This window comes from Wolbachia endosymbiont of Onchocerca gibsoni, from assembly GCF_029169405.1.
In the GTDB taxonomy this organism is placed as follows: domain Bacteria; phylum Pseudomonadota; class Alphaproteobacteria; order Rickettsiales; family Anaplasmataceae; genus Wolbachia.
On sequence record NZ_JABUMP010000001.1, the window covers coordinates 787,205 to 844,875 of the forward strand.

Below are 57,671 nucleotides of genomic sequence, written 5' to 3' on the forward strand. Positions count from 1 at the left end.
ACTTACAAGATCTTAAAAAAGCGTAACCTCAAAAGTCTAAGAATAAAAAGTCAAATAATATAACGTCTGATTGTGCTACTGTCTTTTATGTAAAGTATATATTCTACATACCTCAATAAGCTAAGGAGCTTACATTAGAGGAATTGAGTATAGAACTTGGAATGCTCTTGGAAAGAATACGTAAAGTTATGAAAATAGCAAGAGATCCGGTAAGTCTTGAGGCTCCAACAGGAAAGGATGACAGTAGCACGGTGATTGTATAGAAGATAAGCGAGTTTCAAAACCAGAAGATGCTGCAATACTTGCTGATTTACGAGGCATTACAACTAATGTCCTTGCAACTTTAACGCCAAAAGAAGAGAGAATTCTAAGAATGCGTTTTGGCCTTGGTAAAGATGGAAAGGAACACACCTTAGAGGAAGTAGGAAGAATCTTCAACGTAACACGTGAGAGAATTAGGCAAATAGAAGCAAAAGCTCTGCGCAAATTAAAACATCCAAGTCGCGCTAGAAAACTTAGAGGATTCTTTTAAAGGAATATTTAACTACTATAATTACAATTAAATGTAGGATATGCTGCTTCCTTATCAAGCAATAGCAATACTTGATAAATTTAATACTATAAGTACATGTAAGAACTAGTCAATACAAAGAAAGCAAAAACAAGGTTAGTATTGCTGTCACTTGAAAAAAAAGAAGGTATAATACCGTATATTGGACGCTAAGCTTTCTGTAGGTGTATACTATTTAATTCTTTAATAAGATTATTTATATCATCTACTAATTACTAGAACTTGGTAATAATGCTTATGCTTATTTAAGATGATACGAAGGAAACAAAATTGAAAACCAAATTTTCCACGTAAAAAAGAATGCTATCCGTTACCTGTAAGTATGAGCTTGATAAAAGTTAAAAAGTAAACATTTGCCAGATGCTTACAAAATGTCACTAAGGTACAATAAAAAGAAAAGAAAGGAAAAGAAACTTCCAAATAAAAAATAGCAAGATAAAGGATTTTTCTAATTCACTAGAGTTTTTTAGGTAACCTTTTATATCTGACTAGAGAAAACATACAAGCATTAACCGATAATATATACAATTTCACTGCAGTAATATTAACTATGGATTAGCTTTTAAATAAGCTATTGAAAATCTTAACTTTCTTGATTAAATCTGATCAAATTTAAAAACAGTAGTTTATTAAATGTTTCATACTACTAAGCTAGTAATACTCTTAAATTTTACTGAATTAACAAATATAGCTTTAAAACACCTACTGCTCAAGTAGGCAGTATACTTTTTTAACTTAAGCTTACTGCTTTACTGCTAAAATAGCTTATAAAAAACTTCTTAGTTTACTAGATAAACTCTCTATAAATAAATCGGTTTAGCACAAATCTACTCCACCCTTTCTTGAAAGATAAAGAGAAATCCACCCAATCTTTATTATATAAGACTGTTTATACAGACTTCTTTGGCAGCATACAGTATAAGCATTATTATATATAAAATAGTGTATAATAAGATACTTAATATAAGACTAAGCAAAATGCTGAGAGGTGACAATCATCTTGTATCTTACTGCATTTTTATCTCTCCCTCCAGTAATTTCCCCAATTACTTTTAATTGTGCTATTGGGAATATAATGCACTCCAGTTTATACATATAGATACAATCTAAGGTAATTACTGTTGTATTCAGTATTTTATACCATATTCTACAATATAAAAACAACAACTTAAAAAGTATAAGAAATAGTTCTATTTTATAATAGAAAACCAAAAGATAAACTTAATGCTTCTAATTTCTCTTGTGTCTCTTTACATTGAAAAAATTCTCCTCCTGTTTCCTTAATATCAATTCTCACATACTAATTCAATAGTAACTGAATATCAAGGATATTTAATTTTAATAGGTAGTTAAGTCAACTACCTCCTTCACCAATTACAGTATTAAATATTAGATCTTCATCGAAACTCATTTTAGGACGCCAAATAGGACCATCCAAATGCACATCAATATAAATTGGACTACTACGACCTGGTAATATGAAGAAGAACCTCGATAAAGAAACTAAAGCAAAGTTAGGTAAGGTTAAGTTAGAAGAGACAGATCCTGATGCTTGATCAATTTCAAATTGTAGACTAGTTGAACATATACCATTTTTAATGCTTACTTTCCCGCTAACATTTTTAAAAACCGTACTACCATTATATATACCAACATGAGTAAGTGTGGAAATCACAGATTTATTTTTACTGCTAAATAAATCAGTGATGAAAGAATTAAAGTCCACATTAGCAAATTCTATTTCCTGTGCTTGCAAATTAACCTCTCCTGACAAAGTATTAGCCCAATTGTAAAAGCTTTCTCCTTGAGCTTTAATTTCACCATCTAAGTTTAGTTTACCACTTAAATTATCAATTCCAATAACCTGAGCAACCCTTTTAATATCTAAACCTACAACAAAAAATTTTATATACATTAAGTTTAATCTTAAATAACCCTGAAAAGACACTTGTCCATGTTTCAATGCATAACTTACTTTTTTAATAGTTATAGTATTATTTATCACTACCGCATCCAAATTAAAGTCCTTCAAAACATCCTGTCCAGCATTAAGCTTTGTAACACTAATCTGCACATTTGCATCAAAATCTTCTTTGCCATTTAAGAAATTAAACTGTTTCCTTGACCATTGAACCTGATCTATCTTATTTCTCGAATCTTTTCTCACTTCTATTAAATTCGGCAATTTTAAAATACCAGCATTAAATTTATCACCAGTTATGCTTACATCTAACAAAGGTTTAATATATTTTTGATCCGCTAATATTTTTATATTACCAGTAACATTGAAATCTTCTCCAGATAACTTTATTTTACCTGTAACAAGCCTGCCCTTTTCTATCTTCAGTAAGAAACCTAAACCTTCAACTTTTGTACCGTTCAACGTAAAACCATTAACATTGGTTTTTATATTTACATCATACTTCAGATTTTTTAACCATTGCACTTTCGATAAACCATCCAGCAATGAATAATTATATTTATCTAAGTTGAGATCGTGTACAGTAAATCTACCACTAATTGCATTATGCTTTTTTGTGTAGTTTACCTTAACTGACCCTCGCCAAAATTCTTTATCATTCAGCAACTTAATATCTGAAATAGACAATATCCTGGGCGCAAAGTGTAACCTTGAACTCATTGTAAATTGATTTCTCTTGTTTTCTCTAATCTTTATAGAAGGAAAAAAACATGAAATGAACGACTCAAAATCATCTCCTTTTAGCAATAAATCACCATCAAACTCAGACAAGATAAGATTGTTTGAAACTTTCCCTGATAAACGAGCTACATTATTAGCTCCAGGAAGCCGAAGAAGCGTATCAACTTTTATTTTGCCATCAGTAAATTTTAGCATAGTATGAAATTTATCCAATATTCTGTTTTGGTATTGAATACTTGAAGCTTCTACATTGAAATCTAAATTCAAGTTCTTTGGTACAACCTCTCTTAAACATTCTAGAAGACCCTTCATACCTATTATTTTTCGTGAGCTGTTTTGTATAGAGTCTAAATCAACTTTACTAAAAGTAATATCAACATTAGTATAATTATTTTTTTTATCGTTTCGTACTGTACCACTAGCCTGTATGTTTTTAGAATTAATTTTTAAATCATTTACCGTGAACTCACTTTCATTAAGGCTAATATTAGATGACATCTCAACATTCTCACTAGGAACAACATAAGCAAGAAAGCTAAGACCGATAACTTTTGCTAAATCACTCATAAAATTAGAACCATTATCAATTGACAGCATCAATTTGCCTTGAAGGCCTTCTCGGTTTTTATCACCTGCAAACAGCAAATTTATAAAACTTGATTTGATATTAATGTGTACACTCTTTTTTGTAATATCAGCCTTCCCCGAAAAATCATAATTATTATCATCTACCTTTGCTTTACCATAGAAATGTCCGTTCTTTTTAATAGCAATCTCTTTTATATTAACAATACTTCTATAATCAGCAAAGTCATTGTTTAAATCTATTTGGCTATCTTTCATTATTACATCAACCTTACCAGGTCTTTTATTTACGATACTAATAAAATCTTCTTTACTACCTTTTACACCAAACAATATGACCAACTTTGGTTGTAACGAAAATAAAAATAACGATAGAAAAGATGGCCTTATTTCAATCCTATTTATGCTAACCGAATTTGACAATTTTTGTTTTTCATCGTCGTTATACTGCACATACACGTTATAAATAGTGAGCTTCGGAGTAATTAGTGAAACTTCAATTTTTCCTCTAATGTGGATTCTAGCATTAAATGTGTCTTCTAATTTTTGTACAATAAGTTCTTCATAGCTATTCCAAGCTTTAAAAGTTGTAGCAACCTTCAGAAGGATTAATATTAAAGAAATTGATAATATTATGTATATAAGAAGTCTTCTCATAATTTCATATGCTTATATATTACCCATAAACATTAGAGTACCAAAATAAATAACAACATCTAAAGGTACTAAAACTGTCAAATGAATAATACAAGCAAATACTCTATCAAAAGAGATAATCCTGCCAATAAGAAGCTAAGAATGTAAAGAGCTATCAACATGACTAAAGTTGCAACAATAACTCTTACAACATTTAATAATAGTACCTGGTTAATCTTATACATTTTACTTATCATTAAATAATGAGAATTAATAAAATAGAATTTACCCAAGTCAAAATAAAAGTAACAATAGCAATCCCTGTATTATAGGACATTGCATTTAGTATAAGACTTACAATAATTGTATCAACCCATAGACTTATCTAAATTACACAGTTGTTGATAGTTGCTGGTATTACATGCTTGAAAAACTACTTTACTGCATTACTCAACTTTACACTAAAAAAAGGTAGCCTTTAACTTATATGCGCCAACACGATTAACAATAGTCACAGAATTCCTCTAATTAAAACAAAACTGCTATAGAAAGATTGTGAACCAATGTTTTTACGTAAGGCACAAATAAACTGATAATTAGGCAGTGATTTAAAATCACAGATGCAATAGCTATCGAAGCAAAATATTGTTTTAATTACAACATTCTCCCAATAAATAACGCAACTAAAATGAAAATTGTTAAAAAATAATAATTCTTGACAGAGTCACAGTAAAGGTAAGCTTACTTTAATTAAATTCAGAAAGTAAATATTTGAACCATATAAAAAAGTTCGCATGGTAAGGCAAAAAATTACCAAAATAATAAACGTAAGAGGTATTATACTACTTACAAAAGTAAATGCCTTTTTATTATCACATGATTCTGTTGAATATAATGTGGTACAAAAAAGGTAGCAAACGCTCCTTCTGCAAAAAATGCTCGAAATAGATTAATAAAATGAAACGAAGAAAAAATATATCTGTAAAAGAAGTTGTACTAACAATTTAAGCAACCGATACATTCCTTACTAAAGGACTCTTGAAATAGCCGTAAAAAAGCTAAATGTGAGAACATTATAATCGACTGTAATGTCTATCTTAGTAAGACAAGCGATAATGAATTAAATGAAAGAATAGTGCAAAAACAATAGCTATGATAAGCATATTTTATACTATCATTAAAATCTATATCTATTATTAAATGTAAACTTTAAAAGTTCAGTTAACACAGACCTGATTCTGACTTTTTGATTAGCCTTTAAAACAATCAAACAATGGATAAAGACACAGAGAAGCATAAGAAATCCTTCAATGCTGCCGTCTATCTAACCAGGCTTTAGTAAAAAGCCAAGTATGTTAAAAATAAATGATATAATTAAACATGAAAGCGAAATATCAAAACCGAGAAATAAAAATACCAATAAAAATAAGCATTGGTAACTGAGTAAGAGCAAAACCTATAATAAGTACCACAAAAGGTGTAACACAGAGAGCTACATAACCAGTATTAGAAGTATTTCACTAAAAAAAATACCCCCTTGACTTTATGTGAGCAAGAAAACGTGAGAAAATTGCCATACAAGCCACAAAAAACACAAGCCTATACACTACATAATAACATTAATACAAAAAACAGAAGATTATATACAAAACGCTAATTTAGCTTATATTAAGGTAATGTTAACAGCATTAACAACCATTAAGGACACCAAAAGTGTAAGCTATACCATTCGATTTCAGCTTAAATGAGCTACTGGCCCATTAATTATTGGTATTGTCCTTAAAAAAACAAGAAAAATACAAAGCATAAAGTTAAGTACCACATTCATCAATAAACATAAACGCTGAATTTATTAGAAGCTCTAGAATTTTATATAATGAAACTACAATACAGCTCAAAATAAAAGAGTCTACTTAAATAGTTAATTGACTTTTTTTTGCTAATATGCTAAAAGTTTTACAATTTTTGCACTTATGTGCTAAAAATTTGGCGGGCGTAGCTCAGTTGGTAGAGTGTCAGTTTGTGGTACTGAATGTCGCCAGTTCGATCCTGGTCGCTCGCCCAGTTAAATTTTTTACTTTATAAAAATAAAAGCATTCGATGTACTTTTATGCATCTTTAAAGACCATTTGAAAACTTGATCTAATTTACTAGTTAATTTTTAAAGCACGTAAAACAACTTTGTAATGCTATTAATTAATTGATCTAATGAAAGCCATGTTATTCCCTCGCAGTACTAAGTGTATGTTTTTCGCTATCTTCTCTACTAAAAAGGTAATTTTATTAAAATTTAGAAATTTAGACAATACATAATCTGTTAGACTCCTTTGGTCATCCGGTCTACCTATCCCAAACCTTAGGCGCCAATAATCATTACTAATAAGAGTATCTATAGATTTAAGACCATTATGTCCAGAAGAACTACCACCTTTCTTTATTTTTATTCTTCCAAGTTCTAAGTCAGCATCATCATGTATAACAATGATATTATCTGATGAAAATTTATAAAAATCCTGTACTCTTGCAACAGGAATACCTGAGTTATTCATAAATGAGTAGGGCTTTAGCAACATAACTTTGTTTCCATTAATTATACCAGAGGTTATTAAATAATCATTTTTTTCAGAAAATGGCTGAAGCCTCCAACACTTACAAACTGCATCAACAATAAGAAAACCAACATTGTGATAAGTCAGCTTGTATTGACTACCTGGATTACCGAGCCCAACTATTAAATACACTATTCTCCTGTTTCTGTTTTAGATTCCTCAACATCACTATCAACAGTAGAAATTGCAACAACGGTAAAGTTTTCTTCCTCATGTGCTGCAAGCTTAACACCTTCTGGCAATTTTACATCACTTATATGTATAGATTGACCAATCATTTTATCAGATAAATCAACTTCTATAGCTTGAGGTATTCTATCTAGAGAACTTTTAACAGTAATAGAACGACATAAAATATTAAGTACCCCACCTAACTTGATTCCTGGAGATTTACTTTCATTCACAAACAATAAAGGTATATCTATTTTAACTTCGCCATCTTTATCAACAAATTGAAAATCAACATGCTGTATAGTATCCTTCACCATATGCCATTGAATACTACGAACAAGAGCATATTCTTTTTTACCTGAAATATTTAATTCTATCACGTGTGCAGAAAGAGACCCCAATTTGTATTTCTTCGTGAATTCCTTTGTAGACAATGTCAAATTTACATTATCATGCCCTTTACCATATATAACTGCAGGTATATACCCTTTCTCTCTCAGAGAATGCATTGCCTTTGTTTTTGTTACATCACGTAATTCTGCATTAATTGTTACTATTTCCTGTTGCGCCATCAGTTACTCCTACTTAGCCAGTAGTCCTTCTAGAATAATTTAATAGTAGTATAACATAAAAATATTTATTTTTAACTCTATTCTCACCTTTACCCACTGAATGTCTAAAATTATTAGAAGATTTATAAATATGGGCAAAAAAGCAAAAATCTACCAAGAGCAGTGCTAATTATTGTAATATATTTCTCAAAAAACACTCAGAAAACGCTGTTCAATAGTAAAACTTAACCATATATAAATGCATCAATCAACCATAAACTAGCAATTAACAAAAAAAGAGGTATCTTTTTGATCATAACTGGACCTTAATTTAAAATTAGGTCAAACAAAGTAATTTAAGAATAAACTTAAAGGAATAGATGAAATACATGTTATAGACTTAATGTCCTAAATACGATCCTTCTTAAAAAGAAACTGATTAATAATAAGAAAGACAAATAAAAAAGACATAAAATTCAAGATTATTTTCACGACACATACAGTAAAGAATTTAAGGAAAGAACATTCTTCAATCGAGAGGTTGATACCTTTCAGTACCATTGAAGCTTATCGCACACCATGTGAGCAAAAGGAACCTTAAATAGAAGAAATAATTTACACATAGATTTTAATTCTCTTAAGAAGATCAGTAACAATAAGTATCAAAGAGAGTAGAGGAAAAAACTTTATGCAAGGAATGACGAGCAGAAAGCATAGAAAGAAGCGGTATAAAACTTACATGATAGAATTTTTTGGAAAATAAAAATAGGCAAGACATAATTGTCGTTATAGATTCACTTTATTGAAAAAATTTGTGATGAGCATAAATAGAGTATATCTTACCTAACCAAGATAAAATAAAAGCAAGATTTGAAGAAAAGCTAGGCAAAGAGAAAATTAAAGCACTAGTTCAAGTTAGATTCAATAGAGAAAGCACAATATTATATAGTATTCATACTCTATTATAAGCCTGACAAACCATATCTTTCTGAACAAAATACACTACCTATTTTACCTTTAATTGTAAATTAAGAGATATGTTTAAATTACATTATATTAACTTTATTAAAAATTAAGATGAAGTACTTCTTGGACCAAAAATAAATANTRATCGAAGAGTTAGCCATAATGATGTTTTTAGTGTAAAAATATTTATATTTCATAGACAGCCAGTTTAATAATAATTAAACCATTGAGAATGTAAAATTCTAATATATTAATATAGCTAAGGGGGGTTAAAAATGTCAACAAATTGGCTTCATAATTTGTTATTCGGTTCTAATGAATTGAAAATAGAAGCACTAAAAAAGGCTCAAAAAATTGATGCTAAGCAGTTTGAAGAGATATTCATTACATTAAAAGAAAAGATCGGCACTGAACAGTTTCAACTTATGCAAAATCACTTAAATAGACTACAAGAAAAAGTAGAAACTCTCACAGAAACAGTAGTAAACCAAGAAAAAATAATGCTAACCTGTTGCATCGTAGCCAGCATTATTGCTTTAGTAGCAATTAGCTTTATCGGCTTCTGTATCTATCAAGGAATAAAGAATGAAAAGGGAAAACAAAGAAGCTTATCTCAGAATGCGCCAACCGAGAAACTGATTAACTTACGTAAACCAAACCCAAACATGGAACTCAATGTAGATATTAGTAGCACTAAAAAACTACTGAAAGGTCGATAATTAATGGCAATGTACAAATAACACTTTTTCCTAAGAAGGTGTTACATACCCTGTAACACCTCGTACTTTAATAGAAAAGTACCCAATAAACTATTTTATTTTTTAATCATTTGTTCTCTTCTTTATTATTACAAGTCTTTTCTTCAGCACATTTTCAACTACAATACTAACTACCGTAATTATAGACTCATCATGAACACTAAGCGACGTAATTAATGAACCATCCGCGCTAACAAAATAATTACTTAATATTTGTTTTATGTTTCTTCCTCCCATCACAGTTGCAAAAACATTACAGCACCTATATCACTTGCTTTTACTTTATGAAATTCCCCACGATTACATTATCACCAATAATTGTACATTCATACTTAGTAAATGAGCCAATTCTAATACCGGACCCTATTTTTACTCAAGAATCAAAAAAACGTATAGATAAATAATCAAATTTATACTAATTTAAGTCTTAAAAAAGAAAAAACAGTCTCTGGAACAACAAGCATTACTCCTGAACCAATAAAGAATTCTCTTTAACTTTCTCAAAAGTAAAACTCACCTTTTACAAGGCCACTTCTATCACTTATACTAATTGCTTCTTCCTCATCAAGAGGAACGAACCGATATTAAAACTACTCTTTATTGTAATGAAAATTGTATCAGTTAAATAATACTCATGAGTTAATTTATTACACTCTATTTTCCATCAAGTTAAGTAAATCTTTCATATGTGCAACCATCACTCCAGCACTCACAAAAAATTCCCTCACTACTATTTTCGCCATTTTATGCTTCTACGATTTCTCTCAAGAAATCATTCTCAACAACTAATCTACCATACCTCTTACCGCTAGTTTTAAAACCAAGATAAACCAGAACCTTACCTTCTCTAAGCAACTAACCATTTCAGTTATCGTGCTGCTTTTTATGAACGGAGTACCTCTATACTATACAATATATACTTGAACTTGTAACTCTCTCAGGCCTCTTACCACAGCTCTAACTGCATCCCCTGTACCAACAAAAACATTAGTTCTTGTACAATAACTGTACATCCTTAAAATACCACAACCTTTTAATTAAAGATAAATCACCTATAATAGGTATATTTCCAAGATTTAACCGTTTCGCATTATAAGTAATATATTTGGCATGGGAAATTACCTATCTTATGTAGGATTTTAGATAAGTTTAAATTCATACACTTGTTCATGCCCCGTGAGTATAACAAATGCATAAGTTTTGTTCTTCACTTATCTTAAAGATGAAAAATGAAAACCATAGTGGTCAAGCCAACTAATTCTATTACTATAAAAGCTTCTTAGGTCACCAATTTGATATTTTAGCATTGCAAGCCTTTCTATACCCATGCCAAACGCAAAACCATTATATCTACTATAGTCTATTCCAACATTTCGAAAGACGTTTGGATGTACCATACCACATCCAAGTACCTCGATCCATTTACTATCCCTATAACTTATATCCACCTCTGCAGAAGGCTCAGTAAAAGGGAAAAAACTACTACGAAAACGTATCTTTAACCCTGTATCTCCAAAGAACCTATTAAAGAAGTAGTGAATAGTAAATTTTAGCTGGCCCATATTAACATTTTCATTTACATATAGCCCCTCTATCTGATGAAACATGGGAGTATGAGTTGCATCAAAATCATTTCTGTATACCCTACCTGCAGCTACTACTTTGATTGGAAAAGTTTTCGCCTTTTGCATAGTTCTAATCTGCACAGATGAGGTATGAGTACGCAGCAACACTCTTCTGTTATCTACTTTGTTCTTTAAGTAGAAAGTATCTTGCTCTTCACGTGCAGGATGATAACTTGGAGTATTCAGCGCATCAAATACATAAAACTCATCCTCAATTTCAGGACCATCTACTGCTCTAAAGCCCATATGTGCAAAAATGAGCTTTACTTCGTTTATAACCTTACTGAGTGGATTAACTTTACCAATTTTCTCTGGCCTAACTGGTAATGTGATATCAACTGCTTCACTTTGCAGTTTTAAATTAATTCCCTCGGCCTTTAATATATTTCCCTTACCTATTATAAGCTGATCTAACTTATTACGTAAGGAATTGACGGTCCTACCTAAATTACGCTTCTTTCCTGTGTTTCCTATCTTCTTTAAATTACTAAAATACGCTTTAATTATACCCTTTTTCCCTAAATATAATAGCCTAACTTTTTCTAAATCTTGCAAAGAAGAAGCACTTTCAATTTCGGACACAGCCTTATCTTCAAGTAAATGTACTTCATTCAATAACTCTTTATTCATTCCGAAAACGCTAGCTTAAACCTTCATTATAGCAAACTTACATAACACCAACAACTCAAAAAATTATCCTCATTTCGACTATTAATCTGCTGATTAATTATACTTTTTTATCTAATTTTACATTGAAAAATATACCGTATTACTATATTTAACAATAATACTAAAACTAACGAAGAATACAAAGCAGATGATGATCTAAATTGTTTAAGGAGAAATACATAAAGACATAAGTAAAGCATTCCATGATGAAGTAATAGAAACTAGTACTACTTATTCAAGAAGCCTTATAAGCAACACACAAAAATTTTCCATTTAAACCAATAATATCGATGACAGCAGATCAAGGCATCCACGATACAATACTATTCAAATAAAACATTTAATCGACTTCTTTAAAATCTGCTTTTTCAAGGAAAAACCTTCATAACTAACACAAAAGTACCAAAAGAAAGTAGTGAATTATATAACGACCATTATAAAACCGTGTAAGAATTCATTAGTAACGATCTACTCAAAATCCTTCTACGGAAATACTAATTATACTATAAGTAAACACTAAAGACACTAACTTAGTAAGTTGCACCAAATTTAGCTATTCTCAAATTAAGAGCCAGAACATGTAGAAAAAACTGAAAGCAAATGGCAAAGTTAAGTTATAGTACAAGCAGAAAAAACTAAAAACAAAGAAAAATAGGATATAGTTCAAAAGGAAACCACATGAGATAAATAAATTGCATCAATTAAAAATTCTTTTAGCTATAATAAAGCACAAGTTACATACCACTCAGTAATTGTTGTAGCAATGAATAAAAATGCTTTTTGGATTAGTTTTTTCTTACTCACCAGACTTTCTTAATAAAACGTAGTCCTTCTTTCAACAACTACCAGAATTTTCTACATAAAAAAGGCTTCGACTCGTTATTTAATATCTCAAAACCGAAAACGTGCAAAGAATAATCAAGTAACCAGATCACACATAGAATATATTAAGACCAACAGAAAAAAATCAAGAAAGTAGACAGAAAAAGAAAGATAATCTACCAAGATAAGCTCAAATTAATATTAGGTCAGCTACCGTAAATAATCTAACTGAGCACAAGAAAAAATTTTAATGAAACATTTACCAAAGTAGTCAGCAAATACCTGAAGACCAAGAAACATTTTGCAATACTATCAACTAAGAGTTTAACATTGTTTATTTTCAAAATAAACAATCACATAAAATATTAGAAATAATACAACCAATTGGTAAATCTTCTACTCCAAAAGAATATTTTATAAAAGCAATTACATAGAAAAAAAGAGCGATTGCTCAAATTAATCTCAGACATTTATACACAACAATCTCTTCCACACCTAAAAACATTTTTCATAAAAATGGGAACTATGTACCAAACAAGCTGCAGATCCCTAAGCTGAACAAAAGCTCTAGCAGCTAATACTACTTTCAAATCACTGTTTAAAACAGTATTTTTCCTCAAAAAAAACACTTCGTCTATTCTTGATAGCATCCTTTATATCAATACTCTGCCTATAGGCATTTGCTGCTTGGAAAAGCATCAATCTTTAAAGGATCAATGCCATCAGAAAAAAGAGAAAGATTAGGTTAGCACATTGAACATAAAGTTACTAATAACAATCATACTATGTATTTTGATTCGGTTTATTTTATATATTCTAAATATTTGGTAAAATCTACCGAACAAATAAGTTAAAACAAGTTTACTTCATCCACTTAGAAAAATAGAAACAAGTTATTTTAAAAGACTTCGTGTGATAAAATAATTTCGTTTTTGCTATATGTTTAAAGGAATCATTGCAGGTATTGGAGCTATAATTAATATTACCGTCTACTCCAATTCTGATCAAGTTTTCTACATTAAGGCACAAAACTTACCTTCTATATATAAAGGAGATCCAATATCCTGTTCCGATGTATGTTTAACTAATGTTGACAATCAATAATATATTCACAGCTCAAGCATCTCAAGAAACTATGAAAGTTTTTAATCTCAACACGTGAAAAGTAAGAGAAAATAAAACTAAAGCAAGCAACAATAAAATTAAGTGATAGGAGATTGATGGCCACTTAGTTCAAGGTTATCTAGATAATAATAGTATAAATTTAAACAATTAGTAAAAATTTAGGTTCGCATGAAATCAAGTTATCATGCCCAGAAGAATTATTAAATTCGTTGCAAAAAAGAAATCTGTGACGCTCTAAATATAGTTTCCCTTACAGTAAACTCAATTATTACCAAGGAATTTACAGTAAACACTATTCTCTATAAATGGGAAAATATCACTTTCCAGTATAATAAAGTAAATAATAGCTTAAACTTAGAAGTTAACATGATTGCTCAACATTTATATCAGCCGGCTCAGTATAAATACAATTAATTTTACAACCTTATTATTTACAACTATTATACTTGTGAAGCACAAATATATAGTATGCTTTTTGATTACTTAATTATCTTCATAATTATTTTATGTATAACAATCTCAATAACTAGGGGCTTTATAAAAGAGTTATGTGCGTTAATATTTTTATCCTCATCGATCTTTTTAACAATTAATCATTATGACTTCTTCACTATAAATTACGGTAAATATTTTGATTCTAAAGCTATACANAATATACTCTCCATAGTTTCTGTATTTATTATACTTAACTTCATATTTATGGTAATAAACAACTGGCTGATGTACATATTATCACCTATAAGGTTAGGGTTAATCGACAGAGTTACTGGGATCTGTATTGGAACACTTAGAGGGATACTGCTTTCCCACATATTATTCTCCGTTGTATACTTATATTGCTATATAGCATATGACAAAAAAGAGGAAAAATCGAAAATAGAAACAGAAGAAATATTACCCAATTGGATAATAAGATCGCACTCTTATCAAGCTCTATTTGCAACAATAGAAAACATAGTTGATATGTATATACCAGAGTCATTGATATTAAAAATCAAAGAAATTGGAGAAGAAATGACTGATCAAGAAAAATCTAAAAGTAATAAGAAAGAAAAGTAATAATCATGTCTATGAAGCAATAATCGATACTATTTATTTAGCAGCAATTTTTTCTGATCAACATAATTAGCCTCCAGCTCACTAGCAGTCTTTCCCTATTATGAGTTAAACTAAAAATCTCGTAATATATTAAAGCTCAAAGAAATATCTTTTAATATGGAAGTTATTACAGAAAATAGAAAAGCAAAGTTTGAATATTTTATATTAGAAGAATTTGAAGCAGGCATGGTTTTGTTAAGTAGTGAAGTTAAATCGCTAAGGGAAAGAAAAGTAAACATTTCTGACGCTTACGTCATTGAAAAAAATGGTGAAATATGGCTACACAACATGCATATTGCAGAATATAAAGACGCAAACCGAAAAAATCATAAGACAAAAAGAGAACGTAAACTGCTTCTGCACAAAAAAGAGATAAATAAATTAATTAGCCAGATCAAGACTGCTGGAATAACTGTTATACCAATTTCAATTTATTTTAATTGTAAAGGATTAGCAAAAACTAAAATTGCTATCGTGAAAGGAAAAAAACTTTACGACAAGAGAGTAACCATAAAACAAAGAGAATGGAATCGTGAAAAAAGCAGATTGTTTAAAAATAACTTGTAGCAAAATATGTCTTTAAACCCAGTAATTTTCAGAATTGGTTCTGTCTCTATATATTGGTATTCTCTAGCATATGTTCTTGGTATAGTATTTGCACACTGGTATTTATATAAGCTAGATAACCAAAAGATATTTACCAAAAACTTTCACAACTCGTTATTAACAGCAACTATCATAGGCGTTATCCTTGGAGGAAGGCTTGGTTACATATTGATATATGATTTAAGTTATCACGTAAGCAATCCTATTGAGATATTAAAAACCTGGAAAGGAGGTATGTCGTTTCACGGTGGTGCCATAGGAGTTTTTCTTGCGGTAATAATTTTGTGTAAAAGATATAACATTCCCATATTTTATACATTGGATCTAATTTCCTGCGGAGTCCCTGTAGGTTTATTTTTAGGTCGTATAGGCAATTTTATAAATGGAGAGCTATTTGGCAGAACTACAACTATACCATGGGGTATAATATTTCCAAAAAGCGATAATTTACCGCGTCATCCGAGCCAACTTTATGAAGCATTTTTTGAAGGATTACTGCTTTTCACAGTTATGAATCTACTGTTTTTCTTGACTAGAATAAGACTATATTGTGGTGTGTTAACTAGCATCGCAGCTATGTGGTACGGAATAGCACGTTTTATGGTTGAGTTTTTCCGTGAGCCAGATTATCAAGTTGGCTACTTATGGCTTGGTTTAACCATGGGACAGTTACTTTCAGTACCTATGATTTTGCTAGGAACAATCTTACTTTTGAGTGCGCTAAATTTGAAATTTACAAGCATAGAAAAAAGGTAAACTTGACTAGAAAACATTTTGCCTACGTAAGTTAAAGATTATAGCCTTACCATTTTAAAAATCTTATAACATAATAATCTCTAATATATTATCTAGATGGATAAACATGTTTAAAAGTCTTGTTCAGAACATTATGTAGAAAGAAACAAAGAAACAATTCTAATAAAAAAGCTAAACTTCAAGGTTTGATCAGTTAATATTACAACTATATTTACGAAAATAAACTGATTTGTTTTTTATACACATAATTCAGTAAATAACAAATAGGAAAGCTATCTATTTTAAAAATTATCAATATTAATTCCCTAGAAGCCTGAAAACAGGCTTAAAGAATAATCCACAAATATCTCCTTCAAAGAAGTTATTACGATTTTATGAAAAAGATAATTACATGATTATTACATCGTGCTATCAACTCTATGGAAGAGATAATTAACATTGATATATTCATAATATTGTTCGATTTAACATTAAGAATAATTAATAAAGCATACAGATCAAACAGAAAAGATAACTATGAGTCTGACAATTATCATTATTATTTTGATAATGGCAACTCGGACTGTGAAATAAATAATATCATTAAGATAATAGCTTAAAATACTTTAGAAATATTAGATAAAGGACACATGAAATTAGTGCATTCAATTCAAGTAAAATTATTCAGTACAGCTAACCCAGTAAAGATTTCTACAAAGTGATGTGGAAGTGTAATCATATCTACTAAGTAATAAAAGTTGACTCTGTTTTCAGAGTCTAGGAAAATCCTACTTATGTTAGTTATAGGGAACAGAATTACTGTTTATACACCAGTTACAAAACGTAGACGAGGATATTCCAGTAACTTCAGACATTAATATTAAAGAGCATTTATCATATAGTTCTTCTCGAAGATGGCTGATTTTATTGCATAAGAAAAGTATTAATAGAGTAAAAAATAACTAAAAAAGCGTGAACATACGCTGTAAAATGAATCCTTCAAGAGAGATTATGTTATAAAGATGGTAGCAAGTAATAGCAACAAATTTCATTTCTAGAAATATAAAGGTGGACCATTTTTATCAACAAAGCCATAGAAAATTGGCATAGCAGTATTCTATCTATTTTAGTTTAAGAAAAAAACAAGTAGGAAATTGTGGAAAGGTCTTTTATATAAAATATAAGTTTTTGTGACAAACAACAAGATCACTTCTATAATCCAAACACCTTATTAAGGGGATATAAAAAAGCTTCTATCGGTGCAAAATAAAAATCTTTATAGTTCAAAAATTGTGCGGTGATAGTGAGCTTTTATAAAAGGTATAATCATAAGTAACATTAAATAATTTTCTAATCAAATTTACCAGAAGTAGCAACATAAAAGCTGTAAAATTAACTTTGAATATCAATAAAATAATAAATATTTTAAAAAAAACTCTCCTAAAAATTAATCCTCTTAGAAACATAGAATTACCTAACATAAACAATAACCAAATTTTAAAACTTACTTTAGGACACCCAGTAAACAAATCTTGATTGGTGACGTAAAATAGTATTACTCATTAATACTGACGCAAACGCTAATGCGATAGACAGAACAATGCTACAATAATAAGCACAATTTATAAACATAAAAGAACATTTGCTTACAAGTAAAGAGTACCGGTGCAAGCTATAAAGTTTTTCATAGAATATAGAAAAAATACTACTAGTGCTTAGCGAATTAATAATACGTAGTGTAATATCTAAAAATAACAAAAAAAGAAGAATACATTAAAGATTTACAAAAAAAGAATGGCTTTGATAAACTTAAAGAAGTAGTAAAATTAAAACTTAAAGTTATTTAGTTAAGTAGCTGTAAGATAGTATCTAAAAAATCTCCTAGAACTTTCGAGTATGAGGAAAGAGAACTAGCTATAATGCTTTGTTTTCGAAAAATTCCATTTACACTAAGATGTACAAATCTAATGGAAAGTAACTCATTAAAAGAAAACAGTCATTTAAACATATCAAAAAAATTTATTCACGTTGAAGTATATGACTTGCATAAAAAACTTATCAAAAATTTGCCTGGAAGACAGTAATTATTTTAATGTACCAAAAAGACATTTAGTATACCCGTAGATGCTCTTCAGAACAAAAAAAGTAAATGAAACTAAATGAACAAAACTCTAATAGCCAATAAATTAGCAATAGATTAGTAATCAAAAAGTTGATACCGAAGTTGATCTCGATATAAAAGAAATAAAACAAAAACATGGAAGCAAGAATTCGGTTACGGTTCTTGTTATGAGTTTAGTAAAAAGTTAAACTATTAAGAATAGAACCTAAAACCTCTAAACTCTAAGATAAATTCTGCTAATACTGAGTATGCAATAGAAAAAGGTGTTTGTGTCATAAAAACAATTAAAGCCTCCGCTTGGCGGTTTAGCAGAAAAATTTTCAAAATAAGTATAATCGTTAAAATAAAAGACGTAGAAATGTGGTCCTTTTAAAGGTAAAAAATGATTATTAAAATCCATACAACGCTTTTTTTAACTATACCATTAAAGATACCTATAAGAAATCTACTAGACGAAGAAAAAAAAGACTAAAGAAACCTCAGAGCTAAACCTATTAAAAAATNGATACCACTGTTTTAAATGCTTTATAAGCATAATTTCATGCTTATATGAATAAAAATCTAGAAATCTAAATAAAGCTTATAAAGATATAAAGTAAGCTAATGTAAAAAATTAAATATTAAGAGACTAGCTACACAATAGCTTCAGCTTTATGGTAAAGAGAACTAGCAAAATTTATCAAGTTATTTTCTCCATTTTTACATGTCTAACGCACTTCTAAAGTGTTATGCAAGATGTCTATTGACTTTCAACACACTTTTATCTATATTATTTTAATATCCTAAACTAAACTACCTCACATGCCAGATTTAAAGACAATGATGCTAAATTTTGGACCTCAACACCCAGCTGCACATGGGGTATTACGCCTTGTTTTGGAGATGGATGGCGAAGTGATTGAAAGAGCCGATCCTCATATCGGTCTTCTACATCGCGGTACTGAAAAATTAATAGAACACAAAACGTATCTTCAAGCTTTGCCTTATTTTGATCGCCTTGATTATGTATCACCAATGTCACAAGAGCATGCATATTCATTATGTGTAGAAAAATTACTGCAATGTGAAGTTCCAATTAGGGCAAAATATTTGCGTGTTCTGTTTTGTGAATTAACAAGAATACTCAACCACTTACTTAATATTTCCTCACAAGCACTTGACGTTGGAGCAATGACTCCTCTTTTGTGGCTCTTTGAAGAAAGGGANAAAATACTGGAGTTTTACGAGAGAGCTTCAGGAGCAAGGTTTCACGCAGCTTATATCAGACCAGGTGGAATTGCAGCAGATGTTCCAGAAGGTTTAATTGAGGATATTGCAAAGTTTATAGAGCAGTTTCCAAAGTATATAGATGATGTTGATGATCTCTTAACAGAAAATAGAATATGGAAGCAACGCACTGTAGGAATCAGTAAAATGTCAATTAAACAGGTTCTTGACTGGGGCTTCAGCGGCCCAATGTTGCGTGCCGCTGGACTTGCTTGGGATTTACGAAAAAGTCAGCCATATGAAGTATATGACCAACTAGATTTTGATATACCAATCGGTCGAAACGGTGACTGTTATGACCGTTATTTAGTGAGGATGGAAGAAATTAGACAGTCTACTAGCTTAGTAAAACAGTGCATAGAGAAAATGCCTAGAGGGCCAGTAAAAACTGAAGATAGAAAAATCTCTCCACCACCAAGAGCAGAAATGAAAAAATCTATGGAAGCTCTAATTCACCATTTTAAGCTTTATTCAGAAGGATACCATGTACCAGAAGGTGAAACTTACGCAGCTGTTGAGGCACCAAAAGGCGAGTTCGGAGTGTATATAGTTTCGGATGGAACTAATCAACCATATAGATGTCGAATAAGAGCACCTGGCTTTGCACATCTACAAGCCTTAGATTTCATGGCAAAAGGACACATGCTTTCTGATATTGCAGCAATCATTGGTTCACTTGATATAGTCTTTGGTGAGATTGACAGGTAGGTTTTTAGCTATACTTAGCTATAAGTAAGGTTAATTTTTTTATCGTTTATACAGCTTAGGTTATCTTTTACTACTTTGCTGAACAAACAAAAAATTTGTGCCCATTATTTATAGACACTATATTTATACTAACCACTTATCTCCTTATTAAGGACATATCTTCATTAAATAAGCAAACTGTACTTGACCCCTTTCTTAAGGTAAATACAGAGCCTACTTTCTCAAGTATAAGATAATCATCAACTGCACGAAAATTTATTAGAGATTCATACCCTTCAGAATTAACCATAAAGATTGCTGGAAAGTCAGAATTTATCTTATTAAACTGCAGATACGTGAATTTCCCGTCATCAAAGACTTTAGTTGGTACTATCGACTCACTACCCTTAATATGTGAGATAGAATAATTAAAGTTTAAGCCTTTTTTTGCAACTTCAACATCATTCATATCAGGAACAGTGGTAGGATTAGCTTGTTCAAGAATATCACCATTATCGGTTGTGTAGATTTCTTCACTATTAAATAGTGGGTAAAGAAACCTCACTTCATATGCTAACCTCGGATCATCTAATCCAGTTGCTTCCTCAGCATGAAATTCAAAGTAATAAACTCTTTTATTAGTAATAATAGTTGCATTAGTATCAGCAATATCATCTATAGGTTTGATAAATAACCTATTACCATGAGAAACAAGCTGCCAACCAGTCGAATCGCCCATTGAAAGATTCTGTATCACTTCACCTGGTTCAAACAGTATACTCGACTGATAACCGTAAAAACCTGTGTATTTATGTATAGCCTGTGGATTATAATTTATTACCTTTATATGACTGTCTGCAGCTATTGAACGTGGTTCCTGTTTCGCAAATGTATCACCACTACAAAAAAACACCAACACTATAAACAATAAACTAATCATAATATTTAAATTGTATACCAATCATTATTTTATCATTGAAAAGTATTTACTTCAACTATCAAGGCATTATCTTATACAACACTTGTATAATATCTGAAGCAATTGTACAATTTATTGTTTCTTTAAACTCATCAATCAGAGTTTCTATACTTTTCAATAAATCAGATTTAAATTCTATACACTCTTTACCTTTTAAATGGTATATAATCTTTAAGTTTATATATATGTAGTGCTTGTCTATTAAAGGTACGAATAAAAAATCAGAATCTCTTTTAGCACATTTTGTATACTCTTGCTACTATTTTCCCTATAAATTTTGATCACTAAACAATGGAATGTCTTACCTGATTTACATATACTCAAATTTGGTATGTTCTACCTGTTTTCAAAACATATTTTACTAACCCTGCTTATTCTATAGTTTTCTACACTGAACAACGGACAATTGCCAATCCCCACTCCCGTCCACTACTGCTACACACATACCATTTCTTTACTGTCACGTTCGGAGTGATATCAGTTTTTATGGTTCCTTAGTTAGATGATATTCCAAAACACCGTTAAATATTCCCTCTTTAACTTAATAATTCGGACAAAAAGCTATAAACTTAGTCATCTTTTATAAATTACCATCAGCTCACTAGTATCTTTATCAAGCCTATAAACAATTCCTAATCTTCTATTTCTTACTTATCAATATACTTTATAGTAAAAGAAGTTAATTAAATTACTCAAAGAACAACATAAACAAAAACATAAACTAGCATTAATCATAAACTAAAAATATCTGTAATTCAACTAAAACTGCTATGGTTTAGCATTACTGTGATAACATAATAAGCTAAAAAAATTGAAGCCAAGCACTCATAGCTATGTGAGCAGAGTGTTATTTACTTATAGACTACTTCTTTGTTGCACATTCTCTCTTAAGAAAATAACCAATAATATTATCTAATTTTTAATTAGAACCTACCTTCAATTTGAAAAGGTATTTTAAAGTACTTAAGCCCATAAATTCCCCGTATCTTCACTACCAATTATACATTAATAATAGCGTTAAACTAATCTCTTTTACTTATGCTAAAACCTACTCGAGAACATTTTATTAATTTCTACACCATAATTTACTAACCAAATTGAATGTGTGCTATGTTTTTAGGTTAACATATTTAACAATTTTAGTACCATAAACTAGATAACTAAACTTACTTAACTAAATTATTAAGTCAATTCTATCACAATTTTCTATAATATCTTTTTTCCATGAACTAGGAGCATTAACTTATCATTCCCTTTTGTTATATACACAGCAGTGATCACTACAATTGAGCCCTTTGTTTGAGTTATTATATTTAGCACGATTAAAAATTTAACTCTACCAATTTACTTTACCAATGTTTTGATAGCAAAGCTCCTGCTTTTCCCAGCAAGAGATATTAAATTATCACTCTTTTTAACAGCAATATTCCCAGCAATGACTAAGATATCAGGAGNCCCCTATTATATATAGGACCAGAGAAAATACCAAGCACAATAAAAAAAATTCCAGAAACTCCAATTTCTTTTCCACAAATATAACTACAATAACCTAAATACTTATGATAATAAGTGATAACACAAGAAAAACGCGAATAGAAACAGAACTAAATATTGAAAACTAGCAATTGTATCTATCCTATATATTGAATACTATCAATTAAGCACTCTACAAGCGGTGCCATAATCTACTTAATACATCTAAAGGAATCAACAAATATAAATTACTTAGCTTAAAATAATAAGCAACGTAACTATATTAGTACAGCAGCTAAATTTGTGATAATAATATTCGTTGAGAAATAGTTAAAATTATCCATTGTATATACAACAGTCGCTAAGCTTGTTATTGCTGAACTAGTGAGATATTTTATATTACTTTCATCCTAAATAACCTATTGACATTGATTAAATAATTAATAAATAGCATCAATACAGTGAAAATGATACCTGAAAGTCAGGTTTAAAATTGCTTTTGGTTCTCTATTAAGAATCACCGAAGCAGCAAACATAATTACTATTAATCTTTGATATTTCTCTCTTTATTATTGCAACGAGTACCGAAACGACCACAGTTTCTCAATCTATTTTTGTCTTCCTCACCAATCAGTAATGTGGAAATCACGTCCGTATGTGTTTTTTAACATTGTCCTACAGGCTTTCATAAATGAATTGAAGAAAAAGATTCTATGCTCTAGCTTTTTTGTACAGAACTATTTTACTTGTTGCAAAATCTATAGCACTTATTTTCTGAGAACAAGTCATTCTTGCAAAAAAATATGTACATCCCAAAAGGCATAAAACCTTCAAATAGAAAAGTCTCATTGATAATTTTACTTGATTGTCTATTTTGATACCTTATTCTACCTCTTAGCTCTAATTGATATTTCTTACGTTGTTTAAAGCAACTTGCAGTCTTATATTCTAGCACATAACACTAGAATCCACAAGTTTTTCTCTAAATCTTAGTACCTATACACTGGAACAACAGAAGAAAGTTTTTTAATAAAGAGCAGAAATTATCTATGTGAAACCTCATTATTAATATCCTATAGCAACGACACCTTTCATACAACTTTTCTTACCAAGAATTTAAATATCAACTAAAGCTGTTTTTTTTAGTTTATCCAGCCGTAAACTCTATGAACATAATGCCAATCAAAGAGACACACAATACCGTGTACTCTTACAAAAGAGTACAACCAAGATCAACACAAATAAAATAAAAGTAGAAGAAAAACAGATACAGTAAAAACATAGCTATGTTTAGAATTCAAAGAGAAATAAACTAAGATCTATACACACTGGCATATATAAGAAAACCTTAGCATCAAATTATGTTCCTCATTATAGATTATAGATTGTTGGATATATAACTAATAATTGTATTAAGAAAAGTTAATAAATATATAAAACATATATTATGAAGTAATTTTATTCTTTTATTTTCTATTATTTATATATATAATATCTAAATAGACAACGACGCGGGGTGGAGCAGTTTGGTAGCTCGTCAGGCTCATAACCTGAAGGTCGTAGGTTCAAATCCTACCTCCGCAACTTTATATCTATACCTAAAAAGGTATTCTTTCTTGCTTAATCAAACTAACCTTAATGATAATAAGGAATTAAAGCTCTGCGGAAAATTATATAAAAGAAACTAAAAGATTTTTAATCTTCTTGCTACATTATCAGTAGTTGCAATAGAGGCTTGCAAGTTTTGAATTAAGTTTTACAGCTCTATCATCTTTGATCATAAGTGAGTTATTACACCATTTACAATATTATTGTATACATATTGTGTATATAACAGTATCCAAAAAAGGAACATTCTTCACAAAAGTTTTNTATATATACTTGGTTTATACACTGCAGGACTGCAATTTGAGTTAGTCTCTTGCCGCACCTACAGCTGCTTATTTCCTATAGCATAATGCTTAAAATGTCCCATTAGCTTTATAAAACAGGTATGGTGATAGGAGCTTCACAGTACTAATCGTAGGTTTTGTAACAAAACACATCATTGAACCAGTAGCTGAAAAAGTGAACAAGTACATTATATATTACCTACAATTGAACATTTTTCTTTAAAAGAAAAAGGATATAAGATAGTTTAAGCTAAGGTGTTTTATATTATTCCAGTGTACTATAGCAGCACAGCATAGCTGACCACAGATACTTGCTTCAAAGACAGTATATTATAGCTGTCTTTATCTTGTTTCCTAGTGGAAATCATTATTAAATCATAGTGTTCATACAGTTGTGTTGCATGGTCAAGGGTATAGCTGTTCTATTTTCCAATCGTTTCTCGCAACAAGAGTATATCTAAATCTAATATGCCTCCTGTACTCACCCTCTTGCCAGAATTCAATTACTTTCGGAATTACGTAAAATCCTACCCAAAAACCAGGGCAGGGAACTTGTGCATTATCAAATTCCTTCTCCTTGAGTTCGATAGCTCGCTTGAAACTTTGCCAATTTTCCAGAACGCTCGATTGTTTCGAGCACCATGAACTAATTTGACTATTGCGTGCTCGAGAAGAAAAGTATTTACCAGCTTGCTCGCCATCTAAAAGCTTAACATCTCCTTCGATTCGAACTTGTCTAGAAAACTCTATCCAGTGAAATACTAATGCAGCTTTGGGGTTTTCAGTCAATTCTCTTCCTTTTCTACTATTCACGTTAGTGAAGAACGTAAAGCCTTTTTCACCGTATTCCTTGAGTAATACCACTCTTGCAGATGGAATACAGTCTTTGCTGCAAGTCGCCAACGTCATTGCAGTTGGCTCTTTACATAAAGAATCAAGTACTGCTTTATACCACCTTGAAAATAAACTAAGCGGATCTTTTTCAGGTGAGAATGTCATATCTAGAAATAAAACTTAGTTCTGGCATGCATTGCAAAAATAAGTGCTACGGCCATTTTGACGTATAAGTGTTATAATGTTATTACAAACTTTGCAAGGCTTTTGAACTCTACCATATACATAAAAACCATTTTGGAAGCATCCGACAGATCCAGATGGCTGTGCATAATTTCTCAACGTTGAACCGCCTGCAGTAATTGCATCATTTAGAATATTTTTTATTTCAGTAGCAAGTCTTTTGCACTCTTTGTACTTCAAATCCTGTGCCGGCCTGAATGGTGATATGCGGGCTCTAAATAAGCTCTCAGAAGCATATATGTTACCCACACCAACTATCAGTCTATTATTCATTAATACTGATTTAACATTTGCTTTTCTGTTTTTCAGCAATTTCTGTAAATAGCCTCCATTAAATTCATCTGTGAGAGGCTCTATTCCAAAATCATTGAAAAAGCTTACTTTTTCCTCTTCGTTCAAAATAATAACTAATCCAAATCTTCTTGGATCATGAAAGATTATTGAAGTATTGTCGGAAAATAAAAATATCACATGATCATGTTTATTCCGTGCTCGATCATCTTCAGCATATATAAGCTTCCCACTCATACCAAGATGCATAACTACAGCTGTATCATTGTCCATATACCAGATTATATACTTACCCCTACGTTCAATATTGCTTATGCATCTGTTCTTTAGTACATCATCAATATTTTTTATTACTGGCACACGCATCCTCCAATTATTGACTGTTACATTGCTTATTTGCTTGCTTTTTATCTTATCAAGCAAAAAATTAGAGATCACTTCTACTTCAGGCAGCTCTGGCATAATATCTTCTCAAAACTTAAGCTTTTGGTGGTAATTTTACTGTTAAAGTTTCCTCAAATACGCTTAGGTATTCCACAGAGCTTTTTTCCAAAAACTCCTCATCATAAACAAATTTTGAAAGTAATCTGTTTTGTCTAATTTGCTGCTGTTTTTTTCTTTTTAGAATATTTTGCTTTAAAGCTTTCGCTAATCTTTTTCTCTCTTCTTCTTTCTTCTTATTCTTTTTTATGTTATTCATATACATAAACCCTGCCGTTATAGCTTAGATGGTAGAGCATGTCATTGGTAATGACAAGGTCCCAAGTTCAAGTCTTGGTAACGGCACACTGACTAATCCAAAATAAAAACTTAGAAGAAAATTACAGAGGTAGGTTATCATGCTTTTTCCATATCCCTTCTACTTTTTTGTTTTTGAGTAGCTCTAATGCTTTATGAAGGTGGTACCGTGTTTTACTTGGCACTATTATACTGTCAACGTAACCATACAATGCAGCAAAAAACGGACTAGCAAACTTTTCTCTGTATTCCTTAATTAAAGCTTGCTGATCCTTTTCATGTCGAAATATAATTTCAACTGCACTTTCAGGACCCATCACGGCTATTTCAGCAGTCGGCCAAGCGTAATTTATATCACCTCTCAGATGTTTAGAATTCATAACAATGTATGCGCCACCATACGCTTTTCTAGTAATTACGCTAATTTTCGGCACAGTTGCCTCGGCATAAGCGTAAAGTAGTTTTGCCCCGTGTTGTATTATATTATTATATTCCTGATTTGTACCTGGCAAAAACCCTGGAACATCAATGAGTGTGATAATAGGAATATTAAATGCGTCACAGAATCTTATAAACCTTGCAGCTTTTCTTGAAGAATCAATATCTAAGCACCCTGCAAGATACATAGGCTGATTTGCAACAATACCAACAGTATTCCCTTTAATCCTACCAAAACCAATTAGAACATTACGAGCAAAATCAGGCTTCAGTTCAAAAAATTTTCTTTCATCACATACTTTCTCAACAAGTTCATACATATCATAAGGAGTATTAGAATTATAAGGAATTAGAGTATTTAAAGACTCATCGATATCATCAACATCATTGCAGGTAGGTATAGGTACAGATTTTAGAAGCTCTTGATTATTTGCTGGTAAAAAGGTAAAAAACTCACGCACCTTCAGTAACATTTCAACATCATTATTGAACGCAGAATCTGCTACTCCTGTTTTACTTGTATGGATTTTCGCCCCACCAAGATCTTCATGACTTACATCTTCGTACGTGACTTTTTTTACCACATCTGGTCCAGTTATAAACATATATGAGCTATTTTTCACCATAAAAGTAAAATCAGTTAATGCTGGAGAATAAACTGCACCACCAGCACACGGCCCCATGATTAGAGAAATTTGTGGTATAACTCCTGATGCATCAACATTTCTTTGAAAAATTTCTCCATAACCAGCAAGGGAATTTACTCCCTCTTGAATCCTAGCTCCCCCGGAGTCATTTAACCCAATAACAGGAACTCTAGCATTAATTGCCATATCCATAATTTTGCATATTTTTTTTGCGTGAGATGCACCAAGCGATCCACCAAAAACAGTGAAGTCCTGGGAGTAAACAAAAGCTTTTCTGCCATAAATAGTACCATGACCAATTATAACACCATCACCTAAAAAATTAGCATTCTGCATGCCAAAATCAGTTGCATGATGTTTGACGAATTTATCATATTCTTCAAACGAATTTTCATCGAGTAGTATACTCAATCTTTCTCTAGCAGTTAATTTTCCTTTTGCATGTTGCTTATCAACTCTATCAGAACCTCCTCCTCTTTCAGCTTCTAGTGTTCTCGCTTCTAGATTTTTTAACATCTCAAAATTTTGCATATCAAAAAAAGTGAATTTCCATTTAATAAAGTATACATTACTTTTTTGAAGTGTAAAAAATTCTGTCCCTGATATAAATAAGCTTCTTAAGTAAGAAATATAAATGAAGCTATAAATAACAAGTAAAAAGTTCAGGGCAACATTTGTATTGTCTTGTTTGCTTTTTCGGTTAAGTGCTTATCTAACAGCATTCAAATGAATAACTCAGAAAATTTCTATTTTAGAGCTAACACCTCAAAATATTACCTAATAACATAGAAAGTCTAAGAGGGAAAATGCAGACAATATACAACACAAAAGGAGTTTTTAGCTTCAATAGCGAAGAGAAAATTGAAGTTAGCTATAAAATCCTAAGTATATGATTCCAGGATTTTTGCTATAGTGATAAAAACAGAGCATTTATTGAGCATATAAGAGTTGAATTTGAAAGCTTATATTCTTCAAACTAAATTATCCGATGGAAACTATGAGAATAAAAGTAACTTAAAGTACATAAACCTAGCTACGACCAAAAGTACCCTGCTAGAGGAAAATGTGATCTACGCTAGAAGAGTATTACATTTCTCGAGAAGCAGAAAAATAATGTTAAGATAGATATTAAAAAGTGTGATAACGCTAATGCAGACTAAACATTAGAGTAGATTTTTAGAGTCACATTTAAAATGAAAAATGAAGGCTTAAATAATTTAGCTGGATGACCAATATATATTACAACTTTAATAGAGAAAGAATGTAATTCGCTCTGTACGTTGGTGGAGGATTAACTAAGGTCAAGTTTCATAAGAAAAACAAGATATTCATTTGTTTATCAAGCAAAATTTGATGTTAATTGATCAATTTACAACATAAATGAAGATTTACCGTTTCGCTCTACTCTTAGTATTTCTAGCAATAAGTTTACAAGATTTTTAGGCTTTGGGTTAGATTATCATTCTTAGTCTAACATTTCAGGTAGCAGTGTAGTAAGACAGAAAGTAGTTAAACAGATTATTTTGCTGTAGTGACTTTAATCTGGGCTTACTGAGAATTTGTTTACTTGGCAGTAGTTGTTAAAAGATACTGTCACAACAATTCTGTTGTGAAAAGCTTTTTCAGTTTCTCTAAAGAGTGCTGCCAATGAGCACTTAGAAGTGCTCTAAATAATATTCTAAGATTACTAGAATAGAATATACAAAAACCTCATAATAATCTCAGCTATTTAAAGATAAAAAACAAAGGTGTCATTTTGTTTTTTTTAGGCTTAAGCCAATAACATGCGTGATCCAAAATTGTAGACATAATAGTCTATCTAAAAAGAAGAACTTAACAAAATATATGTATACACAATAGAAATTAAGCATGCATACACACCTACACTCCTTGAAGAAGGATATACTACACTTTTCACTAAATTTTGCTTTTAGTTGAGAAACCTATAAGTAAATATGATAGACTTTATACTTTAAAATATCGACGCTATTAGTACGGTAGAGCTATAAAAACACGCTAAGCAATTTTTTGCAATATAACCAACATAGATATTTCACTATTGCATTTCCAAACATTTCATTCTTTTTATAGAAACATTTTAAGCCTTCTCTCTACTTTTTCTCAGTAAGATCAATCAGCTATAAAATTACATATGTTGATCGCTATAAAATCACATAATTGCTTTATAGGATTGTGTCCTGTAATAATTACTATACCATTTTGTTCAGAACGTGTTGAGATCAGATTCAGTACCAATTCACACGTTGTACTATCAAGATTACAAAACGGCTCATCTATCAGCCAAATGTTTGCATTAGAAATCAAAAGGCGAGCAAGAGCAACTCTCTTTTTCCATCCTGCAGAAAGTTCACCGTATCTAATATTAAGTACAGGTTGTAACTGCAAACAATAAATAGCCGCCATAGTTAATTCTCTAGTATCCCGTATTCCTGCCCAGAATTCTATGTTTTGAGCAACAGTTAAGCTATTCTTACAGGCGTTTTTATGTCCCACATAGACCATAGAAGATACATAAGGTTGTAGGTCACTATATATATCTNNTTTCCACAGTATCTTATACTACCTAATACTGGTGGCAAGAGCCCAGACAAGCTTCTAATTAAGCTGGTTTTACCACTACCATTTGGACCAGTAATTAAAATCTTTGATTTTGGCTCAGCTTTGAAACTAAGATTTTTAAATAATATTCTGCCATTGCGAGCGCAGGATAAATCTTCACATTCAAGCATGGATTATCTACCTTTCCCTTTATGCTTCTCACTAGTTGAAGCCTGAGCTTTTATAAACAGTTCCCAAAATCCTTTCTGCCTACCTTCTCTATGCATCAATAGTGCAAAATGCTGCATTAGATTACTACCAATTACAACCATTTTTGTCCATTTACCTACTGGTTTTACTATATCAAGTATCTTTGAATCCTCATTGTAAACCTGTATATCCTTTTGCTTCTCACGTAACATTTCTTGACGTTTCATCAGCTCTTTTCGCTTGTTTTTTTGATATAATTCATTATATTTTCTATTTTCTTCGCATTCTTCTTTAAGAACCTCTTTAGGAAATAGGATTTTCCTAATCCAATCTCTATATTTTTTTCTCAAAAAAAGAAATACTATAGCCATAGCAAGTAATGCCACGCTACATACAATGATTTGTCCAAATGACATTTTTTGTACTCAGCTTATTGAAAGGGCCATCTGTAATTATACTTTAACTATAAAAATTTCACAATTTTTTGCATAGAAAGGTAGTATGAAAGATGATATTAAAAAGCACCACTAAACTTCAGAACTTTCCTTTATTTCAAAAATCATACAAATACACAAGTAAATGAGCTTGTATGCGACAATATTTATTCTTATACTTCTTTAAAATACCGCTGCAACAAATATGAACTGCTATAAAACTCATACCTGCGATGAATTAAGAAAGAACGATGTAGAAAAAGAAGTTACTCTTTCTGGATGGCTATACCACAAACGTAACCATGGTAATCTAATCTTTGTTGACTTAAGAGATTTCTACGGAATTACTCAGCTAGTATTCAACAATGACAAAAACTTTTTCAATGAAATATCAAATTTAAAATCAGAAAGTGTGATTACTGTTACAGGAATAGTCAAAGCTAGAACTGAAGATACAGTAAACAGCTCTATTTCCACAGGAGAAATTGAGGTTATAGTTAGTAAATTGCACATTGAATCGAAAGTTGAGTTTCATTGTGACGAAGAAATAGCAAAAGAGGAAAAAAGCATATTAGCAAGTATCTCTGGCAAACAAGAATACCGAGAAAATATGAGATTTAAATATCGGTTTCTTGACTTAAGGCGGGAAAAAGTTCGCAATAACATCATTTTGCGCTCACAAATTATTGCAGAACTCCGTAGACTCATGACAGAACAAGGTTTTTTAGAAATTCAAACTCCAATACTCACTGCTTCATCTCCTGAAGGAGCACGCGATTATTTAGTTCCAAGTAGACTAAATCCTGGTAAATTCTATGCATTACCACAAGCTCCACAAATTTTTAAACAACTGCTCATGGTGTCAGGATTCGATAAATATTTTCAAATTGCACCATGTTTCCGTGATGAAGATACAAGATCTGACCGTTCCGGGGAATTTTATCAGCTAGATCTTGAAATGTCTTTTGTAACTCAAGAAGACATATTTCAAGTCATCGAAACTACTTTATACAAGGTGTTCACTAAATTTTCTTGCAAGTCAGTCGACAAGAACTTCCCACGTATTACATATAAAGAAGCAATGCTCAAATATGGCTCTGACAAACCAGATCTACGTAATCCATTATCAATTAGTGATGTTACAGAAGTTTTCCGTGATTCAAAGTTCAACATCTTCAAAAGCAACATTGAGAAGGGTATGGTAGTTAGAGCCATTCCCGCTCCCAAAACAGCAAAGGAGTCACGGAGCTTTTTTGATAAAAAAATAGAGCATGTGCAAAAAGAATTCGGAGCTAAAGGTCTTGGATATATAACGTTTGATAAAGATGGTACTATAAAAGGACCAATTGCCAAATTCTTTGATAAAAATAAGCTAAATCATATAAGAGAAATAACAAATGTAAAGCCTGGAGATAGTATATTTTTTACTTCCGATAAAGAAAATGAAGCAGCAATAATTGCAGGAAAAGTGCGTACCCTTTTAGGATCAGAATTAGGTCTCATAGATAAAAATGTTTTCAAATTCTGTTGGATTATTGACTTTCCATATTTTGTGTATGATTATAAAAATAAAAAAATTAATTTTTTTCATAACCCATTTTCTATGCCACATGGTGGCTTAAAAGATCTGGAGGAAAGAAATCCACTGTACATTCTTGCTTACCAATATGATCTCGTTTGTAATGGAATAGAACTATCAAGCGGAGCAATTCGCAATAACAAACTAGATATTATGTATAAAGCTTTTGCCATTTCAGGCTATAGCAAAGAAGAAGTCGATACAAAATTTAGTGCACTCGTGCGTGCATTCAGATTTGGAGTACCACCTCATGGTGGAATAGCACCGGGAGTTGACAGAATGGTTATGCTACTTGCTGATGAGCCAAACATTCGTGAAGTGATCTGTTTTCCTATGAACCAACAAGGTGAAGATGTTCTAATGGGAGCTCCTTCTAAGGTAAAAAGTAGACATTTACATGAATTATCCTTGCAGGTTATTGATTAACAGCACCATAGATTATGTCAAACTGAAAAAGCGTGTGAATAACATCCAAAAAGTAATACTATCAGGTATAATCTGCAATATAATTGTATGGTATGAATTAACTCTATTTGGAGTCTTGTCATATACAATAAGTGATGTTCTCTTTTCATCAGAAAATGAGCACGTAAAAAAAATCAAATTTCTTAGCAGCTTTGCAATTGGGTTTGGATTTAGGCCGCTTGGCGCATTTATTTTTGGCTACATTGGAGATAAATATGGCAGAAAGAAAGTTTTGCTAGCTTCTGTAATATTAGCTTCAATATCATCCACTGCAATCGCAGTAATACCAAGTGCAAAAAAAATAGGAATACTTTCCCCTATATTACTTCTGGTTTGTAGAATAATACAAGGAATGGCAACAGGTGGAGAAACAAGTATCAATTCAGCTTTTTTAATAGAGCACTCAAGCGATAAAAAAAATCTAGGTTTTTTAGGCAGCATGAAAGCTTTCAGTGGTGCGCTTGGTTCTATTACATGCTTTGTAATGATAGCTGTTTGCAAAAAACTTACAGGTGAAAATTATGAAATTTGGGGTTGGAAGTTACTCTTCTACTTCTGCTCTGTTATGGGCGTAATAGGCTTTCTAATAAGATACATAATAGAGGAAAGCTTAGCCTACAAAATACACAGTCGAAATAAAAATTTGTTTCACTCACCATTTCTAGAATTGCTCAAGGAGCATAAAAGAGTATTTGCGATAGCAATTGGAGTTGGCATTGCTCAGAATGCAATCATTTATTCAGCAATCATGTTTTACAATATATCTGTAAAAGAACTTATCCTATCAGGCATCGATATCAAAAATTTAGTAAGGATCATGGTTGAAATTACATTCGGATTATCTGCAGTACTGCTTGCAATACTATCTGACAAAATTGGAAGAAAAAATGTGATGATTCCCACATTAATAATTTTAGCTTGTGCCAGTTTACCAGTCCTTCAGCTATTATCATACGATAACCATTGCATTGTAATGCTTACTTTTCTATTAATAAGCATACCAATAGGTGCATCTTTTGGAATATGCAATTCTCTCGTTTGTGAATTATTTCCAACAAAGATTAGATGTACTGGCTTTAGTTTAGCCCACAACATATCTGCAGGGGTTTTCGGTGGCATTTCTCCATCTGTATGCATATGGCTTATAGAAAAAGCTAAAACAAAATTTGCCGCAGGCATTTATCTTACTGTCTGTGCATTAATTAGTCTGATATCTGTAATTCAAATTAAAGATAAAGACAAAAAAATTGATTGGTGAAATCTTTCCTTCTAATAAGGTTCCATATTTTAATCCACACTTCAACCTCCATACACCTAGTTACAGTGCTGTGCTAATTTCTATGGTTCCATTAGAAAATGAAAATGTTTTACTAATTAAGCAAGAACTAGCAAACGATTTTCTAATAGATAAGTTTTGCTATTTGGCAATCAGAGCCAAAAAATATTGATTCCCTTCCTGTTTAGGAGCTAATTCTACCTTTGCAATATCTTCGGTGTCTTTAATCAACCGTTCTAATTTCTCCAACCCAATTTCAGTGTTTATGAGCTCTCTACCTCTAAACTTCATTGTAATTTTAATCCTGTGTCCATGTGTAAGGAAGTCTCTTGCTTGACGTAATTTTGTTTCATAGTCGTGATCACCAATATTAGGGCCTAGCTTAATCTCTTTTATAGTTAATATTTTTTGTTTCTTTTTTGCTTCACTTGCTTTCTTTTTTGCATCGTATTTTTGTTTACTGTAGTCCAAAATTTTACATACTGGAGGAGTCAAATCAGGCACAATTTCCACTAGATCTAAATCGACATTCTGCGCAGACTCTAAAGCCTGCTCTATTGCCACAACTCCAACCATATTACCATTTTGATCAACTAGACGTACTTCCTTAGCTGTAATAGATTTATTAATTCTGTTTTTTTTGATTTGCAAACTTTAACCCTTAACTCAAATTAATATCTTTTAATAAAAGTTCAGCAGCTTTCTCATAAGAAAAAGATTCTTGCCTTTCCGATCCTAAATTCCTCACTGACACAGTTTTACTTGCAACTTCATTTTTACCAACTATCCATAATATAGGAACCTTGTTTAAACTATGCAAGCGTATTTTATGACTAATCTTTTCACTAGTTAAATTGACTTTAACCCTAACACCTTGCTTTTTTAAAACGCCGCTAATTTCTATAGCATAGCTGTCAACTTCATTTGTAACAGTTAGAATAGCAAGTTGTGTTGGGGCAAGCCACAATGGAAATTGTCCTGCATAATGTTCTATTAGAACTCCAATAAAACGTTCAAAAGTTCCAAAAATTGCTCTGTGCAGTATAATAGGATGATGTTTTTGCCCATCTGCTCCTATATAAAAAGCTCCAAGACGTTCTGGTAAAATGAAATCAACTTGTAGCGTTCCACACTGCCAGTTCCTACCTATTGCATCTTTTAGAATAAACTCTAACTTTGGTCCATAAAATGCACCTTCACCTGAGTTGAGTTCATAACTTAAACCTGTTTTTTCGACAGCATCGAACAGCGCTTTTTCAGCTCTATTCCATACTTCATCACTTCCTGCTCTAATGTCTGGACGGTCTGAGAATTTTACAGAAATTTCATTGAATCCAAGCTCTGAGTATATTTCTTTCAAAAGACCACAAAATTTTATAGTTTCAGAATTGATTTGCTCTTCCATACAAAAAATGTGCGCATCATCTTGTGTAAAGCCACGTACTCGCATCAGCCCATGCAATGAACCTGAGCTTTCATTCCTATGACACGTACCAAACTCTGCCATACGTATTGGTAAATCACGATAGCTTCTAGTATGAGAGTTGAAAATCTGCACGTGACAAGGACAATTCATTGGTTTTATTGCTAGCTTTTCATTCTCAAGTTCACTAACAATAAACATATTTTCACGAAACTTACTCCAATGCCCAGATTTCTCCCACAGCTCCTTGTTTACTAAAATAGGAGTTTTTACTTCAAAATAACCATTATCTATTAATTTTTTTCTCATATAAGATTCAAGAATGCTATATAAGATATAGCCCTGCTCATGCCAAAAAATTTGTCCTACAGCTTCCTCTTGAATGTGAAACAAGTCCATATCCTTAGCAATTTTGCGATGGTCACGTTTTTCTGCTTCTTCTAGACGTCCAAGATAAGCATTCAATTCATCCTTATTTCTCCACGCAGTGCCATATATTCGTTGCAATATTGGACTATTAGAATCACCACGCCAGTATGCTCCTGCAACTTTCATAAGTTTAAACGCTTTAACCATGCCAGTTGAAGGAGAATGTGGACCACGACATAAGTCAACAAAATCGCCTTGTTTATAAACAGTTAGATCCTCACCTTCTGGTATGTAAGAAATAATATCAACCTTATATTTTTCGCCTATATTACTGAAAAAATCAATTGCTTGCTTACGAGTCCAAACTTCTCTGACAAATCTGTAGTTACTTTTTATAATTCCTTGCATTTTTTTTTCTATTGTAGCAAGATCACCCGTAGTAAAGGTACGACCCACAGCAAAATCATAGTAGAAACCATCCTTAATTGTTGGACCAATAGCAACTTGAGTATTAGGAAAGAGCTCTTTCACCGCTTGAGCCATTATATGAGCGGCATCATGTCTTATTATATCTAAAGCCACTTCATCACTGAATTGTATTATCTCTATTTCCACCTCAGGTTCAATTGCATGTGATAAGTCATATAACTCACCATTTATCCTTAAGGCAATAGCTTCTCCTAAAACACCTAATTGTAATATATCAAAAATAGTAATTTTACTACTATATTTTTCTATTTTTTGTCCAGCTGAAAAGGTAACTTTTATCATCAGTTTTAGCAATAGGGTCTATTCTTTTTTAATCTAAGTTCAATTGCCTTTTCCCAAGTTTCACCATTACATAATAATTTCTCTTTATTATATATTAGCTCCTTTTTTGTTTCTGTCGCGAATTCAAAATTAGGACCCTCCACAATTGCATCAACTGGACATGCCTCTTGGCAAAGCCCACAATATATACATTTTGTCATATCAATATCATAACGCGTGGTGCAACGACTGCCATCTTCCTTTTCCTCAGCTTCAATAACTATTGCTTGAGCAGGACAGATGACTTCACACAACTTGCAAGCTATGCATCTTTCTTTACCATTTGGATACCTACGCAACGCGTGTTCGCCGCGAAACCTTGGGCTTAGATGACCCTTCTCCATAGGATACTTTAGCGTAACCTTTGGTTTGAACATGTATTTCAATGTAACAACAAATCCTTTAATCAATTCTATAAAGAACCAATACCGAATTAATTTCTTGAGCATAAAAGCATTTAAGACTTATACAAGTGATTATAGATGATATTTATCAATTTTCAAAAAGCCTTTTTCCTATCTTAACTTTGAATTATATTCGAATCAATTACCTTCATTCCTACTACATTATATCCTGAGTCAACGTGCAAAATTTCTCCAGTGGTACCACTACTTAAGTCACTTAGCAAGTACAATGCTGCTTTTCCAATATCCTCTATTGTGGTATTACGTCTCAGTGGAGAATTGTTTCTGTTCCATTTTGATATGAAGCAGAAATCACTTATTCCAGAAGATGCTAAAGTTCTGATTGGACCAGCAGAAATAGCGTTTACCCTAATATTTTGTGGTCCTAAGTCACATGCTAGATACTTTACACTTGCTTCAAGTGCTGCTTTACATAAACCCATAACATTGTAATTCGGTATAACCTTTTCAGCACCATAGTAAGACAAAGTAAGTAGACTACCAACATTTGGCATCATTTTTTCAGCCCTTTGTGCTAAAGCAGTAAAAGAATAGCACGATATATGCATTGCATTGAGAAAGTTGCTTAGTGAGGTATTGACATACCTACTACTCAATTCACTTTTATCAGAAAATGCAATCGCATGTACCAAAAAATCAAGAGTACTCCANTTTTTTTCTATTACTCCGAAAACATCATCTATAGTTTCTTCATTTGCAACATCACAACTCAGTATTAACTCCACATTTAGCTCAGTTGCTATCGGCAATAGTCTCTCTTTTACAGTTTCATTTTGGTATGTGATTGCAAGTTCTGCTCCATGCTCTAAGAGAGTTTTTGCTATGCCATAAGCTATTGATCTCTTGTTTGTTATTCCAGTTATTAACCCCTTTTTATTTTTTAATAAAGTCGTTGTCATAGAACCATCTATTTTTTTACAATTTGAAATACTAACTAAGCAAAGTCAAGGTGTTAACTATGTCTAAAAATAATTTTTTAAAGTTAAAGTGAATATACCATTAATCTTATAGATGAACATGAGTTTTCAGTAAAAATAAAAAGGCAAAAAACTTTCAAATTTTCTGCTAGTTATGTAAAAATAACAAACTTCTTTATTTAGAACTGAAGTTTTGGTATCTTCACATTTTAACAATTCAAAATTAATGAATATAAATAAAAATGAATTTCTATTTCTTTCACTTGGAGGAGTAGGCAGGATTGGAATGAACGTTAGCCTATATCATTGCCAAGGTAAGTGGATTATGATTGATCTTGGTATTGGTTTCGCTGACGAAACCATGCCAGGCATCGAACTACTTATTGCTGACGTAAGCTTTATTTCTCAAAGAAAAAAGGATTTACTCGGAATAATAATTACACATGCACATGAAGATCACTGTGGAGCAGTGCCTTATTTATGGAAAGAACTACAATGCCCTATATATGCAACAAATTTTACAGTTAACTTTCTCAAAGAGAAACTAAAGGAGTTTCAATTAAAAAGTATTGTACCTGTGAAAGAAGTAAATATAAATGGTAGCCTAAATTTAGGCCCTTTCACCGTTGAGTTTATAAATATAACTCATTCAATTCCTGAAGCACACTCAATACTAATTAGCACTGATGTGGGCAGTGCATTCCATACTAGCGATTNGAAATTTGATCCAAAACCTGTTGTTGGGTTAACCTCTAACATAGTTCGTTTAAAAGAGATTGGCGATAAAGGTAACCTACTTGCAGCAATTTGTGATTCAACAAACATATTGAGTAGACATGATCCTAAGTCAGAAGGTGAAATTTACAATAATATCTATAACATAATAAGACGGTCTAAAAGGTTGGTGATCGTGTCACTCTTCGCTTCAAATGTAGCACGAATCAAAACAATAAGCCAGGCTGCAAAGGTACTGAATAGAAAAGTGGTTTTGCTTGGTAGATCTTTATGGAGAATAGTAAAAGTTGCACAAAACAGTGGCCATTTAATCGATTCTGTTCAGTTTTTCGAAGCAAAAGATGTGGTAGATTCACCAAGGGAAAAGCTACTATTAATTTGCACCGGCTGCCAAGGTGAGCCAATGTCAGCAACTTCAAAACTTGCCTACAATAAGCATCATTCATTTAAAATGCAACGAGGTGACACAATGATCCTTTCATCAAAAATCATTCCTGGAAATGAAACTCGTACACATAATATGCTCAATGCTTTTATTGAGATGGGAGTGGAAGTTGTCACCGAAAAAACAGAGAATATTCATGCTTCTGGGCATCCAATGAAAGCAGAACTAAAGGAGATGTATTCTTTTATAAAGCCTAAAATATCTATTCCAGTTCATGGTGAGTATCTTCACACTCATGCACATGTAAAATTTGCAAAAGAGTGTGGTGTGGAAAAAGCAATAATGATTGCACCAGGCGATATTATTAACTTAGAGAACGGGGAAAAAGTTGATTCAATTGATGTTGATTATTTCGGTATTGATGGCATATTGCTACGTTATCCAGAGAGTAATGTCATAAAAATGCGTAAGAGGATGAGAGATGCAGGAGCCATTGTAGTAACAGCAGTTGTTAACAGAAAAAATAAATTACTTGCTAAGCCAAAAGTGTTTACACCTGGCATTTTTGAAGCAACAGAAGATGCAGCTATCATACAGAGAATCATAAAAGCGGTTGAATCAGCGTTTAGTTTACAGTCGACAAAAAAAATAAGAAGTAAGATTGAGAGCTCAATATTTAGCATCCTAAAGGAATATTTACTAAAAAGACCTATAATTAAAGTCCAAATAGAACAGATATAAAATGAATGAAGCAACTAGTTGAACCAATATCAATTCTTTAGTTGTTTTTGCCTTATTTTGCTAAAGCTACTTTATACGGGCATAAAAAAATAATGCTAGTAAGCACCGGCCTATTGTATTCAATTCCAGACATAATATATAATAAATTAATTAGTAAGAATATTTAAATACAAAGATAACATACACATTGCTGAAGAAAAAGACAGTGACTATAGATCTATATATAAAATAGCTATTACATTACAAATCAAGATGAGAATGATGTAAAAATACTTAACAAGCGGCGATAAATCTGTGCTTACATCTAGGTTTCTACTAAATGGAAAGGATATCGTTTACATCTCATACCTGATAGTAGAGGGTATATAATGTTGAAGAATCTGAAAGATGATACTGAGCTAATAGTTAGTATGTTCAAGGTAGTTATCTTTGCTTTAAAATTTTCTCCTAACAGGAAATCTATTTTAATCTCTCCTTAATCCAATGGTAAAACCAATATAACATATTATCTTTAGGTTTAAACAGCAAGTGTACAAAAAAACTACTAGAAGTTCAGAGCCTATAAACACTTCTTCTTTTTTTATTCAGATCAGAAATATACGGTCTTTACTTTTTATGTAAGTGAAAGCCAGCAATTATATACCATTTATTTTGCTAAAAAAGTAAAAAACCGAGGAGAATCAATCTTGGACACAAGAAATATACCACTATACCTACTTAGTCTCAAAAAGGAAATTCTATAAAGCCTTTATGAAAATTTAATCAAGAAAATTTTATATAGAGCTTATAAAGCTAGATGGAAAAAAATATTTCCCTGAGAGAAGCATAAAATTGAATATCCAGATAGCTATCAAATAGCAGGAGAATTCTCTTCATAAAAACAGAATCACTTAAGCAAGTCTAAGATAGATTTAGTGAATTTAGTAAAGAAAAACTACAAAATAATCTCTACCCACAAACGCCTATCTATATTAGACTAGCCTTATTTTGAACTATTAGTTGTTGGTTCAACTTCCTCGGAAAAAGTGGAAGATTTCAATAGTAATGAAGAATGGTGTGATAATATTAGCCATTTACCTTTTTGTCTCACCTGCAAATTAATATGTAACAAGCACGTAACTCTTTCTTACCTTTCAACTTAAAAGTATATAAACATGTATTAACAGTCTTATTACATACCAATGCTTATAGTGTATGATTCAACTTCCACAGTTGGACGTCCAGCTAAGAAACTACTTAAAGTAGTCAACACGCTAAGCATTGGTTGTTCTAAGGTTAGAGAATAGAGTAGACAGCAGTACTACATCATCAGTATAATTAACATTATACCTTATAAGTACTCTAATTCTTAGTGAATCACTACAACGATTAAACAGCACTTTTATATCTTAATCATTAGCTCTAACATAACTTCCGCTTTTATTAAAAATTTGAACTATTCTCGCTAAGAACATAACACTTAGTAATAAATTTGATACTAAAATAACTACTTTCTTACATATTCCATTCTCTATATATCACTCTATATACATAAATTAAAAGTATTAACCTATAGCGCAAAAGTTAAAACAACTACAAAAGCAAAAAGATTATTAAAAGCCCTTGTTTACCTTTGAGCAACATTATCGAACAGACACACATTCTCTCACTGTGTTAGGTTTCGATATTGATATCAGTATCTATCGCAATAGAGGAGAATTGCCGTTTTATAGCTGTCTCTATGTTAAAAATATTTTCTGAAGGTCCTTTTTTTGCTCTCTTCTAAAATCCTTACTGTAGTAGGTACTTGCTACTTGTATAGCAGTCTTTTTTGAAACAGTAGTACCCTTTCACCTTTTAAGTTTTTTTTTACAATAGCTTTTCCTATTTTCTTGGATGCTTTCATAACACTTTCTTCTGTCTATCAAAACTTATCAAGCGAGTTGTGTAGTAACTGAAACAAGAAATCGTAGAGTTAGAAAATTTAGTTAAAACAAGCGAGAACAAAAAACCTTCTACTAACTCAATTAAATCTCATTCTACATACTCACTTTAATTTTTGTTGTAAATTTTCAACATGGTATGTATCCTCAAATAAATTAGTAATAACAAAATACATTCTATACGGTTAGTTTCATCAAATTAACAAGCAAATACGAGTGTCTCGTTTTTAGCATTATTGTCCACTTGGAGTCTTAAATAGTCATGTTGAAGGAACAAGACAAAATATTTACGAACTTAAATGGTAAAGAAACCCCACTGCTCAAAGACGCAAAAAAACGTGGTAGTTGGCAGAAAACAAAAGAAATATTAGATTTAGGATCTGAAAAGATCATTGATGAGGTAAAAAAATCTGGCTTAAGAGGGCGAGGAGGTGCAGGATTCTTTACTGGCCTCAAGTGGAGTTTTATGCCAAAAAATCCTTCAAAAGAACAACCGGTATATCTAGTAGTCAATGCAGATGAATCAGAACCTGGTACATGTAAAGACAGAGGTATATTAAGGTACGAGCCACACAAATTACTTGAAGGAATTCTCTTAGCTGGCAAAGCGATCAACGCATCAGCTGCATATATTTATATCAGAGGTGAATTTTACAACGAGTATTTAGTTTTAAAAAAAGCACTTGAGGAAGCTTACAAAGAAGGTCTGATTGGGGAAAATGCCTGCAAATCAGGTTATGATCTTGATATATTTATTCATAGAGGTGCAGGAGCTTACATATGCGGAGAAGAAACAGCTCAACTTGAATCAATCGAAGGGAAAAAAGGCTTCCCTCGTATAAAACCTCCATTTCCTGCAGATATTGGACTTTTTGGTTGCCCAACTACAATAAACAACGTTGAAACTATAGCTATGGTTCCAGATATTTTGCGTCGTGGAGGAGGATGGTTTATGTCCCTTGGCAAACCCAATAATACTGGCACTAAGATCTTTAGTATTTCAGGACATGTAAATAACCCGTGCAATGTTGAGGAAGAGCTTGGAATCCCACTACGTGAATTAATTGAAAGATATGCAGGTGGAGTGCAAGGAGGTTGGAATAATTTACTTGCTGTGATACCTGGTGGATCTTCAATGCCGTTAATTCCAAAGTCTATATGCGACACTGTTGAAATGGATTTCGATTCACTAAGAGCCGTACAATCAGGACTTGGTACTGCCGCTGTAATAGTGATGGATAAATCGACCGACATAATAGCCGCAATAGAAAGGTTATCACACTTCTATATGCACGAATCATGTGGACAATGTACACCATGTCGCGAAGGCACTGGATGGATATGGAGAATTATGAAAAGGATGGTAACAGGAGAAATTAAGCCCGGTGAAATAGATAAGTTACTCGATATTACAACTCAAATAGAAGGACATACAATTTGCGCATTTGGTGATGCTGCAGCTTGGCCAGTTCAAGGATTAATAAGACATTTTCGTCCTTTAATTGAAAGGAGAGCACAATTTAGTAGAAGTTGTATAGGAATATGTAGTTACAGAAATAAATTAGATACAAAAACTACTTAATAAATTTTATCATTTCCCTTATCAGAGCAGTAAAAATATTAAGTTATCTTCAATCTGTACATGTCAAATGATAAAAGTATCAAGTAGCTAGTGTTCCATTCATAATTTTTTATGCTACATGTAGCTTGTATCTTTATTAACTTTGCTCCTAGGTTTTCAGGTTGAAGCGCACTTATAAGTCATTTAAAACAATATAAAATACCAATTTACAGAATTAGAGAGCTGGGGCAATCATCTATATAACTTCTTTAATTTTTCTTACTTAGCAAATTTTCTAAATATAAAGCAATCCATGTATAAAACATTCATTTTTGTAATAAGCAGTGTTATTCCAGTACGTGATCTAGAATCTAGTCTTTATTATGTAGCTACTTAGTTAAAATTAAGTTTTCTGGATATTAGTGTCTGACTGCTTGATATGATACTTTTCGAGTATGATTCAAATTATAATATTTCTAGGGCTATACTAAAATGATAAAAGAAAAGATACTAGACCTTCTTACACCTTTTGCCATCAAATTCGCATAAATCATGAATTATGCAAGCATCACACAATGGTTTTTGTGCTTTGCAAGTATACCTACCATGTAAAACTAGCCAATGATGAGCATAGAACAGACATTTCTTTGGAACTATATTTAAAAGAGACTGCTCTGTTTTAAACACATCCTTTTCTTTCACAAGCCCAATTCTATTACTTACTCTAAAAACGTGAGTGTCAACTGCTAATGTCGGAATGCCAAGCCCCGAATTTAAGAACACATTAGCGCTCTTTCTTCCTACTCCCGGTAAAGATACCAAATCATTAAAATTTACAGGAACTTTACTATTATACCGCTCAACCAATATTTTGCTGAGCTTAATTATGTTTTTTGCTTTAGAATTATATAAACCGATGCTACTTATGTGTTTCTTTAGTTCACTCTGCCCAAGATTTAGTATTTTCTCTGGCGAATCAGCAATACTAAACAGTTCTTCTGTAACTCTGTTAACACTCCTATCAGCTGTCCGTGCTGATAAAATTATCGCAGTCAGCAACGTAAAGTGATTAGTATAATTTAGCTCTACTTTCGGTGTAGGGTTTGATTGGCTAAATCTTTCAAATACCAATTTTACTTTTTTCGGATCCATTCATAGAGCTAAAAGCTTATGCTACACTGTTTACCATATAAATTCAATTACCTAAAATCTAAACTACTGTTTAGTATCAACACTAAACAGGAGCAATGTTTACCTCATCGAAACCTTCCAGCTAACTCACTAATCACCTCCACAAAAAAACTTTTCAACAATAAATATAATCGATATTAATATTTCTGTGAATCGCATACTATTTCAATAGATCAGTTTCTTTTAAACTCTATCTTTTTGAGAAAATAAGAAACCAGAATTTCAATTATTACTGCCAATACAAATAGAGAAATAAGTATACTTATACCTACAGTTAATCTACTAATAATAAAGTTCGCTGCCTAGCTAAATACAGCTCATTTTATTCTTGAATGCATTGTAGAAACTACACAATTCTTACACTTTTTCAAACAAATCAGATGCTTAATTAATAAATGATATTAAACGCCACCATCTACCATAAAAATAGTACACTTGTAATAGTTAATAGAGCTAAAGGTAAAACACTAAAGTCTGAATAAATAGCAAAGATTCCGTTTTACGAGTTTTAATACCTAATACTTTTATACCTTAATTAGACTCTTACCTTTTCCTAGAGAATTAATATAGTTAAATAATTGCATGCCTAGCTTCTTTGCTTGGTACTGATTTAGTTTTTATATTAACTTTTTAACCTTCATTACTTTCTCGAAATAACGCAATCCTAGATCTTGCGAAACTTTCTCCATTCTACCGACAAGTCAATTACATTATAGACATTAATTCTATGTGATTTCTTCCAACTACCTCTCTAGTAATACTTAATTACTTAAATATCTCTTTTCTATAATGAAACTGACACGTTACTAAATATCCTTCACTTTCAGCATTAACACTAACTTTAACGCAAGGACTTTATAAAACTCTATAAAAGCCTAATACACTTTTCCAGTTCCCAATAAAATTCATAAACTTAACCAAATCTACCCTCACCCTATTTTATCAGGATAATTTATAATAACCAGTATTTTATATTGCCCTCTAGAAACTAACAAAAACCTGATAGCCTTCACCTACAACTTACCCAGCTTTTATTCCTAATACATTAAAACAAAAGACCACACCATCAACCTCTGGCTAATTTAACTTTAAAATATCAACTTACTACTATATCTATCCTATACAAATACTAGGGTACTTAAGTGTAGTACACTTAAACAGTATACGCAAGTGGTTAATAATAACTAAACAAAAAAACCTTCTTTCCTATCATATAAATACAACTTATCCATTCTTACCACGTCAAAACTGTTTTCTTCGAGTTTGATTAGTAAGTCATTTACATCATTGTTTGTAACAGTTCTCTTCTCATTATTTACAATAAACCTACAGGTTACTTGATCGCTTGAAGACTTTAGACTTCCTGGCCAAATTGCAAGTCCCTTTGAATATATTGCTATAACCTTTAGATTGCTTGACTCAAATAACTTAACTAGTTGATCAAAATCTGCTGATTTATTCCAGGCAAGCGTTACATCGCTACCAACTAATTTTCTCACTTTGTAGTTCTGCTCATAGTCATATCGTATCTTACTCACTTTACTATCACCTGAATTACTACTGATTATAAATTCAGGCAATATCCTAGGCTTTTTCCCCAAATTATTTACAACAGCTTCTGCAAATTCTTTTGTACTAACTTTCCGTTTGCTCTTCTCCTTATACAAATCAGCAGTATGTATTCCATCTTCCAAAGTCTTTAACCATGCATTATAAATTAGTTTTGCAGCATCTACTTGATTTACGTAAATTAGCATATATACCGCAGCATTTAAAAGTCCAGAAGGATTAGCTAAGTTCTTTCCTGCAATATCAGGAGCAGAGCCGTGAACCGCTTCAAACATTGCGTACTCACTACCTATATTACTACCCCCAACTAACCCAATAGAACCTGAAATTTGTGCCATTATATCTGACAATATATCTCCATACAAGTTCCCAGTTACTATAACATCAAAATTTCCAGGTTCAGTGGCAACACGCGCCATTCCAATATCAACTACATAATGTTCTGCCTTTATATCTTGGTACTTCTCTGCAATGCGATTAAATGCTGCACGGAAAGTGCCATCAGTCATTTTCATTACGTTATCTTTAGTTAAGCAAGTCACTTTCTTTCTATTATGCTTTTTTGCATATTCAAAAGCATACCTACATATCCTCTCTGAACCGGATCTAGTAATAATTTTAGTGCATTGGAAAGAATCACTAGTAAGTCTATACTCTATCCCCGTATAAACGTCTTCCTCATTTTCGCGTATTATAACGGTGTCAAACTTACCAAATTTATTTTCTATAATAGGATGATACGAAATGCACGGTCTGATGTTCGCGTATAGCCCAAGATTTTTTCTAAGTGCAACATTTAAACTTCTGTGTCCCTTACCTTGAGGAGTTGTTATCGGAGACTTAAGTAACACCTTTGTCCTTTCAATAGATTTCCAGCCACTTGGAGAAATTCCATTAGACCACTTCTTATCATAAACAAGTTTTCCTATTTCAATAACATCCACCGAGATCTTTGCTCCCGCTTCACACAATATCAACAGCACCGCTTCCATAATTTCTGGCCCGATACCATCACCATATGCAACTGTAATTGGTGTTGACATAACTTCCCTGATATTAAAATGATTTAATGTTAATCTAAATAATAGAGCAGCACAAGTGATCGATATTATCGAAATTAGCATATTCATAGTTATTCAATAACATGTTTTTATAAGTATACAGTCATATTATGAAAGTAGGATTATGGATACTGAAGCAAACGTTAAAGTAAATCATATAGGTTTTATAAGAAATACTATAGCAGAAATAGTCAACTTTTTGATATCCTTAGCTGACTTTATCCATGCATATTCATCTATACATCATTAGATGATTTGGATTATTTTCATTTTCTGCTCATCTGCACTACCATAACACAATCTTCTACATCTTTATAATTGAGCTAATTTCATTTTAGCTTATGCTACTTAATTAATATAAATAAATATTCTATGATAAATTTACAAACACAGTAGTGATAGATTACAAGCCTAATTAATACTTTACGTGCTGTAAAAGGTAAACCTTAATAATATCTCTATCATCATATAAGATAGCTAAATTAACATTTACAAACTTACAATACGGTACACATAGTTTAGAAAAGTAAAGTTCACTAGTTTACGTACAAAATTGGAGTTCAACACTACAAAGCCATATTTATCTATATATTAGCCTTTTTCAATGATCTTTATTGAGGTTTTTCTATTACCTATACTGAAAAAGAAACCTGTGAAGATATAAGAAGCCTTTAATAACATTGCTAAGTATATAAAAGCAAAAACATAAAGATTTTGAAATTATTGAAAGAAAAAATGATAAATTTAATATCAAAATTACATACAATTCTAGTAATAATTTCAGCACATACTCTATCTTATAAAGAGCAAAAAGCTCCTTTAATTCTGGAGATGACGAAGAATCTATTCTTTTTTCTTACCAGGCCACCACAAAATTTCTTTATCATAAAATGCTTTAATTGGACTAGAAAACATTTATTACTCTAATAAAGAATTTTTGATAACAGTCTCAATATAACAACGATCTAGCGTTAAGTGAAAAAATATTGAAATTGTAGATATACACAAAAACTGTACTCTCCTATTAGAAAATCTAGACCTACATAAAGAAGGAGAATCATACACACATCAAGAAATATATGATAGCTATAACTTCTCTTAACCGGGATAATATTTTTTATATCTATAATTTAGCTATTACTCTAGACAAGCTTTCAGATTTCAAAATGCTATAACATTCTATTTAAAGATATTAAATATGACAGCAAATTTAAAAGATATAAATGAAAAAACACCCATACCTAATGTAGAGGCAAGAGCAAAATTTATAAAACTCTATAAAGATACTTAACAACTCCGCAATTTTAATATTATCTCAACTATTCTAAACAAAATATCATAAAATTTAAGAAAAAATTAATCATTATAAAGCAGCTTCTTTCTAAGAAGACAATACAATAAGGTATAACTGATGGTACCAAAGATAACTTACCAACCCGGCCACCAAATAGAACAACAAAAGAACTATAAAATTTATTCTAGATCTCTTTAATGCATTAGACAAACTATTTTTATCTGTCAAAAAGAAAGGAATACCTGCCAAAAATACTGAAATCCAATTTGCAGACGATAAACATATTCATGCCAAAACAAGATGGTTTTGAAAATGATAATCAACTAAGCAGCTGCTATACTCTAGTAGCCAAAGAGCTTAGAGAAAAATCAATTGACTCACCACATATATATGCTGCTCAAGTAAACCCTACTGCAAAACAAGAGATCAAAAATAAAATGACAAATATATTTATGAAGGAATAAATTTCTCAAAGAAGAACAAGCACATCCACAAAGAAATAACAATTTGTTTAAGTAGAGGTTATCCCAATTAGAAAATATGCAATACAACAAGAGCCTATATATGCTAAAATCTCTGTGATAAATGACGTAAGCTAGCTATATATTAGCACAAGAAAGATCAATTATTCACCAAAGTAAATCCAACTGTAAAAAGATCGGAAAAGAAAGTAAAATCTATAAAAGCTAATTTCAACATTTACCATGGATGAGTAAAAGGCAGAAAGAACAACGGAAAGAAAAAAATAAACAAATAAATATAAATCAGAAACTAATGTAATAACAGGTTAACAAAGAGGAGTTGTAGACTACACCACTAGAAAAACTGTTGGCACTAATGTAAAAAAGGTAAAAAAATATAAATAAGGTTATGATTTTAACACAAAAATAGAACAATTAAGAGTAGAGCTTGGAATTCTAAATTCTAAAAAGTGAATTCAGTTTATGTTAAATATAGAATAATAGGAAATTATCGATATAAAATCATCGATACACTACTTTAATTAGATAATTTACGAGAGTATTAAAAATAAAAGTAGTTATTTTCTTATTAAGAAGAGTTAAAAGATGCAAACTATTATAATGAAGTATATTTTTACAAAGCAAATGCTTTTTAGTAAGTAAATGAAACTTGCATTTTATCTAGTTATTGATATTCTGAATAAAGAAATCGGGGCATGGCGCAGTCTGGTAGCGCATTTGGTTTGGGACCAAAGGGTCGGGAGTTCAAATCTCTCTGCCCCGATCCTCTATGTTGGTTTTGACACGTTTTAAAAACTCTATCAATAGACTAAATTAATTAGTATATGCATTACCTTTTTTATATATCAACGTTTAACGTTATGCTACCAACTACTAATGCATATCTTACAGTATATATTTCTAAATAATTTTACAAGATATTGGTTACCAAATAACATAATCAAAAATTTTTTCTTGATGTTCACTATGGTTAGAGCTGTACAAATTAAAAGAACCAGAGAAATAGAAGTATTAGAATTTGTTAATAGTAGGTATAAGTGAGCCAAAGGATGAAGAAACTTTGGTACGTCCGTTAGCGCTTGGAGTGGAAGCAGTGGGAGTTGTCGAAAAGCTTGGTAAGAAAATAAGCAATGACTTACAGATTGGAGATAGAGTTGGGTACTGCATAGCTCCAACATGGCCATATTGTGAGAAACGTGTTATACACCAGAAATATTTGATAAAGATTCAAGATGAAATACCGGATGAAATTGTACCCACAGTATTACTCAAAAGTATGATAGCTCACTATTTAATTAACCAATCCTATAAAATAAAACCTGGCACCGTTGTGCTTGTACGTGGAGTTAATGGCGGGTTAGGGCAGATAATATGTCAATGGGCAAATGATAAAAAATAAGTAGTAATAGGTTCTGTAAGCTCTGACGAAAAAATAAAGATAGCTTTACAAAATGGCTGCATATATGCAATAAATTATCATGATAAAGACTTTGTTTCTAAGATTATGGAGATTACGCAAAATAAAGGAGTATGTGCAGTGTATGATCCTATAGGCTATGCTACAAGCAAACNTTTTTCGAGTCTTTAGGAAAGTTTGGCATATATGTTTCTATGGACAAATATCAAGCAATGTTTCGATTAGCTCTCCCTTTACTTAGTCCACGTTTATTATTTGCTACTGGAACATCAATATATCATTACAAGCATAACAGACTCACCCTAGTGCTCACTTACAGCGGAAACCTTTGAGATGATAAGGAAGAAACTTTTGGCTGTATAAGGATTAACAAAAAGTACAAATTCGATGAAATAATAGAAGCTCATCTTGATATGGAGAACAGAAAAGCAAGTGGATTAAATATTATAAAAATCTCTTAAGCAAATTTCGCCTATTTTAGCAGTAAGCAATGTTACTCTTAATTATCTCAATATTCTCCCTTGGTAGTTCCTTGATAAATCGCGAAGTATACATTGATTGCCACTGGTTATTCATTTCCCTTCTACCTGCACATGAAATAATTAACCTTTCTTTTGCTCTAGTTATTCCGACATATGCAAGTCTTCTTTCTTCCTCTAAAGCTCTACCACTTTTATCTTCAAAGGATCTTTGATGCGGAAATAACCCTTCTTCCCAGCCAGGTAAAAACACGCACGGAAACTCAAGTCCTTTAGCTGCATGAAGAGTCATAACATATACAGTGTCATTACCACTCATATTATCCACTTCCGTCACCAAACTTACATGCTCCAAGAAAGTTGTGATATTATCAAAATTTTTTAAAGATGAAATAAGTTCTTTAACGTTTTCTATCCGAGTTAAACCTATCACTTCCTCATTTTCAAGCATTTCCATATACCCTGATTGATCTGCTACGATTTTAACGAATTTATGCAACNGCTTTACGCTTACTATCTTTTTCCAAGCTTCAATTTTACTTAAAAAATCATTGAGTGAGAGCTTAATCCTTCCAATTACTTGATTGCTATCGACTAGTGCTCTTGCTGCCTCAAAAAAAGAAGTCTTGTTATCTTGAGAAATCTTATATATCTTTTTTAGAGTTGTAGTTCCTATACTCCGCTTTGGCAGATTTACAATTCTTTCAAAAGCCAAGTTATCATTGATGTTCACAACGAGTCTCAAATATGCAATTATATCTCTGATTTCCTGACGTTCATAGAATTTTACACCGCTTATAATCTTATAGGGAATTGAATACTTTATAAAATATTCTTCCAGGATTCTAGTTTGAAAAATAGCTCTTACCAGGACCGCAATGTCACTAAATCTATATTTGTTGAGTTTTAATATCTGTTCACTTATGAACCTTGCTTCAGCTTTGCCATCCCATAATTTTATTAGATTTACCTTTTCCCCTTCAGTATTTGTTGTCCATAATTTTTTTTCTAAGCGGGTTTTATTATGATTAATAATATATGAGGCAGTCGCAAGTATGTGGGATGTCGATCTGTAGTTACACTCCAATTTAACGGTTTTTACATTTTTGAAATCGTTAGAAAATTTCAAAATATTTTCAACTTCTGCACCACGCCAACTGTATATTGACTGATCATCATCTCCTACACAACAAATATTCGAATGTCCTTTTGCTAAATATTTCAGCCAAAGATATTGTATTACATTTGTATCTTGATACTCATCTACCACAATATATTTGAACTTGCTTTGGTAGTAGGATAGAGTTTCAGCCTCTTGATCAAAAAGTTGTATGTTGTACAATAATAGATCACCAAAATCAACAGAGTTAAGGAACTTCAACCTTTCTTGATACTGGTTATAAACTTTAAGTGCAGTTACATATAAAGGTCTAAGTGATTGAATGCTCGCCACTTCAGATGGCAACAAGCACTTTTCTTTCCATTGCTGAATAACACTCATGACGATCTTACATTTCTCTAAAAAGTAGTCGGGGTTTATTTCATTAATAATATTTTTTATTACCTGTAATTGATCATCTATACCAATAATAGTGAAATTAGAGTTTAAACCCACAATTTCAGCATGACGGCGCAAAATTTTTGCTGCAATAGCATGAAAGGTACCAAGCCATGGTATACTTACACCTGTAAGTTCAAGCACTCTCGATACCATTTCATTTGCAGCTTTGTTAGTAAATGTAACCGCTAATATCCCATTAGAACTAGCATAACCATTTCTAATTATATGTGCTATTCTTGAAGTAATAGTTCTTGTTTTTCCCGTCCCAGCTCCCGCCAATATCAAAATTGGCCCATCTACATTAGTTACAGCTAATCGTTGTTCTGGATTCAGCAGTGAGAGATAATCGCCCATTTGCAGTTCTATAGATCACAACCTCTTAAAATTAAACCCATGATCCAAATATTGTAAAGGTTTTATTGGATATAACAGTAAGAAATATACTATTCAACAAATAATATATAATGAAAACGCTTGAATTTAGCTATTTTTGTTCTAGTGATATCAGGTGTACGTTGAGCTAAGGCAACTTAATCTAAACTAAAACTTCTATTTGTCAGCTAGGCAGGTAGAACTTTGAATGGCTTAAATGTAAAGTTCAATTCCAGCATTCCTATTTTTTCAACCTTAACAAGAAGCTCAAAAGTATAGTAGTTATATGCTACAGGTTATTTGATAAGATTCTCATATGTTTTTTAACTAAGTTTCAATATTATACTATAAAACAATAAGCTTTTTCTTAAAATTCTTTTCATGATTTACTTAAACTAGTTGATGTGTTACTAAAGTAAATTACTATATAAATTCTCATGGCGTACTAATAACTTTCTTAACCTAGACTATCTTATATATTAGAGTCCAAAAAAAACAAATATATAATTATACTTTAAGCTCATTAACTAACAATACATTACACATAGGTAACAATCTATAAAACTATCATGATAAGTCAACCCACTATTTGTGTTATACAAAGTTTTTGTTTTAAACTTACTTTAGCAGCAAAAACCATTAAAGAGTATCAATAAAGGTGTTGTTGCGTATATGCTACGGTGGGATTGGTAGGACTCGAACCTACGACCAATTCGTTATGAGCGAACTGCTCTAACCAACTGAGCTACAATCCCATTCATTAGAATTTATAATACACACAAAAATAAACTTGCCATCACCTTATCTCACTATCAATCCAACTTGATAAATCATTTATTGTACCAGTTTTACGTGCAATTTCTTTACCATCTTGAAATATGATTAATGTAGGTATAGATTGAATTCCACATTTACTTGGAACCTCAGTTCCTTCACCTACATTGAACTTGCAGATCTTGATTTTGCCTGTTTTATCTCGGGCTAATTGTTCAATACGTGGCATTAAACTTTTACATGGTCTACACCACTCAGCCCAAAAATCTACTAATACAAACCCTTTATAGTCAGTGACCTCAGACTTAAAACTTTGATCATCTACTGATGTAATATTACCATTCATAAAATACTTAACTTAATTCATACAATATAACGCACTTGCCAGTAACTAATCAATTAAATTATTACTAAACAGCATGAAAATTGTCATAAAGCCTATACACATAAGCAAAAACTTCTGTTACATCTGATGATTAAAAATATCCATATTTCCCCATCCCATCAGATCTAATCTAACACGAGTAGGAAGAAATTCAAAGCATTTTTGTGCCAATTCTTTTCTGTTTTCACGCTCCAGCATTGAATCTAGCTTTTCCTTTATTTTATGGAGATATAAAATATCAGACGCAGCATAATTTTTCTGTTTGTCCGTTAAATTCTCACTTCCCCAATCAGAGGATTGTTGCTGTTTATTTAATTTGATATCAAGTAGCTCCAAGCATAACTCCTTTAAACTATGATTATCTGTATAGGTGCGAACCAAACGTGAAGCTATTTTTGTGCAATAGCACGGCACTGCCCAAATTCCTAAATAATAGCGTATTATGCTAACATCAAACCGTGCAAAGTGAAATATTTTAGTTATATTTTCATCACCTAATATTTTTCTTAAATTTGGAGCTGTATAATTGTTCCTGAATTGAATTAAGTGAGCACTTCCATCGTTAAAAGAGAGTTGCACAAGACATAATCTATCTCTGCCATGAAGCAGACCCATTGCCTCTGTATCAACAGCTATAGAACTTATGTTATCTGGCATTAAACTACCCGGTAAGTCATCTTCATATACAAATATCCTCATAAGGCTTTGCGGAATATTGAAAGACTAATAATAATTGAAAGTGNNTTTTAAGTACACAAATATATAATAATATAGTCCTTTAAATTTCAAGCATATATTGGGGTTTACAAATTGTTGTGTATACCTATAATTTAAGAATTAGGTTAACTGCGGAAGTAGTTCAGTTGGTAGAACGCAACCTTGCCAAGGTTGAGGTCGAGGGTTCGAACCCCTTCTCCCGCTCTTCACTTCCAAAGTCACCCAATCAAAAATTCTTCCATTTCCCTTACTATAACACCAAAGTTATTTATTTATTCTTGTAATTTACATAAACTAATAACAAAAAAACTTAAAGCATTTAATACCTCACGTTCAAGTTTTGCACTATGTGCAACTTCACATCTTTATAAAATTTCTAAGTTTTGCTTGCAAAAGTTGAAACACACCTATAAGATACTTTATAATAGTAAAAAATCTCCAGGTAAGGAACAATTTAAACACTATCTACTTTGGACTTCTCTTGTCTTTTTCCTATTTAGTAAGTTTTTAAATATTTAAAGCTAAAATAACTTAAGTTATCAACAACCATCATTCCACTATATGTTAATCTTTAAAAGACACCACTAATAGACTGCAGTATAGACTTTCAATTAATAACAGCTAAGGTTCTTTCTGAAATGTCAATTTCTTTCATATCTAAAACTTTATCATCTTGGTCGAATGAAATCTGCAGGGATTTACTGCTATACTTTCTTTTTCCTAAGAAATTAGATTGTTTTATTTTATATGAAATATAATACCAAATATTTTCATCAAATTGAGATATTAATGTTGGTGATCCCAAAGTGTGAACCACTTTCTCTTTGTCATCACCTATTTTTATCTTGTTCCACAACTCAACACTAATGTCTGGAGTTCCGTGATTGTAAATAGTGTTCGTACAGTTTACTAAAAATAATAGAACCAAGTATATCAATACTCGCATTTCTCTGAGATAAATCACTGTGAAATTACAATACACTAGTAAATTACCTATAGTCAAATTTTATAAAAGTTAAATTGACTGATTTTTGGTATCGCTTAATATAATATTAACTTTAGAAAATAATTAGGTACTCTATGTCATTGTTAGAATCAGATCCAATATATAAACCTTTTAATTACCCTTGGGCATATGACGCGTGGCTACAGCAACAAAGGATACATTGGATACCTGAAGAAGTTTCACTTGCTGACGATGTGAATGATTGGAAAACTAAACTTTCGGGTATGGAAAAAAACCTCCTAACTCAGATTTTTAGGTTCTTCACCCAAGCAGATATTGAGGTGAACAATTGTTACATGAGACATTACACAAATATATTTAAACCAACAGAAATATGCATGATGCTTGCAAGCTTCTCCAACATGGAGACCATACACATTGCAGCCTATTCATACCTTTTAGATACAATTGGTATGCCAGAAAGTGAATATCAAGCATTTTTAAAATATGATGCTACAAGAAAGAAGTATGAGTACATGCTAGAGTTTGAGGAAAGTAAAAAACACGATAAAAAACATGTAGCTAAAACTCTAGCAGTGTTTGGTGCGTTTACTGAAGGATTGCAGTTATTTGCATCATTTGCAATTTTACTTAATTTTCAACGCTTTGGAAAAATGAAAGGCATGGGACAAATAATTGCCTGGTCAGCACGTGACGAAACTTTGCACACTAATTCAATTATCAATTTATTTAATACTTTTATTAAAGAGAATAATGAAATTTGGAATGAGGAGTTCAAAGAGGAACTGTATTCTGCATGTCGCACTATTGTTGGACTTGAAGATGAATTTATAAAACTCGCTTTTGATTTAGGAGATGTTGAAGGATTATCTGCAGAGGAAGTACGAAGTTATATACGCTACATAGCAAACAGACGGTTAATACAATTAGATTTGAAACCCATGTATAACATTAATAATAATCCTCTTCCATGGCTTGATGAAATACTAAATGGTGTAGAACATACAAACTTCTTTGAAAATAGAGTAACAGAATATAGCCGTGCAGCAACTCAAGGTACATGGGAAGAGGCTTTTAGCTAAAAGCGATACTAACAATACTCTTTGCATTTTATTTGCTGTTATCTAAGTAACCTTAAACCCTGTATTTAAGATCGATGAAGTATCACCACCAAAAATAATTAGTATCATAGAATAAAGTGATTTATATGTTGTTTATAACATATAAATCACTTACATAAACTTTAGAATACAAGATAAACCCTTAGAAAACCGTAACCATAAAAAGAAGAGAGTATTTGCTTAAATTATTCAACAATAGTAAAAATATTAGCAATAATTAGAAGTCACACTAAGTATTTCAATAAGTCTTATACCAAGTACTTTAACTAGACCTCCACCCCTGATAACAAGTATAATTGTCAACTACATTTCTGTAGTACCATTAACTGCAGTTCTCATCACAACTTCCTTCCTGTAGATTCACATTAATCATAATACAAGCGCCATTAAAAGTAATTGCAAATTATATGCTTAAGTTGATTATTTATTGTAAGCATCACAACTTGGCCGTCCTTATTGCATATGTTGTTATTCCAATAACTAAATTATTAGATTCTCTACCGCCTCTGTATACCACAGCATATTATTTCCAATTGTAGCTACAACTGTAGCAGGTATTACAATTAAGACCATTAAAGAAATGAAAAAATATATCTAATAAACTGACAAAACCACGCTGCTAATTTATCAAAGTAATCGCGCCATGGCAGTGCTTATATTTTTTGCCAGAG

General features: G+C 31.6%; 36 protein-coding genes, 6 tRNA genes and 2 pseudogenes (1 of these 44 cut by a window edge). 19 read left to right on the forward strand and 25 right to left on the reverse strand.

Annotated features, from left to right (window positions below; genetic code table 11):
* Window positions 1-122: 122 nt before the first annotated feature.
* A pseudogene (locus tag HSX44_RS03115) lies at window positions 123-532 on the forward strand (sigma-70 family RNA polymerase sigma factor); the annotation flags it as partial.
* 1,008 nt (window positions 533-1,540) lie between these two features.
* Here the strand turns inward: HSX44_RS03115 and HSX44_RS03120 are convergent.
* A complete protein-coding gene (locus HSX44_RS03120; RefSeq protein WP_275602261.1) occupies window positions 1,541-1,666 on the reverse strand; it encodes a hypothetical protein in 126 nt (41 codons plus the stop codon).
* Between the two features lie 259 nt (window positions 1,667-1,925).
* Window positions 1,926-4,475 (reverse strand): AsmA family protein, encoded by a 2,550-nt coding sequence (locus HSX44_RS03125; protein WP_275602262.1) that lies wholly within the window; start codon window positions 4,473-4,475, stop codon window positions 1,926-1,928.
* A 1,968-nt stretch (window positions 4,476-6,443) separates the two neighbouring features.
* Between HSX44_RS03125 and HSX44_RS03130 the strand changes: the two genes are divergently transcribed.
* Window positions 6,444-6,516 (forward strand) — tRNA-His (locus HSX44_RS03130).
* 130 nt (window positions 6,517-6,646) lie between these two features.
* Here HSX44_RS03130 and pth read toward each other — a convergent pair.
* Complete coding sequence (gene pth, locus HSX44_RS03135) at window positions 6,647-7,195, reverse strand: aminoacyl-tRNA hydrolase (protein ID WP_275602263.1); 549 nt, start codon at window positions 7,193-7,195, stop codon at window positions 6,647-6,649.
* Window positions 7,195-7,806 carry a 50S ribosomal protein L25/general stress protein Ctc gene (locus tag HSX44_RS03140; protein WP_275602264.1) on the reverse strand — a complete coding sequence of 204 codons (612 nt, stop codon included), beginning with the start codon at window positions 7,804-7,806 and terminating at the stop codon, window positions 7,195-7,197. Before HSX44_RS03140 ends, pth begins: the two co-directional genes overlap by 1 nt.
* Window positions 7,807-9,026: 1,220 nt before the next feature.
* Between HSX44_RS03140 and HSX44_RS03145 the strand changes: the two genes are divergently transcribed.
* Window positions 9,027-9,470, forward strand: coding sequence for a hypothetical protein (locus HSX44_RS03145; RefSeq protein WP_275602265.1), 444 nt, complete (start codon window positions 9,027-9,029; stop codon window positions 9,468-9,470).
* A gap of 102 nt (window positions 9,471-9,572) precedes the next feature.
* Here the strand turns inward: HSX44_RS03145 and HSX44_RS03150 are convergent, their stop codons facing one another.
* Window positions 9,573-9,746, reverse strand: coding sequence for a hypothetical protein (locus HSX44_RS03150; RefSeq protein ID WP_275602266.1), 174 nt, complete (start codon window positions 9,744-9,746; stop codon window positions 9,573-9,575).
* A gap of 974 nt (window positions 9,747-10,720) precedes the next feature.
* Window positions 10,721-11,764, reverse strand: coding sequence for a phenylalanine--tRNA ligase subunit alpha (gene pheS, locus HSX44_RS03155; RefSeq protein WP_275602267.1), 1,044 nt, complete (start codon window positions 11,762-11,764; stop codon window positions 10,721-10,723).
* Window positions 11,765-14,218: 2,454 nt separating this feature from the next.
* Between pheS and HSX44_RS03165 the strand changes: the two genes are divergently transcribed.
* The 4 genes from HSX44_RS03165 to HSX44_RS03180 all read left to right on the forward strand — a co-directional run bounded on the left by HSX44_RS03165 (window position 14,219) and on the right by HSX44_RS03180 (window position 20,285).
* Window positions 14,219-14,809 (forward strand): CvpA family protein, encoded by a 591-nt coding sequence (locus HSX44_RS03165; protein ID WP_275602268.1) that lies wholly within the window; start codon window positions 14,219-14,221, stop codon window positions 14,807-14,809.
* A gap of 156 nt (window positions 14,810-14,965) precedes the next feature.
* A complete protein-coding gene (gene smpB / locus HSX44_RS03170; RefSeq protein WP_014868796.1) occupies window positions 14,966-15,415 on the forward strand; it encodes an SsrA-binding protein SmpB in 450 nt (149 codons plus the stop codon).
* Window positions 15,416-15,421: 6 nt separating this feature from the next.
* Window positions 15,422-16,210: a prolipoprotein diacylglyceryl transferase gene (lgt, locus tag HSX44_RS03175; RefSeq protein WP_275602269.1), complete on the forward strand. Its 789-nt coding sequence runs from the start codon at window positions 15,422-15,424 to the stop codon at window positions 16,208-16,210.
* A gap of 2,902 nt (window positions 16,211-19,112) precedes the next feature.
* Entirely contained in the window at window positions 19,113-20,285 is a 1,173-nt protein-coding gene (locus tag HSX44_RS03180; RefSeq protein ID WP_275602270.1) for an NADH-quinone oxidoreductase subunit D, read from the forward strand.
* 136 nt (window positions 20,286-20,421) lie between these two features.
* Here HSX44_RS03180 and virB9 read toward each other — a convergent pair whose 3' ends face one another.
* Window positions 20,422-21,204, reverse strand: coding sequence for a P-type conjugative transfer protein VirB9 (virB9, locus tag HSX44_RS03185; protein ID WP_275602271.1), 783 nt, complete (start codon window positions 21,202-21,204; stop codon window positions 20,422-20,424).
* 3,022 nt (window positions 21,205-24,226) lie between these two features.
* On the opposite strand from virB9, the gene HSX44_RS03190 reads away from it, so the two are divergent.
* Window positions 24,227-24,300 (forward strand) — tRNA-Met (locus tag HSX44_RS03190).
* A 713-nt stretch (window positions 24,301-25,013) separates the two neighbouring features.
* Here the strand turns inward: HSX44_RS03190 and pdxH are convergent.
* The 3 genes from pdxH to HSX44_RS03205 are packed head-to-tail and all read right to left on the reverse strand — an operon-like array spanning window position 25,014 to window position 26,676.
* Entirely contained in the window at window positions 25,014-25,607 is a 594-nt protein-coding gene (gene pdxH / locus HSX44_RS03195) for a pyridoxamine 5'-phosphate oxidase (protein WP_275602272.1), read from the reverse strand.
* A 15-nt stretch (window positions 25,608-25,622) separates the two neighbouring features.
* Window positions 25,623-26,438, reverse strand: a complete 816-nt coding sequence (gene mutM, locus HSX44_RS03200; RefSeq protein WP_275602273.1) for a bifunctional DNA-formamidopyrimidine glycosylase/DNA-(apurinic or apyrimidinic site) lyase — start codon at window positions 26,436-26,438, stop codon at window positions 25,623-25,625.
* A gap of 16 nt (window positions 26,439-26,454) precedes the next feature.
* Entirely contained in the window at window positions 26,455-26,676 is a 222-nt protein-coding gene (locus tag HSX44_RS03205) for a hypothetical protein (RefSeq protein WP_275602274.1), read from the reverse strand.
* A 13-nt stretch (window positions 26,677-26,689) separates the two neighbouring features.
* On the opposite strand from HSX44_RS03205, the gene HSX44_RS03210 reads away from it, so the two are divergent.
* Window positions 26,690-26,762: transfer RNA gene (locus HSX44_RS03210), tRNA-Thr, on the forward strand.
* Window positions 26,763-26,797: 35 nt separating this feature from the next.
* Here HSX44_RS03210 and HSX44_RS03215 read toward each other — a convergent pair.
* The 3 genes and pseudogenes from HSX44_RS03215 to HSX44_RS03225 form a co-directional block, all read right to left on the reverse strand.
* Window positions 26,798-28,330 carry an acyl-CoA carboxylase subunit beta gene (locus HSX44_RS03215; protein ID WP_275602275.1) on the reverse strand — a complete coding sequence of 511 codons (1,533 nt, stop codon included), beginning with the start codon at window positions 28,328-28,330 and terminating at the stop codon, window positions 26,798-26,800.
* A 1,599-nt stretch (window positions 28,331-29,929) separates the two neighbouring features.
* Window positions 29,930-30,549: pseudogene (ccmA, locus tag HSX44_RS03220) on the reverse strand (heme ABC exporter ATP-binding protein CcmA).
* Window positions 30,550-30,552: 3 nt separating this feature from the next.
* The gene (locus HSX44_RS03225; protein WP_275602276.1) at window positions 30,553-30,984 is read right to left on the reverse strand and encodes a hypothetical protein; all 432 of its coding nucleotides are present in this window, start codon (window positions 30,982-30,984) and stop codon (window positions 30,553-30,555) included.
* 223 nt (window positions 30,985-31,207) lie between these two features.
* On the opposite strand from HSX44_RS03225, the gene aspS reads away from it, so the two are divergent.
* Complete coding sequence (gene aspS / locus HSX44_RS03230; protein WP_275602277.1) at window positions 31,208-33,007, forward strand: aspartate--tRNA ligase; 1,800 nt, start codon at window positions 31,208-31,210, stop codon at window positions 33,005-33,007.
* Between the two features lie 34 nt (window positions 33,008-33,041).
* On the forward strand, window positions 33,042-34,304 hold the full coding sequence (locus tag HSX44_RS03235) for an MFS transporter (RefSeq protein WP_275602431.1): 1,263 nt from the start codon (window positions 33,042-33,044) through the stop codon (window positions 34,302-34,304).
* A gap of 159 nt (window positions 34,305-34,463) precedes the next feature.
* Here the strand turns inward: HSX44_RS03235 and infC are convergent, their stop codons facing one another.
* The 4 genes from infC to HSX44_RS03255 form a co-directional block, all read right to left on the reverse strand.
* Window positions 34,464-34,973 (reverse strand): translation initiation factor IF-3, encoded by a 510-nt coding sequence (infC, locus tag HSX44_RS03240; RefSeq protein ID WP_275602278.1) that lies wholly within the window; start codon window positions 34,971-34,973, stop codon window positions 34,464-34,466.
* A gap of 10 nt (window positions 34,974-34,983) precedes the next feature.
* Window positions 34,984-36,885 carry a threonine--tRNA ligase gene (gene thrS / locus HSX44_RS03245; RefSeq protein ID WP_275602279.1) on the reverse strand — a complete coding sequence of 634 codons (1,902 nt, stop codon included), beginning with the start codon at window positions 36,883-36,885 and terminating at the stop codon, window positions 34,984-34,986.
* 5 nt (window positions 36,886-36,890) lie between these two features.
* Window positions 36,891-37,373 (reverse strand): NADH-quinone oxidoreductase subunit NuoI, encoded by a 483-nt coding sequence (nuoI, locus tag HSX44_RS03250; protein WP_275602280.1) that lies wholly within the window; start codon window positions 37,371-37,373, stop codon window positions 36,891-36,893.
* A 71-nt stretch (window positions 37,374-37,444) separates the two neighbouring features.
* Window positions 37,445-38,248, reverse strand: a complete 804-nt coding sequence (locus HSX44_RS03255; protein WP_275602281.1) for an enoyl-ACP reductase FabI — start codon at window positions 38,246-38,248, stop codon at window positions 37,445-37,447.
* Between the two features lie 244 nt (window positions 38,249-38,492).
* Here HSX44_RS03255 and HSX44_RS03260 point away from each other — a divergent pair, with 244 nt between their 5' ends.
* Both HSX44_RS03260 and nuoF read left to right on the forward strand, forming a co-directional pair.
* Window positions 38,493-40,127 carry a ribonuclease J gene (locus HSX44_RS03260; protein WP_275602282.1) on the forward strand — a complete coding sequence of 545 codons (1,635 nt, stop codon included), beginning with the start codon at window positions 38,493-38,495 and terminating at the stop codon, window positions 40,125-40,127.
* A 2,184-nt stretch (window positions 40,128-42,311) separates the two neighbouring features.
* A complete protein-coding gene (nuoF, locus tag HSX44_RS03265) occupies window positions 42,312-43,631 on the forward strand; it encodes an NADH-quinone oxidoreductase subunit NuoF (RefSeq protein ID WP_275602283.1) in 1,320 nt (439 codons plus the stop codon).
* A gap of 489 nt (window positions 43,632-44,120) precedes the next feature.
* Here nuoF and nth read toward each other — a convergent pair whose 3' ends face one another.
* Both nth and icd read right to left on the reverse strand, forming a co-directional pair.
* On the reverse strand, window positions 44,121-44,762 hold the full coding sequence (gene nth / locus HSX44_RS03270; RefSeq protein ID WP_275602284.1) for an endonuclease III: 642 nt from the start codon (window positions 44,760-44,762) through the stop codon (window positions 44,121-44,123).
* Between the two features lie 1,223 nt (window positions 44,763-45,985).
* On the reverse strand, window positions 45,986-47,413 hold the full coding sequence (gene icd / locus HSX44_RS03275) for an isocitrate dehydrogenase (protein ID WP_275602432.1): 1,428 nt from the start codon (window positions 47,411-47,413) through the stop codon (window positions 45,986-45,988).
* A gap of 1,578 nt (window positions 47,414-48,991) precedes the next feature.
* Between icd and HSX44_RS03280 the strand changes: the two genes are divergently transcribed.
* From HSX44_RS03280 to HSX44_RS03295, 4 genes are all read left to right on the forward strand, one after another.
* Window positions 48,992-49,189 (forward strand): hypothetical protein, encoded by a 198-nt coding sequence (locus HSX44_RS03280; protein ID WP_275602285.1) that lies wholly within the window; start codon window positions 48,992-48,994, stop codon window positions 49,187-49,189.
* Between the two features lie 707 nt (window positions 49,190-49,896).
* A tRNA-Pro gene (locus tag HSX44_RS03285) sits at window positions 49,897-49,970 on the forward strand.
* A gap of 255 nt (window positions 49,971-50,225) precedes the next feature.
* A complete protein-coding gene (locus HSX44_RS03290; RefSeq protein WP_275602286.1) occupies window positions 50,226-50,606 on the forward strand; it encodes an alcohol dehydrogenase catalytic domain-containing protein in 381 nt (126 codons plus the stop codon).
* A 60-nt stretch (window positions 50,607-50,666) separates the two neighbouring features.
* On the forward strand, window positions 50,667-50,795 hold the full coding sequence (locus HSX44_RS03295; protein WP_275602433.1) for a hypothetical protein: 129 nt from the start codon (window positions 50,667-50,669) through the stop codon (window positions 50,793-50,795).
* Window positions 50,796-51,101: 306 nt separating this feature from the next.
* Here HSX44_RS03295 and HSX44_RS03300 read toward each other — a convergent pair whose 3' ends face one another.
* From HSX44_RS03300 to HSX44_RS03315, 4 genes are all read right to left on the reverse strand, one after another.
* Window positions 51,102-53,018, reverse strand: coding sequence for an ATP-dependent helicase (locus HSX44_RS03300; RefSeq protein ID WP_275602287.1), 1,917 nt, complete (start codon window positions 53,016-53,018; stop codon window positions 51,102-51,104).
* 699 nt (window positions 53,019-53,717) lie between these two features.
* Window positions 53,718-53,791, reverse strand: a tRNA-Ile gene (locus HSX44_RS03305).
* A gap of 41 nt (window positions 53,792-53,832) precedes the next feature.
* On the reverse strand, window positions 53,833-54,156 hold the full coding sequence (trxA, locus tag HSX44_RS03310) for a thioredoxin (RefSeq protein WP_275602288.1): 324 nt from the start codon (window positions 54,154-54,156) through the stop codon (window positions 53,833-53,835).
* A 117-nt stretch (window positions 54,157-54,273) separates the two neighbouring features.
* A complete protein-coding gene (locus HSX44_RS03315) occupies window positions 54,274-54,894 on the reverse strand; it encodes a ribonuclease D (protein ID WP_275602289.1) in 621 nt (206 codons plus the stop codon).
* Between the two features lie 149 nt (window positions 54,895-55,043).
* Between HSX44_RS03315 and HSX44_RS03320 the strand changes: the two genes are divergently transcribed.
* Window positions 55,044-55,116: transfer RNA gene (locus tag HSX44_RS03320), tRNA-Gly, on the forward strand.
* Window positions 55,117-55,519: 403 nt separating this feature from the next.
* On the opposite strand, the gene HSX44_RS03325 is transcribed toward HSX44_RS03320, so the two are convergent.
* Window positions 55,520-55,858, reverse strand: a complete 339-nt coding sequence (locus HSX44_RS03325) for an outer membrane protein assembly factor BamE (protein WP_338063367.1) — start codon at window positions 55,856-55,858, stop codon at window positions 55,520-55,522.
* A gap of 134 nt (window positions 55,859-55,992) precedes the next feature.
* Between HSX44_RS03325 and HSX44_RS03330 the strand changes: the two genes are divergently transcribed.
* Entirely contained in the window at window positions 55,993-56,961 is a 969-nt protein-coding gene (locus HSX44_RS03330) for a ribonucleotide-diphosphate reductase subunit beta (RefSeq protein WP_275602291.1), read from the forward strand.
* 658 nt (window positions 56,962-57,619) lie between these two features.
* On the opposite strand, the gene secA is transcribed toward HSX44_RS03330, so the two are convergent.
* Window positions 57,620-57,671, reverse strand: the 3' portion of a protein-coding gene (gene secA / locus HSX44_RS03335) for a preprotein translocase subunit SecA (RefSeq protein WP_275602434.1). 2,564 nt of this gene lie beyond the right edge of the window; 52 of the gene's 2,616 nt are visible here — the last part of the coding sequence; its start codon lies beyond the right edge, outside the window; the stop codon is at window positions 57,620-57,622.

Bases quoted from the DNA above. Each gene is read 5' to 3' on its own strand.
- HSX44_RS03120 (WP_275602261.1), bottom strand. From the start codon at position 1,666: ATGTATAAACTGGAGTGCATTATATTCCCAATAGCACAATTAAAAGTA.
- HSX44_RS03125 (WP_275602262.1), bottom strand. From the start codon at position 4,475: ATGAGAAGACTTCTTATATACATAATATTATCAATTTCTTTAATATTA.
- HSX44_RS03140 (WP_275602264.1), bottom strand. From the start codon at position 7,806: ATGGCGCAACAGGAAATAGTAACAATTAATGCAGAATTACGTGATGTA.
- HSX44_RS03145 (WP_275602265.1), top strand. From the start codon at position 9,027: ATGTCAACAAATTGGCTTCATAATTTGTTATTCGGTTCTAATGAATTG.
- HSX44_RS03150 (WP_275602266.1), bottom strand. From the start codon at position 9,746: ATGGGAGGAAGAAACATAAAACAAATATTAAGTAATTATTTTGTTAGC.
- pheS (WP_275602267.1), bottom strand. From the start codon at position 11,764: ATGAATAAAGAGTTATTGAATGAAGTACATTTACTTGAAGATAAGGCT.
- smpB (WP_014868796.1), top strand. From the start codon at position 14,966: ATGGAAGTTATTACAGAAAATAGAAAAGCAAAGTTTGAATATTTTATA.
- lgt (WP_275602269.1), top strand. From the start codon at position 15,422: ATGTCTTTAAACCCAGTAATTTTCAGAATTGGTTCTGTCTCTATATAT.
- virB9 (WP_275602271.1), bottom strand. From the start codon at position 21,204: ATGATTAGTTTATTGTTTATAGTGTTGGTGTTTTTTTGTAGTGGTGAT.
- pdxH (WP_275602272.1), bottom strand. From the start codon at position 25,607: ATGACATTCTCACCTGAAAAAGATCCGCTTAGTTTATTTTCAAGGTGG.
- mutM (WP_275602273.1), bottom strand. From the start codon at position 26,438: ATGCCAGAGCTGCCTGAAGTAGAAGTGATCTCTAATTTTTTGCTTGAT.
- HSX44_RS03205 (WP_275602274.1), bottom strand. From the start codon at position 26,676: ATGAATAACATAAAAAAGAATAAGAAGAAAGAAGAAGAGAGAAAAAGA.
- HSX44_RS03215 (WP_275602275.1), bottom strand. From the start codon at position 28,330: ATGCAAAATTTTGAGATGTTAAAAAATCTAGAAGCGAGAACACTAGAA.
- HSX44_RS03225 (WP_275602276.1), bottom strand. From the start codon at position 30,984: ATGTCATTTGGACAAATCATTGTATGTAGCGTGGCATTACTTGCTATG.
- aspS (WP_275602277.1), top strand. From the start codon at position 31,208: ATGAACTGCTATAAAACTCATACCTGCGATGAATTAAGAAAGAACGAT.
- thrS (WP_275602279.1), bottom strand. From the start codon at position 36,885: ATGATAAAAGTTACCTTTTCAGCTGGACAAAAAATAGAAAAATATAGT.
- nuoI (WP_275602280.1), bottom strand. From the start codon at position 37,373: ATGCTCAAGAAATTAATTCGGTATTGGTTCTTTATAGAATTGATTAAA.
- nuoF (WP_275602283.1), top strand. From the start codon at position 42,312: ATGTTGAAGGAACAAGACAAAATATTTACGAACTTAAATGGTAAAGAA.
- nth (WP_275602284.1), bottom strand. From the start codon at position 44,762: ATGGATCCGAAAAAAGTAAAATTGGTATTTGAAAGATTTAGCCAATCA.
- icd (WP_275602432.1), bottom strand. From the start codon at position 47,413: ATGTCAACACCAATTACAGTTGCATATGGTGATGGTATCGGGCCAGAA.
- trxA (WP_275602288.1), bottom strand. From the start codon at position 54,156: ATGAATGGTAATATTACATCAGTAGATGATCAAAGTTTTAAGTCTGAG.
- HSX44_RS03315 (WP_275602289.1), bottom strand. From the start codon at position 54,894: ATGAGGATATTTGTATATGAAGATGACTTACCGGGTAGTTTAATGCCA.
- HSX44_RS03325 (WP_338063367.1), bottom strand. From the start codon at position 55,858: ATGCGAGTATTGATATACTTGGTTCTATTATTTTTAGTAAACTGTACG.
- HSX44_RS03330 (WP_275602291.1), top strand. From the start codon at position 55,993: ATGTCATTGTTAGAATCAGATCCAATATATAAACCTTTTAATTACCCT.